The sequence below is a fragment of the Enterococcus durans genome, assembly GCF_002277935.1.
Taxonomy (GTDB): Bacteria; Bacillota; Bacilli; order Lactobacillales; family Enterococcaceae; genus Enterococcus_B; species Enterococcus_B durans.
Genome location: NZ_CP022930.1, coordinates 1925753 through 1983423 on the forward strand (window position 1 = coordinate 1925753; position 57671 = coordinate 1983423).

Below are 57671 nucleotides of genomic sequence, written 5' to 3' on the forward strand. Positions count from 1 at the left end.
ATAATTTGGACAGAACAGAAAGAAGAAACCCTCTTTCTGTTCTGTTTATTTGGTTAAAAATGTTTTGCCATGACGAATCATGATCCGTAGTTTGAAATTGTAAAAGTTGCGAAAGCCGTACGCATTGCGTTTTAATACTTTGATGTGGTTGTTTAAACATTCTAATGGTCCGTTTGAATAGCTGTAGTGAAGCGCATTTTGGATCTGTGGCAGAAAATTTTTAAACGTTCGTAAAGTGGTTGTATAGGTTTCAGGCAGACCGCTAATGTCTCTAGTTAAACAATCCTCAAATAGTGACTGATCTCTTTTCTTTACCGCATAAAGAATGTCTTGGTATAACTGATAGCCTTGGCGTAAGTTGGGACAAGCAGCTAACAGTCGATCGACAATCTCACTTTCAGTCAAATAATCTTTAAAACTGGCACGCCAAACCCGTTTTTCATAGTTTAACTTTGCTTCTTCTTTTTGTAGGAGTTTCCAATAACGTTTCATTTTTTTCCCTAGTCCTCGTTGAGACTGAGAAGATCCTTTAAGTCGTACAGTGGTTTCTTTCACTCGGTGATTCAAGAAAGTTCTGCCAATATGTTGGACGATGTGGAAACGGTCGATGATCAACTGAGCATTCGGGAAAAGCTTTTTCACCAACGAAACATAAGGCGCATACATATCAATAACAATCAATTGAACGGCTTCACGAGTCGCTAATGAAAACCGAGAAAAATAGCGTTCTAAATAAGGCAAGCGTCGATTTTCGACAATATCCAATAATGCATGGCTTTGTCCGTCCATCATGATAAAACTCATTGCACTGGCAACACTTCGAACCGATTTGAATTCATCAAAGCATAAGACCTTTGGCAAAGTCTGTTTGAAAGGATTCAATGGGCGGTAGAATCGCTTCATGACACGATAGACCGAAGAAGTGGAAATATTTTTCTGACGAGCGATTTCCGTCATGGAAGTATTCTCTTTTAAGCGAGCAATAACAGACCAACGAACTTTTTGAGTAATGAAACAGTGTTTTTCAGCAACAGAGGTATCCGCTACGAATGTTCTTTGGCAAGACTTACATTTAAATCGTTGTTTCTTCAACTCCAGATAAGTGCGATACTCAGACACATCATTCAGTAACAACCGAACGGTTGTCGTCCCCCAACGAATGATCCTAGAGGGGACGACACAAAGACAATGGGGACACTCTTCTGGCTTGTACAGAAGAGTTCCTTTGTAAATCAAGCAAATTTGCCCTTTATATTTTTCTTTAGTTAAACAATTTTCCTCGAAATAGATATTTAGGTCTAGAATATTTAGGGTATCTTTGATAAGCTGAGTATGAGACATCTTGAATCCTCCTATGAATTGGTAGCCAAATTAATTCTAAAGGATTTCAGGGTGTCTTTTCTATATTTTTTTATACAAAAAAGATGTTGGCGAAGTTCACCAACATCAAAAAGTATAGAGCCCTTTTTTAGTAAATACTATCAAAGATGTAGTATTTTCAATCTTCTCTTTTCGTTATATCAGCCATTTGCTAAGTGGTTGGTCCCTTCCAATAGATCATAGATTTGATTCCTTAGATCATTCGCTGACAGTTTGATCTTTTTATCTGCTTGAACGTTGCTTTCCATGACGACAGTATCTGTTAGATTTCTTTTGATGGCCACGACTGAATGGTACCGATTGATATTTCCTTGGGCTAAGATATAATCATTTCCACAGTATACGCCACCGCTGTATGGATGCCCCTTCGCATTTTCACGCCATAATGAGAAGAGTACGTCTTTGGAAACTAGTTTTCCAGATAAAACTTGTGTAAACAACGTATTTAAATCATAGACGGACATACTGATATTCCCAGTCCCTAATTCGTTATGGATCTCTGTTTCAGATTCTGTCAATGGTTTAAAGTAATCGTCCTCTTTAGACATTTGATAGGATAGTGCATGATTGGATGAATTTTTGACTTGGTCATAAAACTTCGTATGCTGTAATCCCAAAGGTTCTATGATATCATCAGTCACTAATTTTTCATACGGTTGATTCGTTAATTTGATTAAAATTCCAGTCAATATGGTAAAGTTCAATGGTTCGTAATGGTAGGTCTGGTAATCTGTAAATTTTAAGTGCTGAAGCGCAAATTGGACGATTTCTTCATCAGTCATTGGTATGGTCGGAGAAGCAGTTCGGTGCAAGCCCGAGCGCATATACAGCAAGTCACGGATAGTAATTCTCTGACTACCAGCGATTTGTGGATAGAATTGAGCCAACTTAGTGTCTAAAGAAAGGTGTCCACGTTCGACTTGTTTTAAAATCAAAAGAGTAGTCAATGCTTTTTGAATCGAACCAATCTGATAATAAAGTGAAGGGTCATTTGGTTGTTGCGTGAGCTTATTCGCATAGCCGTAACCTTTTTCCATGATGATACGATTATTTTTCTTTACGAGAATGGAACCAATATAATCATTTTTTCGTAATAGTTGATCGATTTTTTCAACGAGCTGCTGTTCATCGGTTGTTAGTATCAATTTTTTTTGAGAGGATTGAGCATGTGCGATTGTCTGAGAGTGTTCATTATTGTATAAGTGCCATCCAAGAATAGTTCCTGTAGAAAATGAGCTAAGACTGAACAACAAGACGATGATTGTTAAAAATGAATGCTTTCTTTTTTTAGCATGTTTTCCTTTTTTCATAATAGTTTTGGACTTTCCTTTCTTTTTATAGAAAGAATAAAGCTAAAATAGCTTGTATCTTGACAACATTTATTTTAATCTGATAATAATATATTTACTACTTACAATTTTGATAGATTATTTAAATAAAATCATTCACGACAATTCAAATATCATGTATAATAAATAGAGTTACGAACTTGATAGTAAGGAGGAGTTGTTTTGTCAGAAAACAAACAACGTCCAGTGGAGAAAAAAAAGAATGTTTCTTCTGATACCACCGAAGTGATCACTCAGAGGAAGAATTTACGTAAAAAAGAAGATAAAATCGTAAGTAGGATCATTATGGTGATTGTTCTTACATTATTGATTGTTGGCGGCGTCCTTGGCTTTACAGTATACCGTTATGTCGACAGTGGATTAAAGCCACTGGATACATCAAATGACCAATTAGTGCAAGTAGAGATCCCAAGTGGCTCTTCAAATAAGCAGATCGGTGAAATCTTAGAGAAGGATAATGTCATTAAGAGTGGAATCGTATTTAACTATTATACGAAATTCAAAAATATGACTGGATTTAAAGCAGGATATTACCAAATGGCACCTAATATGACTTTAGATGAAATTGGTAAAGAATTACAAGAAGGTGGTACTTCTGAACCGACAGAAGTAGCAGATGGCAAGGTGGTCGTTCCAGAAGGATATGACATCAATCAAATTGCTTCACGAGTGGCTAAAGTGACTGGGAAAAATGAACAAGAATTTTTGGATTTGATGAAAGATGAAACATTCTTCAAAGAGTTACAGCAAAAATTCCCTGATCTATTGGCAAGCGCCAGCACGGCTGAAAATGTCAAATACCGGTTAGAAGGCTATTTGTTCCCAGCTACCTATGACTATTATAAAAAGATGTCGCTTAAAGACCTAGTGATTCAAATGGTCAATAAGACAAATACAGTGTTGCAACCTTATTTTTCAACAATCAAACAACAAAATCATACGGTACAAGAAGTATTGACTTTGGCATCGTTAGTTGAAAAAGAAGGGGTTAAAGAAAATGACCGTAAAAATATTGCCCAAGTATTTTATAATCGGATTGCTGCGAATATGCCGTTACAGTCTGATATATCTGTGTTATATGCATTAGGAGAGCACAAAGAATTAGTGACCTATGAGGATACTGCGGTGGACTCTCCTTATAATTTATATACAAATACGGGATATGGACCTGGGCCGTTCGATAACCCTAGTGAAGCTTCGATTAAAGCTGTTTTAGAACCTACTAAAAATGATTACTATTACTTTGTAGCGGATATCAAAACAGGTGATGTCTACTTTGCAAAAACTTATGAAGAACATTTAGAATTAGTTGATAAATATGTCAATAATTCGTAAAATAGGTTATGTCACTAGTGATTTATTTTAATAAAAAAACATTTACAATTTAGGAAAAGCATGGTAATCTTTTTTGGATTATATCCTCAAAAGATTACCTTTTGCGGTATTCCAAAAGATAAGAAGGAGACGTTATACATGGTTGAGAAAGTTTACCCTATGACTCTAGAAGGTAAAGCTAAACTAGAAGAAGAATTAGAAGAATTAAAAACAGTTAAACGCGGGGAAATTATTGAACGTATCAAAATTGCCCGTAGCTTTGGTGATCTATCTGAAAACTCAGAATATGAATCTGCGAAAGATGAACAAGCATTTGTCGAAGGACGAATCACAACGATCGAAACAATGATCCGTTTCGCACAAATCATTGATAACGATGGTGTAGATGCGGACGAAGTATCGATTGGTAAAACAGTTACTTTTATTGAATTGCCTGATGGTGATGAAGAAGAGTATACGATTGTAGGGAGCGCAGAAGCAGATCCATTTTCTGGAAAGATTTCTAATGATTCTCCAATTGCTCAAGCATTGATCGGTAAGTTGGTTAATGACGAAGTGACTATCGCAACTCCTGGTGGCGATATGTTAGTTAAAATCACTAAAGTGGAACAAGCGTAAATCAACTGTATGTTTAAGTAGAAAAGAGGCAAAAAAGGTGTTTCAAGAAATAAAAGAAAATCTACAAAAATAACTTGTTTTAATTTTTGAGAATTTCGATTTATTTTTCGAAGCAGTTGCTTTCATTTTCGCTGTTTATTCGGATCGATAGGGGAAGATAAAAGTGATTTTACTTTTGTCTTCTCCTTTTTTGGTTGTAGCAATGATTTACATCTTAAGCCCTATGGCATCTTTGAGAAAAACTAGGTATGATGAAATGAGAATGACTATGAAAGGGGAAAAAGAGATGAATAGTTCTTGGCGTTTTTTTATCATTGTTGAAACGCTGCTATTGCTTTTTGCTATTTGGCAAATCGTTAATAATGTCGCCTTACTTCTTTTGGTACTTTTTGGCATCTTAAATATATATTTAGCTTTAAAAAAACATCCACGATCAGGATTTCAAAATTTTCAATTGGTTATGGGAGGACTGATCATCTTCTTTAGCTTAGTGAATAGTCCTGCATTATGGATGATGGCTGTGTTTGCTGTTTTGTTCATCGGTCTAAAAGGTGTAGAGATATCAGGAATCGATTTTACAAAAAATGCATTCTGGCGTAAAAAACAAATGATCATGGTCCAAACAGATCAATTAAAATCTCATAACAATGAACGAAAAACGCAACAATTGTTTGGTAATCAAAGGATCGGAAACGATGTATATGAATGGGATGATATCAATATTTCATTGATATCTGGTGATACAATCATTGATTTAGGAAATACTTTGTTACCTAAAGATGACAATATTGTGATCATCCGAAAGGGGATCGGCAGAACACGCATTTTAGTTCCCGTAGGTATTGCAATGAGTTTAGAACACGCTACTTTGGCTGGGAATGTTTTATTTGAAGAAGAACAATTTTCATTGAAGAACGAATCCATCAAAATCTATAGTAACGATTATGATGAAAATCCGCGACGTTTAAAGATCATCACGAATTCACTTTTGGGAGATGTTGAGGTGATACGAGTATGATCAGCAAATTGTCGAAACGAATGTTTGCTGTTTACTCAGCAATTGTTTCTTTCTTGATCATCTTATTCTCTTTATTTACTTATTTTTATGCGAGTAATCAAACTGATTGGTGGCGAGAGTTATTAAGTGCTAGACTTTTGTATATTCCCTTGATTTTTCATTTATTTGCCATTGCTTTAGGCGTAGGACTTCTCATTTTTTTGATTGTTTCAGTTATTCAAAAAGCAAGATATGGGAAAATCGAAGAGAAACTACGGACTCTATCGGCGGGTAATTATGAATCACCTATTTTGAATCAACCAATACCAAGACCAGTCGATGATATCTACTTACATGATATCGATCTGGAAATTACCAAAATCAAAGAGAAAATGATTGAAGTATCAAGTGAACTCCAAATTATGACAAGTAGACCGCAGTATGTGGATGGACAAACAAGAGAAGAAATCTTAGAATTAGAGAGACATCGGTTAGCTCGAGAATTGCATGATTCTGTTTCTCAACAACTTTTTGCAGCAATGATGATGATGTCTGCATTAACGGAACAAGCGGAAAAAACAGATACATCTGAAATATTTCGTAAACAACTGCAAATGGTAGCGGATATCATCAATGCTTCACAATCAGAAATGCGTGCATTGTTGCTTCATCTTCGTCCCGTAAACCTTGAAGAGAAGAGTTTGAAGCAAGGGATTGAGCAGCTATTGAAAGAATTGCAAAATAAAATTCAAATTTCTCTGAAATGGGACATTGAGGACGTAAAATTGACAAGTTCTATTGAGGATCATCTGTTTCGTGTCGTACAAGAACTATTGTCTAACACGCTGCGACATGCGAAGGCGAATGAATTGGAAGTTTATTTGCATAAGATCAATAATAATCTGTTATTACGGGTGATTGATGATGGAGCTGGATTCAATATGAATGAATCTAAAACTGGTAGCTATGGATTAAATAATATTAGAGAACGGGTTGCGGGTATCGGTGGAACAGTGAAAATCATTAGTTTCAAAGGACAAGGTACCAGTATTGAAATCAAAGTTCCTTTAATGAAGGAGGGGTAAGTAAAGATGATCAAAGTTTTACTTGTAGATGATCACGAAATGGTTCGTTTAGGCGTTTCTTCTTATTTATCGATCCAGGATGATATCGAAGTGATTGGCGAAGCAGAAAACGGGCGAGAAGGTTACGAAAAAGCAATGGAATTACGACCTGATGTGATCTTAATGGATCTTGTCATGGAAGAAATGGACGGTATCGAATCAACAAAAGCTATCTTAAAGGATTGGCCGCAAGCAAAAATCATTATCGTAACTAGTTTCATTGATGATGAAAAAGTTTATCCCGCAATTGAAGCAGGTGCGGCAGGATACTTATTAAAGACATCGACTGCTCATGAAATAGCAGATGCGATTCGAGCAACGCAGCGTGGAGAACGTGTGTTAGAACCTGAAGTAACAAATAAAATGATGGAGAAAATGAGTAGACGAAATGAACCAGTCCTTCATGAAGAATTAACGAATCGGGAAAACGAAATCTTGATGTTGATCTCTGAAGGAAAAAGCAACCAGGAAATTGCCGATGAATTGTTTATCACGCTTAAAACTGTTAAAACTCATGTGTCTAATATCTTAGCAAAATTAGAAGTTGAAGACCGAACGCAAGCTGCAATCTATGCGTTCAAACATGGATTAGTCAAGTAACATAAATTATACTCCTTTTAATGGGACCTTCAAAGAGGAACAATTTTTTGTATGAAGTGTTGCAAAACTAATACGGTGAACCAAGAAGAAAAAATCTCGAAATAAATTTAATATTTTGAGTTTTTTTCTTTTTATTTTTTCTGTAAGAAATTAATTTTTGAAAGGTGAGAATATCTTGATCACTTGCTTTCGTTTTTAGAAAGCCTTTGCTATACTTAGGTAAAAAGATAAGGGAGGAAACAAGTGAAACAAAACTTTGCAATTGTAGGTCTTGGCCGTTTTGGTGGAAGTATCTGTCGGACGTTAGTCGAAGCGGGTCAAGAAGTATTAGCCATTGATAGCAGTGAAGACCGAGTCAATGAATATATGAATATTGCTACACATGCTGTAGTAGCAAATGCCCAAGATGAAATGACGTTACGTTCTTTAGGAATCAGAAACTTTGACCATGTGATCATAGCGATCGGGGAAGATATCCAAGCAAGTATTTTGGTCACGTTGATGGTGAAAGAAATGGGTGTCCCTAATATTTTGGCAAAAGCACAAAATGAGTATCATGCTCGTGTGTTGGAAAAAATAGGTGCTGACCGTGTTGTCCATCCTGAACGTGATATGGGGGTTCGAATTGCCCATAACTTGGTATCAAAGAATATCCTTGATTATTTAGAATTATCTGATCAGTTTTCGCTTGCGGAAATTCGGGTATCTAATCCTAAATTTTTTAATAAAACGTTAGCAGAATTAAATTTTAGACAGCGTTATGACTTAACTGTAGTTGCAATCCGTCGTTCGGATCGAACGGTCGTAGTCTCACCTTCCGCTGCGGAATATGTGCGGGAAAATGATAATTTGTTAGTGATCGGTGAGACAGAAGATGTAGATATTTTAGATGACAAGATGAATCAATAAGGGGATGCTTGAATGGAATTGACAGTGACAGAAAATGCACGTAAGTGGTTTGAATCAGAAGTAGCGCTACCTAAAGGTTATGGTATCCGTTTCTTTGGGAAGGTTTATGGGAAAACAGAAGTGCATGAAGGCTTTTCCATTGGTATGTCTGTAGAGCTTCCAGAACATCCTATAAAAAAAGAAGTGATCGATGGTATCTTATTTTTCATTGACGAGGCCGATGAATGGTTTTTTAAAGGATATGATCTAGAAGTAGATTATGATGAAACTTTAGATGAACCGATTTATCATTTCAAAGAACAGTGAAGAAAAAGGAGTATTTTCGGCAAGAAATCAGCCGGAAGACTCCTTTTCTTTAGTTCTGAAGAAAACAGATTGTTTCATACTTTGTTATACTTAGGCTAAACTAAAGAGAAGAAGGGTGGTTAACTACATGGGAGAAAAAATTATTTACTTAGATCGAGATTTTAGAGAAGAATTTATGGATAAAATCAAATCAATTGCTCCAAACTATACGATCAAAACTGATTTGATAGAAGAAGAGCTTCCCGACGTGGAAATCAGTCTAGGATGGAATCGAAACTATCAAGAGGGCTTGCTTTACTCTGGTCATTTAAAATGGGTTCAATCGATTTCTGCTGGTGTGGATACCTTACCATTAGAGAAATTTGCGGAGAAAGGGATATTGGTATCTAATGGTAGTGGTATCCATAGTGAATCGATTGCAGAGCATATCATGGGAATCATTCTTGGCTATTCAAGAGGGCTATTTCAGGCTCAGCGAGCACAAGTCGCAAAAAAATGGTTAGGATCGAATGTACATTATCAGCCTTTAGAAAATCAAAAAGTACTGATCATTGGTACGGGGAAAATCGGTAAAATGGTTGCAAAAAAGGCATCTGGATTTGATATGGAATGTTATGGAATCAATACATCTGGCCATCCTGTAGATGGGTTCAAACAAACCTACCCACTTGAAGACTTATCAGAAGTAGTGCCTGAAATGACTATCGTTGTAAATATTCTACCTTTGACGGAACAGACAAAAGGACTGTTCAATGGTAAGTTATTTAAAAAGTTCAATCGTCAGGCAGTATTGATCAATGTAGGACGAGGAGCATCCTTAAAAACAGATGAATTGGTGATTGCACTAAATGAAGGAAGATTAGCTTTTGCTTCTCTGGATGTCTTTGAGGAAGAACCATTGCCTTACGATAGTCCGCTGTGGGAAATGGACAATGTCTTACTTACTTCACATATTGCAGGACTAACACCTGATTTCCAAAATAAATTAATGAAGATCTTTTTAGCTAACCTACAAAGCTATATGGCAAATCGCAAATTGCAGGTCAATCAGGTTGAATTGAACAAAGGATATTGATAAAAATCTGAGTGTAGAAAAAAACTGTTCCAAATTAGTATAGATCACTAATTGGAACAGTTTTTTTTACATCATTTGAATCTTGGGCCAGCCTTTGACTGCTTGGGAAAAAATGAATAATCCGGCAATCGCGATAAATGCACTTGTATCAAATGTCGGCAAGAAGATCATTAGAATCGTCGCCAACAAGGTAGGAAGTGAAATCGCATAGATCATTGTTTTCAAACAATCAAGAAACGTTGCTCTTGTTAAACGAAGTCGTGCATAGATGTATGCAGCGAAATTAGCAAAAAATAATGTGATGATCAGGTTCAAGAAGCTCGGATAGATTGAAATCAAGAAAGTCACGGCTTTTATCCAAAATGGAATCGATGCTTCACTTAAGGTATCGCGTAATTGTTTCCCTGTTAGATTTTTTATAGCATCATTCGTGTACTCAAGCTCAAATTGATTACTACTTAATAAAGCAGTTGTTGTTCCCGTATTTGGAAAAGCGACCACAAGCTCATTTTCAAGCATCCCCACACTTAAAAAGTTGCCCATCAAGTCAGAAGTGACATCTTTTTCTGAACGTCTGCCTTCTGGATCGAATGTAAATATAATCGAATTGGTTTGGTAAATGAATCCCTCATTATCTTTTGTATCGATTTTGCCATCTTTGATCGTAAAATCTGGTATTCTAGTTGCGATTTTCTGTCCATCCGCTTTGATATTATTCAAGACTTGAAAAATTTGAAAGGAGATAGGCAACGCCATAATGATACTGAGCACCAATAAATAGAGGATCGATTTACCGAATGGTGTATTTCTGGCATTTTTAAGCTCTTTGAATTGTGTGAAAGAGCTAATGATTAATTGTTTAGTTGTCATAACTACTCCTTTAATAATAGTGTCGTCATTAGCAATTCTAGCGAAGTCAGAAAGGAAATACAAGGGGCATATAGGAAAACACAAAATTGATGGGTCATTTTAGCAAACATGTTATGCTGATAGAGTAAAGGTTGATGTAGGAAAAGATGAAAGACCACCAGCAATCAACTAAAATCTTGTGGGTTGTTTTTCAAATGGTGTGATTACTTTAGTAGAATTTATTGGTGTGGTTTTTCAGGTAGATTATCATTGAATTCTGATGCTTTCCATGATTTTTGAGATACATCAGCAAGTATGCTATCTTACTGTAACTCAAAAAATAGCTTCAAAACAAAGAAATCCTAAAAAATATCTGGCTATCCAAGATCCAAAATAAAAAATGCATATAACGATTCAAGCGGAAACAAATGCAAAGGATAAGGAACGATTGATTTTAAGAATTGAAGATGAAATATTTTCCTAAATAAGGTATGATGAAGCAGAAATGAATAGTAAGGTAGGTTGACCAATGAATCTTTATCATCAAGCAAAACATTTTTTAGAACGAAAAGGGTATTGGGAGATTTTTATTTACCTCTTTTTTGGTGGTTTGGCAACAGTTGTTAACTTTGTCAGTTTCTATATTGCACTACAACTGTTTGAGTTAAGTATGCCTGTTTCTAATACGATCTCTTGGATTTGTTCCGTTTTATTTGCATTTGTCACAAATAAAATCTGGGTGTTCCATTCAAAATCTCCAAGCTTTCTTCATTTAATCATCGAATTTGGAAAATTTATTTTTTATCGAGTAGTATCGTATGGAATGGATATGGGTGCCATGCTACTCATGATCCAAGTGATGCATGTCAATGATTATGTGGCAAAAATCATTACACAGGTCATCGTAGTATTAGCAAATTATATTTTCAGTAAATTATTTATCTTTAAAGAAACAGAAATTATTGAAGAAGAACTTCCTGAAAATCAGAACAAGAAATAGCTATAAGCATAATTTTTGTAGAAATCCCTTCTCTTTGTTACTCTTTGTAGTGTAAAGACTATGAACAAACACATTGAGGAGGAATTTTTTTATGACTTACACATTACCAGATCTACCTTATGCATTTGATGCACTGGAACCATATATCGATGAAGAAACGATGCACTTGCATCATGACAAACACCATAATACTTATGTTACAAACTTAAACGCAGCTATTGAAAAGTATCCAGAATTAGGCGAAAAATCAGTGGAAGAATTGATTTCTGATATGGACGCGATTCCTACTGATATTAAGACAGCGGTACAAAACAATGGTGGTGGACATGCAAACCATTCATTTTTCTGGAAAATCATGGCACCTAATGCGGGTGGCGAACCAACAGGCGAAATCAAAGAAGCGATTGATGAAGCTTTTGGTGATTTCGCAACATTTAAAGAAGAGTTCAAGAAAGCGGCTGCCGGACGCTTTGGATCAGGTTGGGCATGGTTAGTGTTGGAAGATGGTAAATTGGCAATCACTTCTACAGCAAACCAGGATTCTCCATTGATGACAGGCCAAACACCTATCTTAGGATTAGATGTGTGGGAACATGCATATTACTTGAAATATAAAAATGTACGCCCTGACTATATTGCTGCTTTTTGGAATGTTGTCAACTGGGACGAAGTAAACAAACAATTTGCAGCCGCAAAATAAATGATAGCTGTTTTGCATACTCCAAAATCGAATTGAAAAATAAATTTAGCAAAGCTTGCGAGCGTTTTCTAAATTGGGTATAATAGGCTTGCAAGGTATCTTGCAAGAACTTTTTTGGAGGCTATACATTTATGGAACATGGAACAGTAAAATGGTTCAACAATGAAAAAGGATTTGGGTTTATTACAGTAGATGGCGGAGACGATGTATTTGTACATTTTTCAGCAATCCAAGGTGACGGCTTCAAGAGCTTAGAAGAAGGTCAAGAAGTTGAATTTACGATTGTTGAAGGCGCTCGTGGTCCACAAGCTGCTGAAGTGACTAAATTATAATAATTTGTTGAAGAAAAGCCCGCGGTTGCGGACTGATCAAAGCAATAAAAAGAAGATGGTTGATCCATCTTCTTTTTTGATTTTTTAAAGGAAAAAATCATTGATTCTGTGAGTGCTTCTATGGCAATAATGACTTGTTTTTTACAAAATTTGAAAAAATAGTTTCCCCTGTACTTTAGTGGAAGAATCAACGATTTACTATTTTTTGGATCTTTTGACTTAGTAGATAGATCTGCTCGCTAGACATTTCAGTAGAAATCGTCAAAGTGGGGATAGACTCTTCGTAAGTCACTGTTTTTAACGGAATGTCTGTTGTGCGGATGATCAAGTCGGGCTTGTATAAGAAATCATTTGTAAAGAGAACATTTAAATAGATGCGTAATTGTTCTTGCAGCATTTCCATATAAGTCAATTCAATACTTAATGGAAAATCACTTTCAAATTTGATTTTTATTTCTTTATCAAAATAAGTAGGAGAAGCTACAATCATAAATGCTTCTGCTAGATTCCATGGATGAACCCATGCCAATGTCTGACTTTGATTTTTAAAGTGTTGTGAGAGACGATTGATTTCACGATTGAATGTGGGATAATTTTTTTCAATAAAGGTTGAGATATCATGCTTGATAATCGAAAACTCGGGAAATAGATAACCAGTCATTCCATTGGCAAATAAGGTGCTGTTTAGTAACCTTTTTTTGCTATTGATCTGTGAAGATTTAAATCCTATGGAATAAAGATAACGATAAAAATTATTTTGAAATTGTTTGATAGGTGTGTCTTCTTTTAAATGGATTTTTGTTGCTTTGTCTAAAAAATGATCATTCAAATAAAAAGAGGTACGTGTTTGTAACCAGAGAAATAAAAATTCAATCTCGGAAGTGGTTAGAGATAGTCTATTAAATCCAATACTCAATTCAGAGGCTATTTCTTCGAATGCCAACCATAATTGGTCAGTGAAGGAAGGTAATCTCTCTTTTTGTATTCGATTTTCTTGATCAGCTCTTAATTTAGTGATTGCCACGATAAAACACCATTCCATCATTTTTATTTTATTCGGTCTTTGATTGATCAATTGAAAGGATTTTTCGATGACCAAAAAAACTTGATGAAAATCGACTCCCTTAAAGGGCCATTCTACTCCACGATAGGATTGCCATAAGATTAAATAAATGAGGTAACGAATCTGTGTTTCTTCTCCTCTAATAAAAATGTGACCTTTTGCGGTTTTTATTTGAATACGATATTTTTCCAATAGCTGATTGATACGAGTGAGATGTCTTCTTAAAAAAGACTCACTAATATTCCTCGATTTTGAAAATTCTGTAAGATCAACTTGAGATTGAAGACAAAGTGTATGTACTAATTGAAAAACAGAAGAATGGTCTAAAATAGCTAAGATCAATTTTTGGTAGTCGATACTGGTTCCAGAATAACTATAATTTCTGGTCTCTTTATTAAAGTGCCCCTTCGACAGTTCTTGGATATGTTCACAATGATTCAATATGGAACGCTTATCGGAGTTAGTCAACGCAGAGAGTTCCTCCAAATTCCAGCTTTTTTTTGATATATATATATTTTCTAAAATCGTTAATTGTGTCTGGGTATTTTTCTCTAAAAATGAAATAAAATCCATTTCTTATCCTCCTTTTAATGTAAATATTGATAATTCATTCTCAATATTTGTATTTTTTTTTACAAATATTGAGAAATAATCTTTTTTTACCAGCGTTTGTACCTAAAAACTGTTTTATTTATATTTGTTTAATAGTTATTTTATATTCTTTCACAGAAATGACAGCCCTTTCATAAAAGAACGAGTTGCTTTATGAGTTTTTGCTAATTTAATTATAATGTATTTAATAAAAAAAGCGAAATGTTTTGAAAATATAACGTACATATAAAAACACATTGAAACTGCAGATTTAGATAAATGAGTTATTTAAATCGGAGTTAAAACTTAATAATAGATTTCTAATTTATCAGTTGTTAAACTCCGAGTAACTTAAGTTAACGAATCATTTTCTTTCAAAAAGATATCTTTTTGGGTCAAAAAAATCTATTGAGGAGTGTTGCACAGAGGGGAATCGTAGCTTCAATTATTGGCTTAGTGGGGGATGAAATAGATAAAAGAGGGCTAAGCACCCAAGGGGGTTACAAAATGAAAAAAGATTATAAGAAGAGTATGGATCAAAAAGAACGGGCGAAGCGTCGCTCAAAAAAATACTTACTAGTAGGAACATCTATTGCTGCGGGAATCATGTTGGGTGCAGCACCGATCACGATTGCGACACCATTATTTACGATAGGTTCGCAACAGGTATACGCTGATTTGGTTAGCGGACAGCTATTTAATAATCTGAATACGACGAATACAAGCGGAACGAGTACTGGGGCACCTTACGTGGCAGATGGCTCAATCAGAAATGTTGATTTTGTGATTTCGGCTAATAATGGATTAGACGTGAGTTTGCTTACTGGAACAAGACGAGCTGTTTTAGCTATTCCTGAAGAGATGCAAGGTCTAGTTGATGTAAATGGTAGCGGTACCTTCAGGACAGATATCTTGTTGCCAGGAGATGAATTAGCTCCATTACTAACAGTTGTGAATGGAGCGGTTTCAGCATTGGTAGGTTCTGTAGAAAATATCGTCAATCTCAATCCATTAGCTTCAGTGAATTTGAGTGAAGTGTATGAACAATTAGCATTATTAGAAAATTTGAGTACGCTGAGTTCGGCAGAAATTGCTCTTGCTTTACAACAAACAGAAAATGGCGATTATATTTACGGGGAACTAGATGGCGCACTAGAAACAGTTATTCGAGAAGGACTTAGTGATATTTTGACAGGAATTAACAATGCTGTCCAAGCGCTTGAGGCAACCCCAAATTCACCAATCACGGGGGGATTAGCAGCTGCGGCAATCAATGGAGTACTAAGTTCAACGATCAAGCCCGCCTTTAATTTGGCTTTTGCAGGGGCCCTAGGTTTGGTTAATGTGGGTTCTTCTTTAATTGGTACTTTGGCTGATGTGAGTGTTTTAGGGGAGACGACAGTAACGATACCAACGACCATTACAGATCCTAACGCGACTGGTTTGACTGCTGCCGGCGTTGATTTGTCTGTACCTTATGAAGCTGGGTTTGTTGGGAATATTGTGAAATCCGATGTGCTAGCCATTGATATTGCGTCGAATTATGATGGTTACACACCTGTTTTTTATGCAGTAAGGGCAGTAACAGCACCTTATAATATTACAGTAACAGGTAATTCAACTGAGGGGTATGAGGTCACTGGGATGGCAGATCCAAACGCAATCGTCCGAATCTATGATGATACTGGAAATTTGATTGCAGAAGGTCGAGCAGACGGAACTGGTAGTTTCACGATTCCAGTTTCTCAAGAGGATGTTGCGCCATTAGATGAGATTCAATTGATTGCATATGATGATAATGATAATCCAAGTCTACCAACAGTTGCCGTAATTCCAGATGATGAAGAAGCAGATGCGGATGCGGATGCCGACGCCGATGCTGACGCTGATGCGGATGCGGATGCGGATGCCGACGCCGACGCCGATGCCGATGCGGACGCTGATGCCGACGCAGATGCCGATGCCGATGCGGATGCTGATGCGGATGCCGATGCCGATGCGGACGCCGATGCCGACGCTGATGCAGATGCTGACGCCGATGCCGACGCTGATGCCGACGCTGATGCTGACGCTGATGCGGATGCTGATGCCGATGCGGACGCCGATGCAGATTCTGACGCCGATTCTGATGCTGATGCCGACGCTGATGATAATCAAGATACGACCATCATTACCGTGGTAACAAATAATTTTGGTGGGTCAGGACCAACAGCAACACCAAAACTACCAGTACAATATAGTAGTTCAGGGGTTTCTAAACCTTCATCTATGACTAGCGGAAGTAGTACACCAAAAATGTATCCTAAGACATCAGATACGATTGGTTCATCTGCTTCTTGGTTAGGCGGACTAGTATCGCTGATTTCAGGTTTAGGGATTTGGAAAATGAAAAAAAGTAAGAAAAAACAATAACTAAAAAAGGCTATGGCTATAGATGAGACTATTTCCTATAGTGATTCGATGCCATAGCCTTTTTATTATTAATAGAGGTGGGAATATGCTTGTTCAGACGAATACACATACGAATCTATCAATGATCAAAAAGATACTTGAAACGGTAGATAAAACTATTCCAACAAAATTACTGATTGTTTCTGTCGGAGACTTTAAAGAGCGAGGACAAATCTACGAATTTTATGGGAATAATCTAAAAGTAATCTGGAATAATTTATTGACAGCTTATAGAATCAATCAATTTGAAAAGGCACCGTATTTAAGATTGGACATAGTTACAAACGAAGAGTCAGCAGATTATCACCAAGTAAATGAACGATTGAAAAAAATCAAACGAAATAATTATGTCGATTTCAACTTGCGGATCGACGGTCTAAGAAAGAGAAGTTTCCTCAAAGAAGAATTAGTGGCAAATGCCATTATTAAACCTAGTAAAACACATAAAGTTGGTAAAAATCTTCCTGACTTGCATATCGACCCGCAAAATTATCGAGGATATATTAAACGTAAATACGGTCGAGAAGAGACGGATCTCAGTTATTTGGAACGTTCGAAGTTCTACTTTTTTGAAACGGCATCTTTCTACTTAGAGCAAGGAAATATTTATCCGCTGAAAAACTATGGGAATGGGAATCGGGTCCGAGAGGTAACTTATGACAATCTTGAAGAAACAACGAGATTGGTAATTGAACAAGGAAGTATGTATCTAAAAAAACAATTAACAAAATCTGGACAATTCATTTACGGATACTATCCTTGCTACAATCAACTGCTGAAAGGATACAATTCTGTCCGTCATTTTTCTTCTCTATATGCTTTAGCAGAAGCAGCAGAATATTCATATGATCCAAACATGCTTCAAAACATCAAAAATGGCTTGCTCTGGGGTATCGATAATCTAACCTCTGAAGTTGACGGTTACTTGCTAATCAAAGATTATTTGAATAAAGAAATCGAATATAAATTAGGCGCACAAGCAACGGCTATCTTAGCAATTGCTAAATATATCGAAGTGACAGGCGACCAGCAATTCTATAAATATTTAAGTCGATTGATCGAAACAGTATCAAAAAAATTTATTACTTCAAATAGTAAGACCATTCATGTACTTGATGCCGATTTGAATGTAAAAGAACAGTTTCGGATCATCTATTATGATGGTGAAATCTTATTTTCTTTACTTCGAGCTTATGGGATTTCTCATGATTTCGCGATTTTTGAAATTTGTGAAGGGCTGATGGAACGTTTTGTCACAGATGGTTATCAAAAATACCATGACCATTGGCTGAGCTATGCAACAAATGAAATGATAAACTATCAAGAAAAAGACACATATTATGAATTTGGTATCAAAAATGCGATGGTAAATATCGATTTTATTGATAAGCGGGACACTGCGTATCCAACGATGCTTGAATTACTAGTGGCAGCTTCCAAAATGATGAAAAAATTGGAAACAAGTGAATCAAGAGAAAGACTGTTTAAAACAGAAGAGGAGTTTATAGCTATACAAGACCGAATCAACACAGTCATGGAGAAACGTGTATTGCATGAAATCACAACAGGAGTGATGTTTCCTGAGTTTGCCCAGTTTTTCAAAAAACCAGAAGTGATCAACTATGGCTTTTTTGCCCGTCATGATCGCTTTCGGATGAGAATTGACGATGCAGAACATTTTTTATCTGGTTTGATCAATTATTTGATTCATTATAAATAGAAGGAGTGAATAAAAATGGTTGGGTATATTCGTTTTGCAGCATTAGCGTTGATAGGTTTTTCATATGTGGGATTCCGATTAAAAAAGAAAAAAGATCATCAGAAGAATCAGATGGAGACTGATTTAAGTCAATATGAAAAAAATGAAGAGGGACTCTACCCTTGGGAAGTTGATCAGGATAACTCTCCAGAAAGAATTGAAAAAACAGCAACAAGATATGTCAATCAAGCAAGACCTCGACGTGGCAGATGGTAAAGGTGGGATGAGGACATGTGGACAATTCAGAATATTTTAAATGGAATAGATGGAAATTTTTTTAAGATATATGATCATTTAGATCAACCAATCACAGATTTTGAATATTTTTCAGGACATTTAAAACGAAATCAAGATTATTCAACAACCGCGTTTGTTTCTATTTCGTCAGAAAGAAGAAATCATGTCAATCGTAAAAGTATAGCCTGGAGAGATGGAAATGAACAAATCAAAGGGCGGGAGAATGAGTTTGCTTTACTCATAACAGAAACACCGATTGATGATCCTTCGGTTAAGACACCACAATTTATTGTAGAAGACAGCTGGAAATTCTTGTTAGAAATATCGTCGAAGTTGCGAAAAGCGTACCATAATCCTGTCATAGCAATCACTGGTTCAGCAGGAAAAACATCGACCAGAATAATGATTTCCCACTTGTTACAAAAGGAAAAAGTACTTGCAAATCGAGGAAATCATAATGTTCGTTTTGCGATTCCCCTCTATCTGAGCAAGCTGGTAGGACAACCAGATATAGTGAACTTAGAAGTGTCAGTCAATGCGTTGAACTCTTACGACACAGGATCAATGTCAAACCTTATTCAACCAGATATTGCGATTGTGACCTCAATTGGAGAGGCACATCTTAGCTCATTGAAAGACACGATTGGCGTGGCACGTCATAAAGCAAAAATATTCGAGGGATTGAAGGAAAATGGGACAGCTATCATCAATGCCGATATTGGAACGGAAGAGTTGGCTATTTTGACAGCTGCTGCACGTAAGCATACAAGTGAAATCTTTACCTACTCGATAACGGACCCCACTAGAGATGTTTTTGTAATCAGTACTACGCAAAAAAGAGACTATTGCAATGTAAATATCTCATTTTTCGGCAAAAAAATTTCTTTAAATCTATCGGTTGCTTCATTAGGAATGGTCTCGAATACATTAGCCACCTTGTTGACTGTTTGGAAAATCAAAGGAGATATCCATCCTTACCTCGCGGCTTTTGAAACATTTAAACCGCTGACGAAAATATTAGAGAAAACCTGTTATAGATCTGATAGTGGTCCCAATTTTACATTTATTGATGATACACATAATGCATCTTTACCGGCAATGAAAAATGTAATTGCTTATTTCAATGAAATCAGCCCTTTTTACCAAGGAACGAAATTATTGATCCTTGGTCAAATTGCAGATTTAGGGGAGGCGTCTAAAGAAGTCCATGAATCCTTAAAAGGACAGATGGAACAATCTACAGCAGATTATATTTTTGGCTATGGTGAACAGTTCAAGGAAATTTTCAGTGCAGAGCATCAACAATACGAAAATTTTCAATGGTTTGCTAGTTTATCTAAGATGAGTCAGCGAATTGAAACATTACTAAATGAAGATAGTTTACTCTTTGCAAAAGGATCTGTTACTGGAAGTGATTTTCAACAAATCGATAAATATATCCGGAAGATCGCAAATAAACGGAATTTGAAGAGTGAAGTCAGTGTTTAATAGGTTAAAAAAGAAGAGACAATGTCCAGGTTAAAGACAACGTTTCTTTTTTTTGACTGAAAAAAAGTATAAATATAATCTATCTATTTTAACCGAAATATGTAAAAGCGCTTTGAAAGACTAGAATTGCTACTTTTCTCTAAACAAATGCTATGGTATGATAGTTTAAGAATTTTGAAAAAATACATATAAATCAGTTATCCTTGTAATTATTATTTAAAGTTTTATTATGATTAACTAAGTGAATTGCTGAATTATTAGTTATGTGAGAAAATATTTTAACGAAAATGTGAGACAGAGGTGTATTATGAAGCGGTGGCAAAAAGTTATTTTAGCTTTTTTAGGCGTTCTTGTTATTCTGATTGGCGGGATCTCAGCTTATGGAATCAAGTTCATGGGAGAAGCAAGTAAAACAGTAGATCAAATATCTAAAAAATCAAGTCGAGTATCAACTAAGCGTGATAATAAAGTCAATATCGATGATAAGGAACCTTTTTCTGTGCTACTTTTAGGGCTAGATACGGGTGGACTTGGTCGGACAGAACAAGGTCGTTCGGATACGATGATGGTGGTTACCGTCAACCCACAACAAAAAAAATCAACGATCATCAGTTTAGATCGCGATATTTATACGAATATCGTTGGTTACGGCACCGTGGATAAGTTAAATCATGCCTATGCGTTTGGTGGCGTTGATATGGCAATGAATTCAATCGAGCAATTATTAGATATTCCCATCGATCATTACGTAACGATCAATCTAGATGGTATGGAAGATTTGATCAATGCGGTTGGGGGAATTGAAGTAAACAACAAAATCGACTTCACTCTAGATGGGATACATGTACCGGTTGGTAAGCAAACATTAGATGGAGAAAAAGGATTAGCGTATTCTCGGATGCGTCATGAAGATCCTAAAGGGGATGTTGGCCGACAAGCACGACAACGTGAAGTAGTTACCAAGATCGTGAACAAAGTGCTAAGTTTAGACGGCGTAAGCAATTATCGTAAAATATTAAAAGCTGTTGAAAAAAATGTCACTACCGATTTAGACTGGGATGACATGTTGGATGTAGCTACAAATTACACCTCTGCTTTTGAAACGATCAAACAAGATCAATTGCAAGGAAAAGATGCAATGATCGATAATATTTATTATCAGATACTAGGTCAAAATGATCTGTTAGCTATCCAAAATGAATTGAAAAAACAATTAGAGATCAAGACAAGTGATACATTGCCAAACTTAAAGAATGATAACGCGTCTTACATGTTCTATGACGACTCAGATGGTTCGGATGGAGAAAACACGGATGCTGGAACTACTAACAGCAGTTCAAGCTACTATTCTCAAGACACGAGTCAGTATAACAATCAATACAATAATGATACGACCCAAAATGGGTACCAAGATAATGGTCAGAATTACGATCAAAACTATGATCAGAACTACGATCAAAATTACGACCAAAATGGCTATTAAAAAAAGAAGCACTCGCGTTTGTTCAACTCCCGCGAGTGTTTCTTTTTATGCAAAAAATGAAGGCTATCAATTCAAAAAGTAGATAGAATAATTCAACAAGGTAGCAAATAGCACCCATAAATAGTACGGAACAAGTAACCACATCACCAAACGAAAATGTAGCCATAAATGATAGAGTAAGATCGTTAAGACAATGACTAGGATAGTAATATCGACAGCGGCAATAAAATTACTTTGCAAATTAAAGAATAAAGCAGACCAAAGAAAGTTACAGATAAATTGGATAACGAATAGTGTAAGAAGCTTACGCTTTAATTTTCTCTCATCCATTTGTGTTAAAAAATATAGTGCCATACCCGTTAAGATATAGAGTACTGTCCACATCGGCCCGAAGATCCAACTTGGTGGCGCGAACGGAGGCAAGTCTAATGAATAATAGTAACTTCCAGGATTGCCACTAAGTAGCCCTGATATAAATCCTAGGATAACGATTCCCACTGTACATAACCAAAAACGAAAATCTTTTAATATAACCATTTTATTATCTCCCTTCTATGATTTAAGTTTACCATGAACATTTCAGACATACTCAAATTTACTCTGAGGATCCAAAAGGTAAAAGTAATCATTCGGTTAGCTATTATTTTAGTTGATGGCTAGACAGAAGTATTTGACGTTTTGAAAATCAGCCATTTAGTCCTATTTAGAATGAGTGTAGGACAAAAGTAAGAAACACTTTTGTCTCATTCTTTAAAAACGAATAAACGGCGGGAGCAGAAGCAACGCCTTCGGAAATAAGCCGAAATTCACAAAAATTTGAAAAGCAATTTCCGTTAATTTCTTCTTATTTCTCGGAGTTAAACACTTCTGTCCCAGCCTCATTTGTACTACTCTTTCTTAGTTTTAAACTGATTTTTAGCAACAAACATGTTAAATTTAGAATTTGACTTTAATAAATTAAATAACGTTAATATTGTTTTGTTTGTTATTTTCTAAATGTTATAATTTATATGTAATCGGTTACATAAATGTTTTTAATAACAAAAATATGATAGGGGTGGGGAAATGGAGAAAAAGTTTAAAAGATTATTTGTAGGAGCGGCGCTTTGTAGTTTGCTGATTGCACCGTTATTGTTAGATGCAGAGGAAACATTGGCAACAGAACAAAGTAGTAAACAACAAGCAGATTTTGGGGTTGGTCAAGGTATTCAGTGGGGAGATCAAGTGGTCGCTCCTTTTGTGGACATGACTGCCTATAGCTCAAAAGAAGATCTTTCAAGCAACGGTGCGTTAGATCTTGCAGCAGTTGCAAAGAAGACTGAGCAAAAATTTTTTAATTTAGGATTCATGCAAGCAAAAGGAGTTAAAAATGACAGAATTGACTGGGCTTGGGGTGGCTTTAGTGGACTAAGCGAGAGTGACAATGATCAATGGCAATATGAAGGAATCAAAAAATCAATTCGTGAATTGAGAGGAATCGGTGGTGATGTGGCGATTTCTTTTGGTGGATTGAATTCTGGTGCTTTTTGGGAAACGACACAAGATATTTCTATTTTAGCTAATTCATACACCGAAATCATCCAAGGCTATGGCCTTACTCGAGTCGATTTCGATGTGGAAGCGGCAGCAATGGGCTATCAAGAAAATTTAGCAAATGCAAAAGCGATCAGGCAAGTCCAAGAAAAAACGGGTGTAGAAGTGACATTGACTTTACCAGTTATGGATACTGGGCTGATTTCGACAGGATTGTCTGTACTACAAGCCTATTTAGAGGCAGGAGTAGAGCTAACTACAGTTAATTTGATGACGATGTGTTATGGCAGTGTCGTTCCTGACTACGCACAAGGTTCTTTAGATGCAGTAGACAATACGATGGTTCAATTGAAGGATTATTACAAGCGTTTCACCAACACGACGTTAACAGATGAACAAGCATATGCAAGACTAGGCACAACGCCTTCGATTGGATTTGAAAGTGAAGCACATCCGTATTTTACAACAGCAATGCTCAATAAGGTTATCCAACATGCAAAAGAAAAGAAAATCGGTATGGTTTCTTACTGGTCAATGAACCGAGATGCAATGGTGGATGGTGGGCAAGGTAAAGTCAAAAATCAATATGAATTTTTAACGGTCGCTCAACAATTTGGCAAAGATACTCCATCACCAGAAGATTTTGAAAAACCATCTACACCAACTGATTTACATGGAGTGGCTTCCTCTGATTCGATCTCATTGTCATGGACTGCATCCACAGACAATGTTCAAGTATCTCATTATAATATTTACGAAGAAAATCGTTTGGTGGGAACAAGTAAGGTACCGAATTTCCTTCATAAGGGATTAAAACCAGCTACGACGTATTCTTATACGGTAGAAGCAGTAGACACAGCGGGTAATAAGTCAGAACGTTCTGCTATTTTGTCGCTTAAAACTAATGATGAAACGGAAGGCCAGCTACCAGTACCTTCTGTGCCACTTCAATTGACAGCTAAAAATATTTTACAGAATAAATTAACGTTAACATGGGTGAAAAATACACCGAATGAACAAGTGATGCACTATGCTATTTATCGTGACGGCATTCGTATAGGTGTCAGTGAAACGAATGAATTTGAAGATACTAATTTAGATGCTGGTACAACTTACACTTATCAAGTCAAAGCAATCAACCAATCTGGATCATCTGATTTCAGTCAAGCAATCACTGTTAAAACATTGGATGAAGATAGCCAAGGAAATACTTGGACAACTAATCAAGCCTACAGTATTGGAAGTATCGTAACTTATGGTGGATCTAGTTATCGCTGCTTACAAGCACATACATCAATTGCTGGCTGGACACCAGATATCGTACCAGCTTTATGGGAAAAAATCAGTTAAAAATCATAAAAGCATAATGTTTGTCATTGATAAAGAAAGCGATTACAATGAACCTATCAACTAATAGGAGGTTCATTCATGAAGAAGCTTAATGTCTTATTGTTTGTCGGTGTAGTCATGTTAGGGTTGTTTGGATTCGGTACTTCTGGATTTGCACATGGATATGTCACTTCCCCTGGAAGCCGTGCTTATTTTGGTACGGCAGCAGCGGGTAATTTGAATCAAAATGTTGGACGCGCACAGTGGGAGCCACAAAGTATCGAAGCACCTAAGAATACATTTATTGATGGAAAATTAGCAAGTGCTGGAGTCACTGGGTTTGAACCATTGGATGAGCAAACGGCAACAAGATGGCATAAAAGTGTGATCAATCCTGGTAATTTGACTATTTCATGGAACCTAACTGCGCAACATCGAACAAGCACATGGGATTACTATATGACAAAAACAGGTTGGAATCCTAATGCACCATTGAAAATCAGTGATTTTGAATTGATTGCGCAAATTGATGATAAAGCAACTGTACCACCTAAAATCGTCAATCAAACAATCACTGTTCCGCAAGATCGCAAAGGCTACCATGTGATTTTAGCTGTGTGGAACATCAGTGATACCACCAATGCTTTTTATCAAGCAATTGATGTAAATATCCAATAATAAGTAAATATCAATTAGGTTGGATAGAAGTGCTACTCCTAAATGAATAGGTCAGAATGCACGCAACTTCAAATTTTTGCGAGTCTTCATTTATTTTTCAAGGAGTTTCTACTGTTCTAATAGTTTATTCAATCCTATAGAGTGAGGGAAAAGTGAGTGTACTTTTCTCTCGCTTTTTTTGTGAGTCAATGATTTTGGTTCAGTAACAGGTTATTGTATCATGGAACTACACGGACATCAGGAAAATGTCTCGCTTAAAGCAACAAATAGGAAATCACTATGTGTGTATGTTGAAGCTTTGGATGTATCAAAATAGCTAATTGGCCTTTTTGTTTTGGTCGTCTTTGGCATATACAGAGAATGAGTGTTCTTCTCTTCAATCCATAAAGAAGAATGTTTTCAGTAATAAGGAGGAATCGATCGATGAGATTGTTAAAGAAAAAAGCAACAGTTAGTAAAGAAAAGAGTAAAGAACAGGAAGTTGATCCATTACTTTCAGAGGAATTAGACCAAGAAGAATTTGACTCTTTTTTCTCTGAAGTACTTAAAAAAATCCCACAAAAGACATCAAAGGTTATTTTGAATACGTACGAAAAATCAAAAAAAGTGGCCGAAACGATTCTGGAGAAAAATCAAGTGAAATTTGACCATGTGTTCGAAGATTTTTTAAAAGGGGTAGATCCAATCACTCGAAAAAAAAGCCATCGTATCATTCATGCTGCTTCATTGACAGCAGCGATCATTGGATGTTCTCCTATCCCATTTTCAGATGCTTTTTTATTGGTTCCGGTTCAGTTGACAATGATGGCTCGTTTGCATAAGCTATTCGGCCAGCCATGGTCTGAAAGTCTTGGAAAAAGTTTGTCAAAAGAATTAGTGGTGGTTAGCCTAGGCAGAAGTGCGGTGGGAAATCTCGTGAAATTTGTGCCAGCTGTTGGAACAGTTACAGGAGCTGCTATCAATGCGACTGTTGCTAGTGCAATTACAGAATCATTAGGTTGGGTCACTGTGAAAATGTTGAATGATGGAGAGGATATCTTTGAACAAGTCATGTCATTCAAAGGACAGTTCCAAACCTTATTTCGTGCATTGAAGACTGTCAGCAAAAAATAAACGAACGTGGTACAAATCTAAAAATCAGTTTTGTTACAGACTCTTGAATAAACGGCGGGAGCAGAAGCAACTCCTTCGAAAATAAGCCGAAATTCACAAAAATTTGAAAAACAATTTTCGTTAATTTCTTCTTATTTCTCGGAGTTAAACACTTCTATCTCGATCTTTTTCGATTAAGTCTATTTTTTTGTTAGCTTTACAACAACTTCACAACGGGCAGTTTGAGGGAACATATCAACAGATTGTAGATACTCGACCTGAAATTTTTTGCTTAATTCAACAAGGTCACGTGCCAGTGTTGAGACGTTGCAGGAAATATAGACAAGTTTAGTTGGCGGATAGGCTAAGATTGCTTGGATCAATTGAGGATCAAGTCCAGTTCTTGGCGGATCAACGATGATTCCATCTGGCTTAAATCCTTCTTTTAGCCATTTTGGTAATAATTCTTCGGCTGTTCCTACTTCATAGCGTGTATTCTGATAGCCCAAACGTTCCGCGTTTTTTCTGGCATCAGCGATAGCTTGAGGAACTGTATCCATTCCACGGATCTCTTTCGCCTGTTTTGCTACACTTAACCCGATCGTTCCTACTCCACAATAGGCATCAACGATCGTTTCGTTTGGTTGGATAGCTAATGCTTTGATTCCTTCGCCATAGAGAATTTCTGTTTGCTGTGGGTTCAATTGAAAGAAAGCACGAGGAGAAAGATCGAATGTCACTTCGTTGATATGCTCTTCAATTGCCTCTTTCCCCCATAAATGAAGGGTTTCATCACCCATCACTAGGGAAGTTTTATTTGGTTGTACATTTTGCATGATCGAAACAACTTCTGGTAATCTTTGATTGATCTCACGAATGAGTGCATTTTTTTGAGGGAATTTCCGACTTCGAGTAATAAAGACCACTTGTAACTCGCCTGTTTTGATTCCGACTCGGACCATGATCGTTCGGAAGATGCCGCTATTGCTTCTTTCATCATAAATAGGAAGATCATATTTATTCAAAAGGGTCACTACCGTATTCATTACCTTTTGTGTTCTTGGTTCTTGGACTAAGCAATCAGTCAATGGCACAAGTTCGTGCGAATTTGCTTGGTACAGTCCTGCTTCTATTTTTTGTGTTTTTTTATTTTTTCTTAGCTGAAATTGGGCCTTGTTACGATAGTGCCAAGGATCAGACATTCCGATCGTAGGGCGCAGTTGATAGGAACGGTATCCTTCTGGTTTAAATTTTTCAAGAGATTGCAAAAGTAAGTCTTTTTTGAAGTCGAGTTGCGCATGGTACGCTAAATGCTGTAACTGACAGCCACCGCATTCATAATAGACTGGACATGGAGCAACTACCCGATCCTTACTTTCTTTTTTGATTTTAACAAGCTGTCCTTCTGCATAACGAGGTGTAGCCTTTGTGATTTTCACAAGTACTTCTTCTTTGGGAAGGGCGTAAGGAACAAAGATGATCAATCGTTTAAAGTAACCGATACCTTCACCGTTGATGCCTAAACGCTTGATTTTCAAAGGGATGGTCTGGCCATTTTTGACAATAGTTTCTGTCATAAGTATCTTCCTTTTTTCTAATAGTGTGGCTTTATTCTAACATATAAAAAGAAAAGATGGGGATTTTCTATGGTATCATAGGAATATATGTTCGAAGGGAGAGAGTCGATGATAACTGTTACTAGAATCAGCAAGGGCAAGGGTCCTTTTTATCAAGTTGATTTATCTGAAGGAGATGCGTTGCGAGTATCGGAAGATATTTTAGTTCGCTATCGCTTATTGAAGGGCCAAGAGTTGACTGACGAAACGCTACAAGAGATAAGAAAGAGTAGCGGCTTTGATTTTGGCTTTCAGCAAGCCCTCAATTATTTGAGTTATCAACTGCGTTCTGAAAAAGAAATCAGAACGTATTTAAAAGACAAAGAAATCAATCTTGAAGACCGCAATAAAATCGTTGAACGGTTAAAAGAATTGGATTTGATCAATGACTTGGTTTATGGAGAAAGTTTTGTACGAACCAATGTCAGGTTAAGTGATAAAGGGCCCAAGAAATTAGCACAACAATTACAACAAAAGGGTTTGAAGCCAGAGATAATCGAACAGGCGTTGTTTCAATATCCTGATACAGATCAACAAACGATTGCTATGCAAGTAGCGGAAAAACTGTATCATAAAAATCACGGGAAAAGCCACAAGGAACTTATAAGAAAGATCCAACAAAATCTTTTAACAAAGGGATTTACACAAGAAGCCATCCAACAAGCAATAGCAAATCTGCCGCAAGAAGTAGATCAGGAGCAAGAATATGACCTTTTAGTAACACAGGGAGAAAAATTGTGGCGTAAAAATTTACGATTTGAATCGAAAAAAAGAAAAATGAAAATCAAACAAAGTTTATATCAAAAAGGATTTGATCTAGAGATGATCCAACGTTTTATTACGGAAAAGGAAGAAGAATGTGAATAAAGAATGGGAAAAATGGACAAGTGAGCAGAAAAAAGAATTCCAAAGGATTTTTATCGAATGGTACGAAAAAGAAAAGCGTAACCTTCCTTGGCGTTACAACCAAGACCCTTACCGAATTTGGATTTCTGAAATCATGCTTCAACAAACGCGTGTCGATACAGTGATTGATTATTTCTATCGTTTCATGGAGTGGTTTCCCACAATCGAATCGCTAGCAAATGCTCCAGAAGAAAAACTGCTTAAAGCTTGGGAAGGACTTGGCTACTATTCGAGAGTCCGAAACATCCAAACTGCGGCAAAACAAATCATGGCTGAATATGGCGGGGAAATGCCTCGCACGCCAGAAGAAATAAGTAAATTGAAGGGGATCGGTCCATACACGACTGGTGCAATTTCGAGTATAGCTTTTGGTTTGCCTGAGCCAGCAATCGATGGAAATGTCATGAGGGTAGTCAGTCGGCTATTTTGTATTGAAGAAGATATTGCAAAAGCATCGAGTAGAAAAACCTTTGATGAAGCGATGCGAAGTATTATTGATGAGAATCATCCAGGTGAGTTCAATCAAGCATTGATGGATCTAGGATCAGCTATTTGTACACCCACCTCACCACTTTGTGAGGAATGTCCTATCCAGGCTTTTTGTCTGGCAGAACAGGAAGGAAAGCAACAGCAGTATCCAGTAAAAACAAAAAAGGAAAAACCAAAAGACATTTATTATATTTGTGCAGCTATCCAGAATGAAGCGGGTGCCTATTATTTTGAAGAAAGGCATACACAAAAATTACTAGCAAAAATGTGGACATTTCCGATGCTGGAAGTGACAAAAGAAACATACCATCTTTTAAAAGAAGAGTGGGCGCAATCATATGAGCCTGACTTATTTGCGGAGTCGCTGGTGGCGGAAGAAGAAGGGCATATACTACCCTTTGCTTTTTCTGATGAGCTGATTTGGCAAAAGCGTCATTTGGGAGAAGTAACCCATCTTTTCAGCCATTTGAAATGGCATGTGCTTCTTTTCTATGGTCGTATACCCGCACAATCAGAAAATGTACTAAGTGAAACGAAAAACGCACGCTGGTTAAATCCCAATAGCTTTAATGACGTTGCTTTTCCGAAAGTTCAAGTCAAATTGCTGGAACAACTTGAGAAAAATCGAAACAATAGTAATCCTTTCTAGGCAAAGCACTTTTTTATTGATATAATAATTACGATGTCGGTGTAATGAACACCCAAACACAAAGCATGAGATGCTGCGTAAGGAAGGGTTGCTATGGGAGTCCCAAAAGAAGGCGAGTTTGTAACGATCCAAAGTTATAAACATGACGGCAAATTGCATCGAACGTGGCGTGATACCATGGTATTAAAAACAAGTGAGCATTCAATGATCGGTGTTAATGATCATACTCTTGTAACAGAGTCTGATGGCCGGCGTTGGGTAACTCGAGAACCAGCAATTGTTTATTTTCACAAAAAATACTGGTTCAATGTAATAGCAATGATTCGAGAAAAGGGGGTTTCCTATTATTGTAATCTAGCTTCACCTTTTTTGCTGGACGATGAGGCACTAAAGTATATTGATTATGATTTAGATATCAAAGTTTTTCCTGATGGTGAAAAACGATTACTAGATGTCGATGAATATGAGATGCATAGCCAAATGATGAATTATCCAAATGATATCGACTTTATCCTAAAAGAAAATGTGAAGATCTTGGTTGACTGGATCAATAATGGTGATGGCCCTTTCTCCGAAGGCTATATTGATATTTGGTATAACCGTTACAAGCAATTGTCGCGCAAGTAGAAAGAAAAACAGTAAGACAAAGATCATGTCTTTGTGCTTACTGTTTTTTTTGTGATTTTTATACTTGGTTGGTCAAAATTCTTTTTTCATATGGACATGCGGCATGCCAGCATCTTCAAAAGGTTCACCATATGCTTGAAAGCCTAATTTTTCATAAAAGGCTTCCGCTGTTGCTTGAGCGCCAAGTAAGATCGTGTTGTAGCCTTGCTTTTTTGAAAATGCTTCGGCTTCCTCGACTAAAATCTTGCCTAGTCCTTGGTGACGATACTCTGCTAAGATCGCCATGCGTTGTAACTTCATTTTCCCATTCTCCAATGGAAGCAGTCGGACCGTGCCACAAGGTTTTTTTTCATCTGAATAAAGAACGAAATGGACACAATGGGCCTCATCTTTGTCTATTTCTCTTGTTAGAGGGACACCTTGCTCGACGACGAACACTTGATTTCTGATGCGAACCGCATCGAGATAGATAGTACTCAAGGTATCTTTTGTTTGCACTACTTTCATCTTGTAGCCACCTTTCATTTTTTCTAGTATACTTTAAAGAAAAATAATTGAAAAGTAGATAAAAAAATCAAATTTTAGTAAGAATAAAAGAAATTTTTACCAATATGCTATATACTGGTAAAAAAGACGAAAGGGGAAAAACATTGTTTGAAAAATTAAAACAATCAAAACTAATGTTTTGGTCTTGTGAACTACTCATATTAGCTACATTGATTTTCGTTTCTTCAAAAATCAATTTTATTTTTCAACCGATTGGGACATTCTTTTCAACGCTATTCGCACCAGTTTTGACTGCTGGATTTTTGTATTATCTACTGAATCCGATTGTAAAACTGTTGATGAAAGCAAAAATCAAACGTGTCTGGGCAGTGGCGATCGTGTTACTTTTATTAGTAGCAGCAATCATCTGGATTTTGCTGAGTGTCATCCCAAGTTTGATCCAGCAAATTTCTTCATTAGCTTCTAACATACCTGATTTTCTCAAACAGGTTGAAAGTTGGTTGATCCAAGTATCTGATTTACCGATCTTCAAGGAAGTAAATATCAATAAATATTTTGAACAACTAGATATTTCCTATGGAACGATCATCCAACAATTTTTAAGCGGAGTATCGACTAGCCTTGGTTCGATCGTGGGAACAATTGCTTCTGCTACGATCGTGATCATTACAGTCCCGTTTGTTTTGTTCTATATGCTGAAGGATAGTGAAAAATTAGTACCAAATATCCAACAGTTTTTTCCAGAAAAAAGAAGAGATCAAATCATGGAATTGCTTGGGCAATTAAATAAAACATTAGCGAACTATATCAGTGGACAGGCAATTGAGTGTTTGTTCGTTGGGACATTTACGTTTTTAGGGTACATGATTCTTGGTGTAGATTATGCGTTTCTTTTCGGAGTGATTGCAGGGCTAACGAATTTGATTCCATATTTGGGGCCTTATCTAGGATTAGCTCCTGCATTTCTAGTTACAGTCTTCAACGAGCCAGTTAAAGCATTGCTTTGTTGTGTCGTGGTATTGATCGTGCAGCAATTAGACGGAAATATCATCTATCCAAATGTGATTGGTAAATCATTGAATATCCATCCATTAACGATCATCATTGTTCTACTGGTTGCAGGGAATATTGCTGGCTTAATGGGTATCTTCTTAGGTGTACCGTTTTATGCAATCTGCAAGACGATCATTTCTTATGTTATCAAGATCGTCAAAGAAGATAAACAAAACGAAAACAAGAAAAAAATCGCAACAACTTTGTGACGTAAATTCTGAATGAAGAATGAAAGTAACGGATATAAACATTTGTTTTTATTGCAAAGGAAATGCCTTTGTGATAACATTTTAGCGTGGCTATCTTTTTAGTCACGCTTTTTTTCTATCGTAAACTAAAAATTTTAAATTATAAGGAGAGAATGCGATTATGAATGCTGACCCTGAGAGTCAGTCGCTGTTAGCGCAAATTTTATTACTGATCATTTTGACTTTGATCAATGCTTTTTTAGCTGCTTCCGAGATTGCAGTGGTTTCGATCAATAAAAATCGAATCGAGCAAAAGGCGGAAGAAGGAGATACCAAATCTCAAAAGCTTTTAAAAATATTGCAGAACCCAAATAACTTCCTGTCAACGATCCAAGTAGGGATTACATTAGTCAATATCCTATCTGGTGCATCATTAGCCAATACACTGTCAGAACGATTAGCCCCTGTCTTAGGTGGTGGAGTGGCAGCTAAAAACATTGCCAACATCATTGTATTAGCTATTTTGACCTATGTATCCATTGTATTTGGAGAATTGTATCCAAAACGTATCGCGTTGAACAAGTCAGAGGAGGTAGCGAATTTTACTTCTGGAATGATTCGTACGATCGGTATAGTCGCTAAACCATTCGTTTGGCTTTTATCTGCTTCAACTAGTTTGTTAGCAAGGATCACACCGATGACTTTTGACGACGAAGATTCGAAAATGACCAGAGATGAAATGCGGTATATGCTGGAGACTGAAGGCGTACTGAACAATGAAGAATTAGAAATGTTACAGGGCGTTTTTTCTTTAGATACCAAAGTTGCACGCGAAGTGATGGTTCCTCGAACAGATGCTTTTATGATCGATATCAATGACTCCGTTGAAGATAATGTCAATGAAGTTTTATCAGAAAATTATTCAAGGATTCCTGTATATAATGAAGATAAAGATAAAGTAGTCGGAATCTTGCACACGAAGAATTTATTGAAAGCCGCACATAAATTTGGCTTTGATCATTTAGATCTACAAAAGATCATGCAAGAACCATTGTTTGTACCAGAAACAATATTTATTGATGATCTTTTATATGAAATGAAGAAAACACAAAATCAAATGGCGATCTTGCTTGACGAATACGGTGGCGTAGTAGGTTTAGCAACATTAGAAGACTTGTTAGAAGAAATCGTTGGGGAAATCGATGATGAATCAGATGAAGTCGAAAACCTTTATGAAAAAGTAGATGAACATGAATACCTTATCCAAGGCCGCATGTTGATCGATGAATTCAACGAAGCCTTTGATAGTGATCTGCACATGAGCGATGTTGATACTATGGCTGGATACTTGATCACAGCCTTAGGAATGATTCCTGATGAAGGTGAGAAACTGTCCTTTGATGTTGACAACATCACGTTGATTTCTGAAGAAATGGAAGGTTCTAGAATATTGAAGATTCGAGTGCTATTCCATGATCCTGAAGAAATGGAAGCAGAACCTGATGAGGAACGTCGCTATTTCAGAAAAGAATTTGAAGATGACGAACCAAGAAGATAAACAAGTTATTGTTTGAAGAGTAATATGACTTGTAAGAATAGATGTGTTGCGTAAGAGCAGCATGTCTATTCTTTTTTGAACGTATAAATCAATTTCGCAAGAAATCTTGATGTCATGGCTTTTTCAATCACTTAATCCATGCTATACTGATTTAGTTGTGAAAAGAAGAGGCTGAGACAGAAGTGTTTAACTCCGAGAAATAAGAAGGAGTTGTTTCTGATCCCACCGTTTATTCGTTTTTAAAGAATGAGACAAAAGTGTTTCTTACTTTTGTCCCATGCTCTAGAGGATCTAGAGGAACATTAAATAAAAGATGAAAGAATGGAGTTAAACTATGAACAATCCAGAGTTAAAACAACAAGTGGACAATCGGCGTACTTTTGCCATTATTTCCCATCCGGATGCAGGGAAAACAACGATTACTGAACAATTATTATTATTCGGTGGCGCGATTCGCCAAGCAGGAACAGTCAAAGGAAAAAAGACTGGTAATTTTGCTAAATCTGACTGGATGGAGATCGAGAAGCAACGCGGTATCTCTGTTACGAGTTCAGTGATGCAATTTGATTATCATGGAAAAAGAGTCAACATCCTGGATACACCAGGACATGAGGATTTTTCAGAAGATACGTATCGTACATTGATGGCAGTGGATAGCGCAGTCATGGTCATCGATAGTGCAAAAGGGATCGAAGCCCAGACAAAAAAACTATTCAAAGTTGTTAAAAAACGGGGAATTCCGATTTTTACATTTATCAATAAACTTGATCGTGATGGTCGCGAGCCTTTGGAACTTTTAGAAGAATTAGAAGAGTTGTTAGATATCGAATCTTATCCAATGAATTGGCCAATCGGCATGGGGAAAGGCCTAGAAGGATTATACGATATCCATCACAACCGTATCGAATTTTATCGTCCGGAAAACTATAACGATGAACGGTTGATCGAATTAGATGAAGATGGCTTACTACCAGATGGACATCTGCTAACAGAAAATTCATTGTATGAACAAGTACTTGAAGAAGTTGAATTGCTCAAAGAAGCAGGGGACTCATTCAATGAGGAGAAAATTGCTCGCGGGGATCAAACGCCAGTATTCTTTGGCTCAGCGTTAACGAATTTTGGTGTACAGACTTTTCTAGAAACATTCGTGGAATTAGCTCCATCTCCTTATAGTCACAAGACACAAGACGAACAAACTGTTAGCCCCTACGAAGAAGAATTTTCAGGCTTCGTGTTTAAAATCCAAGCAAACATGAATCCAGCACATCGGGACCGCATCGCATTTGTTCGCGTTTGTTCTGGTACATTTGAACGTGGAATGGATGTGTCATTGGAGCGTACAGGTAAAAAATTAAAATTGAGCAACGTGACGCAATTTATGGCTGATTCACGTGAAAATGTCGAAAAAGCTGTAGCAGGTGACATCATCGGAGTTTACGATACAGGGAATTACCAAATAGGGGATACTTTATATGAAGGAAAATTAAAAGTTGCATATGAAGAATTACCGTCCTTTACACCAGAACTTTTCATGAAAGTTACTGCCAAAAATGTGATGAAACAAAAATCTTTCCATAAAGGAATCTATCAATTGGTCCAAGAAGGAGCAATCCAATTATACAAAACGTATTTGACTGAAGAATATATCATTGGTGCAGTGGGACAACTACAATTTGAAGTATTTCAGTACCGAATGTTGAATGAGTACAATGCGGAAGTCATCATGTCACCGATGGGGCATAAAATTGCTCGATGGATCGATCCTGAAGATTTAGATGAACGAATGAGCTCAAGTCGTAATATCTTAGCGCGTGACCGTTTTGATCAACCACTGTTCTTATTTGAGAATCAGTTTGCGGAGCGTTGGTTCGCAGATAAATACCCAGATGTAAAATTGAAAAGCTTATTATAAAATAAAAAACTCTTTTCCGATAAATCGGAAAGGAGTTTTTTCTTAATTTGAGAAAAATAAATAAATCTTTATTCTTTAGGTGAATTACAATTGATTTGCGTACCTATAGAAGAGATGAGGTGAAAGATTATGGAGACAGAGGAACAACGTAAAGACAGGATTGCAAAAAAGAAATTAGAAATGCAACGTCTTTGCCGAATGTTGGATATAGAAGACTGGGATCAAAATGAATGGCTTCTCAGAGAAGTACGCTCAATTGTCCAAAAAGAAAAGAAAGCGAAAAAAGAGACGGAAAAATCAACAGGGAACAAAGTAAGAAGTGTGGCAACTTCGAAAAGCATAATGAAGAAACATCTACATACAAAAACTCCTTGAAAGTCAATCTGACTTTCAAGGAGTTGCTCTATTTAATAGCCTTTACATTGCAAACTCGGTATCCAAGTGATGTTTAGGGATAGAAATCTCCACTAACCCAGCTAATTCGATGACTTTGATTTCTTCTTCATGATACACAGCGTCATGGATTTTTTTCAAGAAATATTTTTTTACTTCTTCAATTTCTTTTGGCTGTACTTTTCGATTTTCATTGATCAGCAAGATTTCATTATGTTCAGGGGCTTCAGTATAGACAATTGTCGTATTTCCTGCAGTATACACTTTTACCATATGAGCATCGGTATTCTCTAATTGATTTAATACTAAACGTGAATGGCTATTCGTTACATTAACAAATTTCATGGCGCTCACCTCATTTATGTAGTTTTTTAGATACAACCTTAGTTAATTATAATTTTTTTTTAATCAAATGAACAGTATTTTGATTTCTATAGAAAAAACAAACGCCTATTCTGTCCCATGATGGGGTAGAATAGGCGTTCTGCTTTGATAAAATCCACCAGAATTATTCTGCTTCAGTTTCTTCTTTGACCAAACGTTCTGGTTTTGATGTGATAACGATTTTACCATCTTTATCTAATTTTGCTTTTAGATCGTGGATAGCTGGATGATCTAAGTAGAATTCGGCAATACCATCTTCAATCTGTTCTTGGATCGTTCGACGAAGAGGGCGAGCACCCATTGAAGGATCATATCCTAAATCGACTAATTTTTCTTTAACATTTGTTGGTACTTCAATGTGTAGTTGTTGGGCTGCCAACATATTGTTTACATCATCTAGCATTAGAGTGACGATTGTCATCAAGTTTTCTTTCGATAATGCATTGAATTCAATGATGCCATCAAAACGGTTCAAGAATTCAGGAGTAAAGTAGTTGTTCAATTGATTCAAGACAGAGCGAGTGACACCTTCTCTTGCTGCACCAAAACCAACATTTGCTTCTACTTTTCCAGTACCAGCATTACTTGTCATGATGATGATCGTGTCTTTGAAGCTGACTGTTCGCCCTTGTGCATCCGTTAGTCGGCCATCATCTAGGATCTGTAAGAACATGTGCAATACATCAGGATGTGCTTTTTCCACTTCGTCTAAGAGAATCAAGCTGTAAGGATTACGACGAACTTTTTCAGTCAATTGGCCTGCTTCTTCGTATCCAACGTAACCTGGAGGAGAACCGATCAATTTAGACACACTGTGTTTTTCCATGTACTCAGACATATCGAAACGAATCATTGAATCTTCAGAACCGAATAGTTCAAAGGCTAATTGTTTCGCTAACTCAGTTTTACCTACACCAGTTGGCCCTACAAATAGGAACGAACCGATTGGACGATTTTTCTTGTTTAGACCAACACGATTGCGGCGGATGGCTTTTGCTACTCGATCCACTGCATTATCTTGCCCAATGACATGTGCTTTTAAATCACTTGCAAGATTTTTCAATTGTGTTTGTTCTTTTTCTTTTAATTCGCCGACAGGAATACCTGTACGTTGTTCGACGATTTTTTCCATATCTTTTTCAGTAATGACAGGTGTTTCTTCATCTGTCAATTGGCGTTCTTTCATTTTTTGCAATTTGTTGATTTGGTCACGATAATAAGCTGCTTTTTCGAAATCTTCTTCTTTTGAAGCTTGAGTCTTTTGTTCTTCTGCTTCTTGAAGCTTCTTATCGATCGTTTTAGGATCAACGATTTGGATCGTTAAGTTTTTCTTTGAACCAGTTTCGTCTAATAAGTCAATGGCCTTATCTGGTAAGAATCGGTCTTGGACATAACGATTCGATAAAATAGCAGCGGCTTCGATTGCTTCATCTGTATATTTGACATGATGATAATCTTCGTAACGTTTTTGCAATCCTTTTAGGATACTGATTGTTTCCTTCACTGTAGGTTCGTCTACTCGGACTGGTTGCATGCGTCGTTCTAATGCTGCATCTTTTTCAATGATCCGGTACTCATTCAAAGTTGTAGCACCGACCATTTGGAGTTCACCACGGGCAAGAGCAGGTTTCAAAATGTTTCCAGCATCCATATTTCCATCTCCGGCAGAACCTGCACCAACGATTTCATGGACTTCATCAATAAACAAGATCACATTTTCTGCTTGCTTGATTTCTTCAATCAATTTTTGCATGCGTTCTTCAAATTGACCACGGATACCAGTACCTTGAACTAAGGAAACGACATCTAACCGAATGACTTCTTTATCCATCAATTTTTGTGGAACATCACCGTCGACGATTTTTTGTGCAAGGCCTTCGACTACTGCTGTTTTACCAACACCTGGTTCACCAATCAATACAGGATTGTTTTTGGTCCGACGATTTAGGATCTCAATGACTCGTTTGATCTCATCATCTCTGCCGATCACTGGATCGATGTCTCCTTGACGTGCTTGTTCTGTGATGTTGATACCATATTCACCGAGTAAGCCATCTGTATTTCCTTGAGGTGGTTGCCCGCCATTGAAATTGTTGTTTCCACCAAATTGAGTTGGTGGTGTTTGTTCCATGTTTCCTTGTTGTTGCATTTGGCGTGACATTGATCGAAATAGATCGTCTAAACTGCCAAAACCAAAAGGATCATTTTGGGCCATACTTGTCAGACCTCCATTTTGCTGATTTTTGATTTTTTGATAACAACTTTGACAATAGTCCAGCTGTGTTCGCTGACCGTTTACTGTTGCATATAAGTGGATCGTTGCTTCATTTTTACCACAATTTTGACAAAGCATAAATGATTCACGTCCTTTCAGTTAATTACATTTCTATTTTACAACCTGTTTTTATTAAGGTAAAAGAATAACCCTCATCATTATAGGTAGTTAAGAAAGGTGGAAAATGTAGTTGACCATTCCTGACCTTTGAGTTCTATTATACTAAATTTATTAACCGACGCAAGTATTTAGTTTGATTTGAGAAGGAAAGTGAATAGTAGTGGAGCGATGCTGATAGAATAAGGAATAGAACATCATTCAACGATGATTTAAAATTCGTTCTGAAAATAACTTTCATGGTCAGAGTGAACGCATAGCCCTTATTGATGTTATGATATCCGCTGTCATTTTTAAAAACCATATGAAATATTTTTATACACTTTTGAGTGAATTTAAATGAAAACTGTTGTATCTGTCGGCAAAAAATGGTAATCTTTACAGATGAAAGGGTACTACTTCTTAGCGTTCCTAATGAATGCTAAAAAAGAAAACCCTCACATAAAAACAACACTCACTTAAAGGAGACCGATTAATATGGAAAAGAAAGAATTTCACGTAGTAGCAGAAACTGGGATCCACGCACGTCCAGCTACATTATTAGTACAAACAGCAAGCAAATTTAACTCTGATGTAAACTTAGAGTATAAAGGTAAATCAGTAAACTTGAAATCTATCATGGGCGTTATGTCTTTAGGTGTAGGCCAAGGTTCTGACGTTACTATCACAGCTGAAGGTGCTGACGAAGCGGATGCAATGGCAGCTATCGTTGAAACAATGAAGAAAGAAGGCTTATCTGAATAATGGTTGAAATGCTAAAAGGGATTGCCGCTAGTGACGGAGTTGCCGTTGCAAAAGCTTACCTGCTAGTTCAACCGGATTTAACATTCAGTAAGACAACAGTAGAAGATACTTCTGCCGAAGAATCTCGTTTAGATGATGCTTTAGCTAAATCTACTGAAGAATTGCAGCAAATTCGTGAAAAAGCAGCGCAAAGCTTAGGTGAAGCAGAAGCGCAAGTATTTGACGCTCATTTGATGGTTCTTTCAGATCCAGAAATGGTTGGCCAAATCAAACAAAATATCAAAGATAACAGTGTAAACGCTGAATCAGCGCTAAAAGAAGTTACTGATATGTATATCGGTATGTTCGAAGCGATGGAAGACAACGCATATATGAAAGAACGTGCGGCAGACATCCGTGATGTTGCAAAACGTATTTTAGCACATCTATTAGGAGTGACATTACCAAATCCATCAATGATCAACGAAGAAGTGATCGTTGTTGCACATGATTTGACTCCTAGTGATACAGCGCAATTAGACCGCAAATATGTTAAAGCGTTTGTAACTGATATCGGCGGACGTACTTCACATTCTGCCATCATGGCTCGTTCTTTAGAAATTCCAGCAATCGTTGGAACAAAAGAGATCACTGCTAAAGTCAAAGAAGGCGACATTTTGGCTGTCAATGGGATCGAAGGCGATGTAATCGTTCACCCAACTGACGAACAAAAAGCTGAATTTGAAAAAATCGGTGCTGATTACGCTGCTCAAAAAGCAGAATGGGACAAACTAAAAAATGCTGAAACAGTTACAGCTGATGGCAAGCATTTTGAGTTAGCCGCAAACATTGGTACACCAAAAGATCTAGTTGGTGTTCACAACAATGGTGGTGAAGCAGTAGGACTTTACCGTACTGAATTCTTGTACATGGATTCTCCTGACTTCCCTACTGAAGATGATCAATATGAAGCGTATAAAGCGGTTCTTGAAGGAATGGATGGTAAACCAGTCGTTGTTCGTACAATGGATATTGGTGGCGATAAAGAATTACCTTATCTGCAATTACCTCATGAAATGAATCCGTTCTTAGGCTATCGTGCACTACGTATCAGCTTGTCTGAATTAGGTGACGAAATGTTCCGTACACAAATGCGCGCATTGTTACGTGCATCTGTTCATGGAAACTTACGCATCATGTTCCCAATGGTAGCGACTCTTAAAGAATTCCGTGCAGCGAAAGCAATCTTTGAAGAAGAAAAACAAAAATTAGTGAGCGAAGGCGTGGAAGTATCTGATACGATCCAAGTCGGCATCATGATTGAAATCCCTGCAGCAGCTGTCTTAGCAGATAAGTTTGCGAAGGAAGTTGACTTCTTCTCAGTAGGTACGAATGACTTGATTCAATACACAATGGCAGCTGACCGTATGAACGAACGTGTATCTTACTTGTATCAACCTTATAACCCTTCAATTTTACGTTTGATCAAAAACGTGATTGATGCAGCACATGCTGAAGGTAAATGGGCTGGTATGTGTGGAGAAATGGCTGGAGATCAAACCGCTGTTCCTTTACTTGTAGGTATGGGATTAGATGAGTTCTCAATGAGTGCGACATCTATCTTAAAAACACGTAGTTTAATGAAACGTTTAGACACAACGAAGATGGCGGAACTTGCTGATCGTGCTTTGAAAGAGTGCGACACAATGGAAGAAGTCGTTGAACTTGTTAACGAATACGTAAAATAAACAAGCTAGCAAAAAGAGGCCGGAACAGAAGTATTCAACTCCGAGAAATAAGAAGCGATTCACGGAAATTGCTTTTCAAATTTTTGTGAATTTCGGCTTATTTTCCCGAAGGAGTTGCTTCTGCTCCCGCCGATTATTCATTTTTTAGAGCGTGAGGCAAAAGTAAGAAATACTTTTGCCTCACGTTCTTTTTTTATGACTTTAGAAAATCCAGTGATTATTACAGATAGGCATCAACAAGTCATCTAGATTTTTTGAATAATAATCAATAGATGATTAAAATAAGCAAAAAACGCATTATTTGCTGAACCTTTTAAAAATAGGGCTTAAGTTTGAGTGACAGTTTCCGTGCTATGTTATACTATATAAGTGAAGGAGGACGTAAATTGAAGGTATTATTATATTTTGAAAGTGAAAAAATGCTGGCAAAATCTGGTATCGGACGTGCACTTGACCATCAAAAACGTGCTCTAAAAGATGTAGGAGTTTCGTATACATTAGATAATAAGGAAGACTATGATATTTTGCACATCAATACATATGGTATCAATAGTCATAACATGGTTAATCAGGCGAGAAGAGATGGGAAAAAAATCGTTTATCATGCACACTCGACGGAAGAAGATTTCCGTAACTCGTTTATTGGCTCAAATCAATTGTCGCCCCTAGTCAAAAAATACTTAGTGGGACTATACAGTAAAGCGGATTACTTGGTTACGCCCACTCCTTATTCAAAACAATTATTGGAAGGCTATGGACTTACTGTACCGATTCAAGCAATTTCAAATGGAATCGATTTAGAAAAATATCGTCCTGATCCAATCAAGGAATTAAAATTCCGTGAACATTTTCAGCTTTCTGAAGATCAAAAAGTGATCATTTGTGTCGGGCTTTTCTTTGCCCGTAAAGGCATCATTGATTTTGTCGATATTGCTAAAAAAATGCCAGAATATACATTCATCTGGTTTGGACATGTGCCCATGTATTCGATCCCTAAAAATATTCGAAAAATTGTCAAAGAGGATCATCCTGACAATGTGATTTTTCCCGGATACATCAGTGGGGAGATTATTGAAGGGGCTTATTCTGGTGCAGATTTATTTTTCTTTCCTTCTTATGAAGAAACTGAAGGAATCGTCGTTTTAGAAGCACTAGCAAGCAAACAAAATGTTCTCGTACGAGACATTCCGGTGTATAATGGTTGGTTAGAAGACAAAAAAAATTGTTATATGGGAAATACGAATGATGAATTTTGCGAGATGATCAAAAGTATCATGGAAGAAGAAGTTCCTAGTTTGGTAGAAGCCGGGTATCAGACAGCCCAAGAGCGCAGTATTGAAAAAATTGGTGAGCAACTTCGAAATGTTTATCTGCAAGTACTTGATGAATAACATTATTCTAAAATAAAAACAGGGTAGTTTGGAGGCGAAAAAACATGAAAATTGGCTTTTTTACCGATACCTATTTTCCGCAGGTAAGCGGAGTTGCGACCTCAATAAAAACCTTAAAAGAAGAGCTAGAAAAAAATGGACATGAGGTATATATTTTTACAACGACTGATCCCAATGCTGATAAATTAGAAAAAGATGTGATCAGGATGCCAAGCGTGCCATTTGTTTCATTTAAGGATCGTCGTGTAGTAGTGAGAGGAATGTGGTATGCCTATTTGGTAGCTAAAGAATTAGAATTGGAACTGATCCATACACATACAGAGTTTGGTGCTGGAATACTTGGGAAAATGGTCGCCAAGAAATTAAAAATTCCTTTGATCCATACGTACCACACGATGTATGAGGACTACTTGCACTATATCGCAAAAGGTAAAGTGCTTCGCCAGTCCCATGTGAAGTATCTTTCACGGTTGTTCGCCAATCACACAACAGGCGTTGTTTGTCCAAGTGAGCGGGTAATCGACACGTTAAGAGGCTATGGTGTCGTGACACCATTACGTGTGATTCCAACGGGGATCGATATTGAAAAATTTAAGCGTGCCGATATCACGAATAAAGACATCGAAAAATTAAGACAATCCTTGCACATCGAAAAGGATCAACTAATGATCCTCTCGTTGAGTCGGATTTCCTATGAAAAAAACATTCAAGCGCTAGTTTATGGCTTGCCGCAAATAATCAAAGCATATCCTAATGCACGCATGGTGATCGTCGGTAAAGGACCTTATCTGGAAGAGCTACAGGAATTGATTACTACGCTTGATTTGAGTGAATATGTCCAATTTACTGGAGAAGTGGCAAATGATGATGTTGCATTATACTATAAAGCAGCGGATTTCTTTGTGAGTGCATCAACGTCAGAAACACAAGGACTAACGTATACAGAAGCTATGGCTGCTGGAACGCCTTGCGTTGTGGAAGGAAATGCCTACTTAAATCGCTTGTTTGACCATCCTTCTTTGGGCAGAACCTTTGAAACAGATCAGGATTTCGCACCAGCACTTATTGATTATATTAAAAGCGAAGTACCCCATGATCCACAAGTATTGGAATCGAAATTATATGAGATTTCTTCTACGCATTTTGGTGAAGCGATGATTGAATTTTATGAAGATATGATCGTTTATCATGCAAATGAATTACAAAGAAAAGAAGAAGAAGCATCAATCGAAAGAATAAAAATAAAATTAAATTCGTTTAAACGATAAAAATCAGGCGTTTACTCTAAAAAAATCCTTGTTTCTGGCGTATACTAGCATAGAGACAAGGATTTTTGATTTTTAGGAGGTAAAGAGATGAAAATTGGATTTATTGGTACCGGAGTAATGGGGAGTGCGATCGTGCGTCATCTGCTAGAAGCTGGGCATGAGTTGACTGTCTATAATCGAACAAAAGCAAAAACGGATCAGCTTGTAAAAGAGGGAGCCGTTTGGGCAGACACGCCAAGAGAGGTAGCTGCTACTAGTGAAGTCATCTTTTCGATGGTAGGCTATCCACAAGATGTAGAAGAAATCTATTATGGGGATACTGGCATTTTTGCCACTGATGTGACGAATCGTGTCTTAGTCGATTTGACAACAAGTACACCGACTTTAGCAGAAAAAATTGCAAAAACTGCCAAAGAAAAAGGAGCAGTAGCGCTAGATGCCCCAGTATCTGGTGGAGATCTGGGCGCTAAAAATGCGACATTAACGATCATGGTCGGTGGAGAAAAAGAAGTATATGATAAAATTTTGCCACTATTCCAAGTCTTTGGAACGACCTTCACGCTTCATGGATCAGCAGGTAAAGGGCAGCATACTAAAATGGCAAATCAGATCATGATCGCAGGCACAATGACAGGTATGACGGAAATGTTGGTTTATGCGGAAAAAGCCGGTCTTGATCTAGAAAAAGTCATTGAAACACTTGGCGGGGGCAGCGCAGCCAATTGGTCATTAAGTAACTATTCTCCTCGCATCCTGAAAAACGATTATACACCTGGTTTCTTTGTCAAACATTTTATCAAAGATTTAAAAATTGCTTTGGATGAAGCAGAGAAGCTTTCTTTAACGTTGCCAGCGACGGACCAAGCGCTGAAATTATACGAACAGTTAGCTGATCAAGGTTTTGAAAATGATGGGACGCAGGCTTTGATTAAACTTTGGTGGCCTGATGGAGAGATACCAGAAAAAAAATCTTAAAAAACTCGATTTTTTAGAGAAAATCAATGCAAGTCGGCCATGCTTTTGATACAATATAACAGAAATAAGAAAAGGAGGACCTCCGATGGCACATTCACAATTGGTTGCAATCATTAAACGACTGGAGGCTATGGTCGAATCAGCAGATAATGAACTGCAAGTCCGTCGTTTTGAAAAAGAGGGCGCTGAAAAATGTACAGTAACTTATGATAAAGCGACTGAAACATTTGAATTAACTGAAACAGATTCACATCAACAATATGAATTTGACAATATCGATATCGTAGCAATGGAGATTTATGACTTGATTCAATAAGAGTTTGCTTGAGGACAAGGAGTTGGCCTCTGTTTAACTTTTAGAAGAATCAATACAAAGTACTTCTCTTCAAGCACTGATCTGTGTTTTGTTTGCTAGATTTCGATCAGAATAGTAAGAGATAAAAAATAGAGAAGGTTCCTAACCATTCATTTTAGGAATTCTTCTCTATTTTTTTGACTCTAGACTCGTTTCTCTCTGAATTCTTCTATAGTAACTCATCAAGATAAGCACAGGGTCGATTTCGTCTTTTGATAATTGACGCTTTAATGCTAGTGTCTTTTCGCCTTTTTCATAATAAAAGTGAGGCGTCTCATCTGCTTTGGTAATCACTGTATCTGCAAGCTGTCCGTAACAGATCAAGTAGTGTTTTCGCCTAGTATCATCTATTGCTAGAGGTAAGCTGAAAGATATTTCAGGCATCCGCAAAAATTTTTTCTGCTCTTTTATCTTTTGGATAAAAGAAGAGGTCAATTCGATCTCGCGTTGGAGCACTGCCGCTTTTTCAAAATTCAACTGTTGGATAAAGTGATCTTGTCTAAGTTTTTGGTAAGTCAATAGTTTTTTATTTCTTCCTTGAAGCAGTCCTTGGATCTCTTTTTTCTTTTGCAGATAAGAGAGCTGTGCAACCTCTGGAAGTTGGGTCTGCAAAGCTAAACGACTGATTTCGGAAAGCCATGGCATTTGATAGGTTTCTTCGATGATCCTTAAAATGATCGGCATTTTCTTATATAATCGAAAAGGCCCATAAGTGTGAGCAAGTGGCACATCCGAAAGACTGAAGCCCTCGTCCGAAATATGTAAATAATTATAATTACTGAAATAATTCATTTGTCGGTTGTAAAAGGGACGGTAATACTGAATCAATTGGCACTCTAATAATAGAGCATCTAATTCTGTGTCTACCACGACAAAATCAAAATCATCGATATGATGGATCAGACGACGGATTTTTTTTGAATGTTGCTGGTTTTTGTGAAAGTACGTACTTACGCGATTTTTTAATTTTTTTGCTTTTCCAACATAGATAACGGAACCTTCTTTATTTTTCATTAAATAAACACCAGGTAATAGCGGCAGTTGTTTTACTTTTTCTTTCAAGGGCGTATCTCCTTTTTTTCCAAAGCTACTATAGCAAATTTCAGGTATAGCGACAACTTTTAAGTTTAAATATAAAGAAATCTATAAAAAATACTTTGATAATCAAATCAATTTTATTTTATACATATTTAATAATATCAATCTTAAATGCTGTTTTATCAGCTTTTATAAATTAGCACCAGATTAAAAAAATATCATAAAAGAAAAAAAGTGGTTTTTAAGGTTGCATTTTGAAAAAAGTTAAGATATAGTTTGAACATCAAATGATTTGATAATCAAACTAATTAGTGGATGGTGGAACATGGAACCAGATTTAAAAACAGTGAATGATTATCTCGTTAGTGTGTTCAATGACATCTTGACAATCGAAGAATCTGAGCTGAAAAAATCTCAATTCAAAGACTTGTCGATCACAGAAATGCATACGATCGAGGCAATCGGGATGTATAAGAAAAAAACGACTTCAGAAGTAGCCAAAGAACTGTCGATTACTGTTGGGACCTTGACCACTGCTATCAATAAGTTAGTAAAAAAAGGCTATGTTGAACGCATCCGAAGTGAAGATGACCGCCGCGTTGTAAAACTTGGGTTGACGAAAAAAGGGAAACTTTTGTATCGTGTCCACCAACATTTTCATCGAGAAATGGTCAAGAATATTTTGGATAGTATGGCTACGGAAGAACAACATGCTTTACTGGCTGCGTTGAAAAACTTGCATGATTTTTTGCGAGATTACAAGTGAGGATTTTTAATGGAACAATTTGGAACGATCACAGCAACCGCTAGTGTCCTTCCCGAAAAAATCATTACCAATGAGGATCTTTCTAAAATGATGGATACATCAGATGAATGGATCGCATCTCGAACGGGTATTAGACAAAGACGTTGTGTCACAGATCAAGAAACTTCTGATCTATGCTATTTGGTAGCAGAAAAATTATTGAAAAAAAGAAATATCGCTGCGAGCGAACTTGACTTTATTATTGTTGCAACGATGTCGCCCGATTATGCGACACCTTCTGTAGCTGTTCAGGTACAGGGGAAGATCGGTGCGATGAGAGCTATCGCATTTGATATCAGTGCAGCTTGCTCTGGGTTTGTTTACGCATTGAGTCTAGCGGAAAAGCTGATTCGCTGTGGCTCCAAAAAAGGCCTAGTTATCGGTGGTGAGACATTATCAAAATTGATTGATTGGTCTGACCGTACAACAGCTGTTTTGTTTGGAGATGGTGCAGGTGGTGTGTTGCTTGAAGCTGGAAACGAACAAAAATTATTGGCTGAACATTTGGCCGCTGATGGTACGCGGGGAACTTCACTTACTGCAGGCTATCATCACAATGCTTCGCCGATTTATACAGAAGATTCAGAAGGTTCTTTCTATTTAAAGATGGTGGGAAGAGATATCTTTGATTTTGCTGTCAGAGACGTTGCGAAAAACATTAAAGAAATCATCAATGATGAGCCAATTGATTATCTGCTTTTGCATCAAGCAAATCTTAGGATCATTGAAAAGATTGCACGAAAAGTAAAAGTACCACAAGAAAAATTTCTGACAAATATGGATAAATATGGCAATACCTCTGCTGCAAGTATTCCGATCCTATTAGATGAAGCGGTAACTAGTGGAAGAATCACTTTAGGAAAAAAACAAAAGGTAGTATTTACAGGTTACGGTGGAGGTTTAACTTGGGGAAGCATCCTCATGGAGCTGTAAACTGATAAAACATAAAAAAATTGTAAACAATATCGGAGGAATATAGATTATGGTATTCGAAAAAATTCAAGAAATTATTGCTGAAGAATTAGGAAAAGAAACTGAAGAAATCAAATTAACAACAAATATCCAAGAAGACTTAGAAGCAGATAGCTTGGATTTATTCCAAATCATTAACGAAATCGAAGATGAATTTGATGTGAAGATCGAAACAGAAGACGGCATCAAAACAGTTCAAGATTTAGTAACTTATGTTGAAAAACAAACTGCATAATCATTGAGATTAGGTTGGGGGCTGGGACATTTCCTTTTATGGGGATGTCTTGGTCTTTTTTACTAAATAGTTGCATCACTAATCCTAAAACTATTGGAGAAAATAAATGAAAACAGCATTTTTATTTAGCGGACAAGGCGCTCAATATCAAGGGATGGGTCAAGACCTCTACCATGAGCCAATCGTAAAAAAAACATTTGATGAAGCAAGTGACATTTTAAGCTATGACATGGCGGAATTATGCTTTTCAGAAAATGAAAAATTGAATCAAACGATGTACACACAACCGGCAATTCTAACTGTTAGTATCGCTTATCAGCGCTTATTGCAGGAACATGGGATTTTTCCGCAAGCTGCTTTAGGGCTTAGTCTAGGAGAATATTCTGCATTAGTTGCAAGTGAGGCATTGCCATTTGCTGAAGCAGTTGCACTGGTAGCCAAAAGAGGTGCTTATATGACAGAAGCAGCACCTGCTGGTAGTGGAAAGATGGTTGCTGTGATGAATGCACCTATCGAAGTCATTGAAGAATGCTGTGTAAAAGCACAAGAACTAGGTATCGTCTCACCAGCAAATTACAATACGCCACAACAAATCGTGATCGGTGGAGAAGAACAGGCGGTGGATCAAGCAGTTGCTTTACTGCAAGAACAAGGAATCAAACGAATGATCCCTTTGAATGTCAGCGGACCTTTCCATACGGCAATTTTAGCACCTGCATCAGAGAAATTAGCAGCAGAGTTAAAGAATGTTGCATTCAATGAACCGAAAATCCCAGTCATCAGTAATACAACAACCGAAGTGATGACAAAGGAACGCATACCGATTTTACTTGAGCAGCAAGTGATGAAGCCGGTTCGTTTCTATGAAAGCATCCATCGTTTGAAAGAGCAGGGAATCGAACAAGTCATTGAAGTTGGACCTGGAAAAGTTCTCAGTGGATTTATGAAAAAAATCGATAAATCGATCCCTGTTCTGCGGGTAGAGAATCAAGCAACATTTGAGGAAACAATGACAAGTATCGGAGGTATGTCATGGAGCTAACAGGAAAAAATGTGTTTATCACAGGTAGTACTAGAGGAATCGGCGCAGCAGTAGCTATCGCTTTTGCAAAAAAAGGGGCAAACATCATCCTTAATGGACGAGGAGAGATCCCAGAAGAGAAAATCTCAGAGATCAAAGCGTTAGGAGTAGAGTGTATTGGTGTTTCTGGAGACATCTCAGATTATGAAAAAGCTGGAATGATGATCAACGAAGCAGAGGCTCGATTAGGTTCTGTTGACATATTGATCAATAATGCCGGGATCACGAATGACAAATTAGTGATGCGCATGTCGGCAGAAGATTTCAAAAAATGTTTAGATATTAATTTGACAGGAACGTTCAATATGACCCAACACGTTTTAAAGAAAATGATGAAAAAACGCGTTGGTGCGATCATCAACTTATCAAGTGTTTCAGGATTGATCGGCAATGTCGGTCAAGCAAATTATGCAGCAAGCAAAGCTGGCGTTGTTGGTTTCACAAAGTCGGTTGCTCGAGAAGCAGCGACTAGAGGTATTACTTGTAACGCAATTGCTCCTGGATTTATTGCTACAGATATGACAGAAGTATTATCAGAAAAAGTCAAAGAACAAGTGGAAAAACAAATTCCAATGCAACGTTTTGGACAGGTGGAAGATGTCGCGAATACAGCAATATTCTTGGCACAGAGTCCATACATTACTGGACAAGTCATCAATGTCGATGGCGGATTGGTCATGCACGGATAAACAAGGAGGAAATAAATCAATGAATCGAGTAGTAATCACTGGTTATGGTGTCACTTCACCAATTGGTAATGATGCTGAGAGCTTTTTAGAAAGTTTGCAAAAAGGAACAAACGGGATTGCACCCATTACAAAATTTGACGCCACAGAAACAGGCATCACTTTAGCAGGAGAGGTAAAAGATTTTCCTTATGATAAATATTTTGTAAAAAAAGATAGCAAACGTATGGATATGTTCTCGATTTATGGTATCTATGCAGCCCTAGAAGCGATGGGGATGAGTGGATTAAATAAAGATGAAATCGATCAGGATCGTTTCGGGGTCATTGTTGGATCAGGGATCGGTGGCTTACCAACGATCGAAAACCAAGTTATCCGAATGCACGATAAGGGACCTCAACGAGTATCACCAATGTTTGTGCCGATGTCTATTGCCAACATGGCAGCCGGTAATATTGCTTTGCGTGTAGGTGCAAAAGGTATCTGTACAGCCATCGTAACAGCATGCGCAAGTGGAACCAATGCGATTGGAGAAGCTTTCCGCAACATCAAACATGGATATTCTGATGTCATCTTAGCAGGTGGAACGGAAGCAACGATTTGTGAAATGGGGATTGCTGGATTCGCAGCATTGACTGCTTTGTCTCGTTCGACAGATCCAAATCGTGGTTCTATTCCATTCGATGAAGAGCGAAATGGCTTTGTCATGGGTGAAGGTGCCGGCGTATTAGTTATCGAATCTTTGGAACATGCACAAGCACGTGGGGCTAAGATCTATGGGGAAATCGTAGGTTATGGTTCAAATTGTGATGCATACCATATGACTGCTCCAACACCTGACGGCTCTGGTGCTTCAAAAGCGATGAAATTAGCAATGGCAGAAGCAGGCATCACACCAGAAGAAGTGGGATATATCAATGCTCACGGTACAAGTACGCCTGCAAATGATCAAGCAGAAGCAAAAGCGATTCAAATTGCTTTGGGTGATAGTTTTAAAGAAACATATGTCAGCAGTACAAAATCAATGACAGGACATCTATTAGGTGCTGCTGGCGGAATTGAAGCGTTAGCAACCTTGATGGCCCTTGAACACCAATTTATTCCACCAAATATCAATGTTCAAAAACAAGATCCAGAAATCGACTTGAATGTTGTGATCAACGAAAGCAAACCTGCAGAACTGACTTATGCGATGAGCAATTCTTTAGGCTTTGGTGGGCATAACGCAGTCTTGTGTATGAAACGTTGGGAGGAATAATGTTGAATATCAATGAAATCAAAGAATTAGTCAGCCAATTTGACGGATCTTCTCTTACAGAATTTGATCTTCGAGAAGGACAATTCGAATTATACATGAATAAAAATGAATCAAGTCGTGGAGTGTCATCTCCTACGTCAACAGTGGAAGTTCCCAACGTTGTGATGGCTGAACCGGTTGTTCCATCTTCAACTAGACCTAAAGTTTCTAAAGAAACTACGCAAACAGCGACTGAATCATTTGATGGTATTGAAGTAAACTCTCCAATCGTTGGGATCGTTTATCTACAACCTGCACCAGATAAACCACAATTCAAATCAGTGGGCGATAAAGTAACAAAAGGTGAAGTGATTTGTATCATTGAAGCGATGAAACTGATGAATGAGATCACTAGTGAAGTGGATGGTCAGATCGTTGAGATCCTTGTAGAGAATGAAGCAATCGTAGAATATGGGCAACCACTCTTCAGAATCCAACCAAACTAAGTAAATCAGGAAAGAGGGACAACATGAACATTCAAGAAATCAAAGAAATTATTCCGCATCGTTATCCGATGTTACTGATTGATCGAGTAGAGGAAATGATTGAAGGAGAGCGGATCGTTGCCAAAAAAAATGTGACGATCAACGAACCATTTTTTCAAGGACATTTTCCGGAAGAACCTGTTATGCCAGGGGTTTTGATCGTAGAAGCGATGGCACAAGCTGGAGCAGTTGCTCTATTGTCTTTAGAACAGTTTAAAGGAAAAACGGCTTACTTTGGCGGCTTAGATAAAGCAAAATTTCGCCGTAAAGTAACACCAGGAGATACATTATACCTTGAAGTTGAAATCACTAAAATCAAATCTTCTGCAGGTATCGGAAAAGGAATCGCAAAAGTGGATGGCAAAAAAGTTGCTGAAGCTGAATTAACCTTTATGATTGGATAGGTGAGTTATGTTTTCAAGAGTTTTGATAGCGAATCGTGGCGAAATTGCCGTACGAATTATCCGTGCTTGTCGTGAGCTTGGGATTCAAACTGTTGCTGTGTACTCACAGGCAGATGCTGATGCGCTTCATACGCAACTTGCAGATGAGGCCATCTGCATAGGACCAGCTAAAGCGACTGATTCATATTTGAATGTGCAAGAAGTCTTAAGTGCTGCCATCGTGACAAAAGCAGAAGCAATCCATCCTGGGTTCGGGTTTTTGTCAGAAAATAGTCGGTTTGCTTCGATGTGTGAGGAATGCAATATTGCGTTTATAGGACCTAAAAGTGCCACGATCGATGCAATGGGAAATAAAATCAATGCGCGCCGTTTAATGCAAGAAGCAAATGTTCCGGTTATTCCCGGTAGTGATGGCGTATTATCAACGGTGGAAGAAGCATTAGAGATTGCAGATAAGATTGGATATCCTGTCATGCTAAAAGCAGCAGCTGGTGGTGGCGGAAAAGGGATCCGAAAAGTTTTATCTAAAGAAGAATTGCCACAGCATTTTTCTTCGGCCCAACAAGAAGCGGCAGCGGCTTTTGGAAATGATGAGATGTATCTAGAAAAAATCATTTATCCGGCAAGACATATCGAAGTACAAATATTAGGGGATCATTATGGGAATGTCCTCCATTTAGGTGAAAGAGATTGTTCTTTGCAACGAAACAATCAAAAAGTGTTAGAAGAGTCTCCATCCGTCGTTATTTCTCAAAGTAAGAGAGACAGTTTAGGAGCAGCTGCAGTACGTGCAGCTAAAGCGGTGAACTACGAAAATGCAGGAACGATTGAATTCTTGATGGATGAATCTGGAGAATTTTATTTCATGGAAATGAATACAAGGATCCAAGTTGAACATCCTGTGACAGAAATGGTCACTAATATTGATCTAGTAAAAAAACAGATCGAGATTGCTTCTGGGTTGCCATTAGAAATCACGCAAGATGAGGTGGTTTTCTCTGGTCATGCGATTGAATGTCGAATCAATGCTGAAAATCCCGCATTTCATTTTGCGCCTTCTCCTGGTACGATCCACAATCTGTTATTACCAGCAGGAGGAATGGGGCTTCGTGTCGATAGCGCCGTATATTCCGGTTATACGATCCCACCTTATTATGATTCAATGATCGCAAAAGTGATCGTTCATGGCGATACACGCTTTGAAGCACTGATGAAGATGCAACGTGCGCTTAGTGAAATCGTAACAGATGGCGTCATTACAAATGCCGAATTTCAGATGGATCTGATCAGTCATCCAGCGGTCATCGCCGGTGACTACAGCACTGCCTTTTTACAAGAAGAATTTTTACCGAATTGGTCACCCGAAACGGAGATAGGAGACGAGTAGATGGCTTTATTCAAGAAGAAAAAATACATTCGAATCAATCCCAATAGAGAAGAAAAGCCAACGAATGCGCCGTCTATTCCAGACAATATGTGGGCGAAATGTCCAAATTGCAAGCATATCATCTATACAAAAGATATAGGTGAGGAAAAAATCTGTCCTCATTGCGACTATAATTTTCGCATCAGTGCATGGCAAAGACTCGCATTGATCATTGATGAGAAAAGCTTAGAGGAATGGGATACGGAACTGGTTACGAAAGATCCATTAGATTTTCCAGGATATCAAGAAAAAATCCAGAAAATGCAAGAAAAGACTGGTCTACATGAGGCGGTACTTACAGGTAAGGCAACGATCAACGGGCTAAGTTTTGCTGTCGGTGTCATGGACTCCAATTTCATCATGGGAAGTATGGGCACAGTGGTCGGTGAAAAAATCACACGGCTATTTGAACGAGCAGAAAAAGAACAGTTACCAGTTGTTTTATTTACAGCTTCAGGGGGAGCCAGAATGCAGGAAGGTATTTTTTCTTTGATGCAGATGGCAAAAATATCTGCAGCAGTGAAACGCCACAGTAACGCTGGCTTGTTTTATTTGACTGTGCTGACTGATCCAACTACTGGTGGTGTAACAGCCAGTTTTGCGATGGAAGGTGACGTCATCATAGCGGAACCACAAAGTCTGATTGGTTTTGCGGGAAGACGTGTGATCGAGCAGACGATCAAACAAGAACTTCCGGATGATTTTCAAAAAGCTGAATTTTTACTGGCACACGGCTTCGTGGATGAAATCGTTCCGAGAAAAGAACTGAAGAAAACGATATATGGGTTGCTTGAATTGCATACGCAGAAAGGTTGGATAAATCATGGATAGAACAGCACATGAAATTGTTCAACTGGCACGCGAAAAGGATCGTTGGACAAGTCTGGATTTTTTTGAAAATATTTTTGAAGGGTTTCGCGAATTTCACGGCGATCGCTTATTTGGGGATGATGAAGCGGTTGTCGGAGGTGTGGCTAAATTAGATGGAAAACCTGTGACAGTGATCGGCATCCAAAAAGGACGAGATCTACAAGAAAACATCCGCAGGAATTTCGGCTCTCCTCATCCTGAAGGGTATCGCAAAGCTTTACGTTTGATGAAACAGGCAGAAAAATTCAAACGACCAGTGATCACATTGATCAATACAGCCGGGGCTTATTGTGGGATCGGTGCGGAAGAACGTGGTGAAGGTGAAGCAATTGCACGGAATTTACTAGAGATGTCGGATCTAAAAGTACCGATCATTGCTATCATCATTGGTGAAGGAGGTAGCGGCGGTGCGTTAGCGCTTGGACTAGCAGATGAAGTCTGGATGTTGGAACAAACGATCTATGCTGTTTTATCTCCTGAAGGATTTGCTTCTATTCTGTGGAAAGATGGGAGTCGGGCAGCTGAAGCAGCTGAGTTGATGAAAGTCGCTGCTACCGAACTGTTTGATCTAGAGGTGATTGATCGTGTGATTCCTGAAACCTTCAATGGTGAACCATTAAGCAAAGAAAAAGTTAGCCGAATGATGCAAAAAGCATTGATTGAAAAACTAACTGAACTATGCCAAACTTCCGTAGAAGAATTGGTGGAAAGACGTTACCAACGTTTCCGAAAATTTTAATGGATAAATCAATAAGAGTATGTACGTTGCCTTTGGAAAAAAGGCGATGCACATACTTTTTTGTTTCTGGTATTTTGCTAATGGATCAATGCCAAATATTTTTTGATTTAATTACTTGATCTAAAGATGTTTTCTCAACAGAAGAGAGGTAGGCTTCTTCGTAAATAAGTATACTATACTTTTTTTCATTTACATTCCTTTAATTATACTTAAATAAGTGTATATATTCATATTAAAAACCGTAGTCTGCATTTTTATTTAATAAATATACAAAAAATGCTTTTTTTTGAAATTTTCATGCTATAATAACTTCACTGAATAGAAAGTTTCGTATTAGGAGGAAATAAAATGAAAAAAATCACAGGTATCATTGTTACAGCTTTAGCTTTATTTGCTTTAGGAGCATGTGGAAGTAGCGGGGGTTCTTCTTCTAGCTCTTCAGATAAATCAGACAATCAATTAGCAGCGATCAAAAAAAGCGGTGTCTTGAAAGTTGCGACATCTGCGGATTACGCACCATTTGAATTCCATACAATGGTGGATGGAAAAGATAAAATCGTTGGTTCTGATATCGATCTAGTCAATGAGATTGCTAAGGAATTAGGGGTCAAAGCTGAAGTTTCTGATATGAGTTTTAATACTGTACTTGCTTCATTGAAAGAAGGTAAATCGGATATTGCGATTTCTGCCATCTCTGCTACTGATGAAAGAAAAGAACAGTTTGACTTTACGGATAATTACTACAATCCACCACAAGTTGTTGTCATCAACAAAAAGAATAAAGATGCTTACACAAGTACTGATGCATTGAAAGACAAAAATGTGGGTGCCCAAAAAGGTTCTATCCAAGAAGATGTTGTAAAAACACAGATTGAGGGTTCTAAACTAGTAACGATCGATAAAGTGCCAAATATGGTAGTGGAAGTGAATCAAGGATCATTAGATGCGATGGTTGTAGAAAAAACGATTGCGGAATCATATATCGCTCAAAATCCTGATTTGACAATTGCTGATATTACGCTTAAACCATCTGCTGATGAAGCATTCGCGATTGCATTACCAAAAGGTAGCAGTGACTTGCAAAAAGAATTGAATACCATCATCAAAAAGTTGAACGATGAAGGAAAAGTCGATGAATTTATTAAAAAGAACAATGAACTAGCTGAAAAAACAGCTACAGAATAGAGGGTATAAAGCGTGAACTTTTCATTTTTAGATAAATATCTCCCGTACTTTGTTTCTGGTACGGGAATCACGATCATTATTTCGATTGTCACAGTTGTCTTAGGAACACTGATTGGTTTAGTCATGGCTTTGATGAAATTATCAAAAAACAAACCATTGAATTGGATAGCTAATATTTACATTGAAGTATTACGGGGCACACCGATGCTTTTACAAATCATGATCGGTTTTCTGTTACTACAAGGTTTCTTTCCTTCAAAAAGTGTAGAACTAGGCGTGTTGACTGTAGATCTAGGAAGATTGCTTCCGGGGATGATCGTATTGTCTTTGAACTCTGGAGCATATGTTGCTGAAATCATTCGTGGAGGCATCATGGCTATCAATTACGGACAGACAGAAGCATCTTATTCTTTAGGGCTACGTCCAGCACAGACGATGCGTTATGTGATTCTTCCACAGGCATTGAGGAACATCTTACCGCCATTAGGGAATGAATTTATTACATTGATCAAGGATTCCTCGTTGCTAACTGCGATTGGGATCAATGAATTGATGGGCGCAGCACAGATCGTCATTTCAAACTCATATATCCCTTTAGAGCCTTATTTCGTAGCAGCGGGCGTTTACTTCGTCATGACGTTCGTTACTTCTCGTTTATTGAATTTATGGGAGAAAAAACTTGGTAAAGGCTACCAGAGATAGGAGTAAAGCACGATGAGTGAAGCATTGATAAAAATCAGTCATTTAAATAAAAAATTTGGGGATAATGAGGTATTGAAGGACATATCTGCCGAAATCGTCCCAGGTGAAGTTGTCGTGATCTTAGGACCGTCTGGCTCAGGGAAAAGCACATTGCTAAGATGTGTCAATCTATTAGAAGTACCAACTACAGGCAAGATCGAATTTGAAGGAGCAGACATCACCGATAAGAAAAATGATATTTTTAAGACTAGAGAAAAAATGGGCATGGTTTTTCAACAATTCAATCTTTTCCCTAATATGACAGTCTTGCAGAATATTACATTATCTCCAA

56 protein-coding genes (1 of these 56 cut by a window edge) are annotated in these 57671 nt (G+C 37.5%); 46 read left to right on the plus strand and 10 right to left on the minus strand.

Translation table 11 applies throughout. The features are described 5' to 3' along the window. Positions 1-45 precede the first annotated feature (45 nt). Both CJZ72_RS09160 and CJZ72_RS09165 read right to left on the minus strand, forming a co-directional pair. Positions 46-1341 (minus strand): ISL3 family transposase, encoded by a 1296-nt coding sequence (locus CJZ72_RS09160; RefSeq protein WP_095443582.1) that lies wholly within the window; start codon positions 1339-1341, stop codon positions 46-48. Between the two features lie 179 nt (positions 1342-1520). Continuing rightward, entirely contained in the window at positions 1521-2690 is a 1170-nt protein-coding gene (locus CJZ72_RS09165; protein ID WP_081135848.1) for a serine hydrolase domain-containing protein, read from the minus strand. Positions 2691-2891: 201 nt separating this feature from the next. Between CJZ72_RS09165 and mltG the strand changes: the two genes are divergently transcribed. The 8 genes from mltG (at position 2892) to CJZ72_RS09205 (ending at position 9693) form a co-directional block, all read left to right on the plus strand. Beyond that, positions 2892-4064, plus strand: a complete 1173-nt coding sequence (gene mltG / locus CJZ72_RS09170; protein ID WP_081135851.1) for an endolytic transglycosylase MltG — start codon at positions 2892-2894, stop codon at positions 4062-4064. A 138-nt stretch (positions 4065-4202) separates the two neighbouring features. Continuing rightward, on the plus strand, positions 4203-4682 hold the full coding sequence (gene greA, locus CJZ72_RS09175) for a transcription elongation factor GreA (protein ID WP_005876368.1): 480 nt from the start codon (positions 4203-4205) through the stop codon (positions 4680-4682). Between the two features lie 286 nt (positions 4683-4968). After that, the gene (gene liaF, locus CJZ72_RS09180) at positions 4969-5700 is read left to right on the plus strand and encodes a cell wall-active antibiotics response protein LiaF (RefSeq protein WP_081135821.1); all 732 of its coding nucleotides are present in this window, start codon (positions 4969-4971) and stop codon (positions 5698-5700) included. Continuing rightward, positions 5697-6764, plus strand: coding sequence for a two-component system sensor histidine kinase LiaS (gene liaS / locus CJZ72_RS09185; RefSeq protein ID WP_081135799.1), 1068 nt, complete (start codon positions 5697-5699; stop codon positions 6762-6764). Before liaF ends, liaS begins: the two co-directional genes overlap by 4 nt. Positions 6765-6770: 6 nt before the next feature. Then, positions 6771-7403: a response regulator transcription factor gene (locus CJZ72_RS09190; protein WP_081135801.1), complete on the plus strand. Its 633-nt coding sequence runs from the start codon at positions 6771-6773 to the stop codon at positions 7401-7403. A 243-nt stretch (positions 7404-7646) separates the two neighbouring features. Continuing rightward, entirely contained in the window at positions 7647-8312 is a 666-nt protein-coding gene (locus CJZ72_RS09195) for a potassium channel family protein (protein ID WP_081135804.1), read from the plus strand. Positions 8313-8324: 12 nt separating this feature from the next. Then, complete coding sequence (locus CJZ72_RS09200) at positions 8325-8618, plus strand: HesB/YadR/YfhF family protein (protein ID WP_081135806.1); 294 nt, start codon at positions 8325-8327, stop codon at positions 8616-8618. Positions 8619-8745: 127 nt separating this feature from the next. After that, positions 8746-9693 (plus strand): phosphoglycerate dehydrogenase, encoded by a 948-nt coding sequence (locus CJZ72_RS09205; protein WP_081135809.1) that lies wholly within the window; start codon positions 8746-8748, stop codon positions 9691-9693. Between the two features lie 66 nt (positions 9694-9759). Here CJZ72_RS09205 and CJZ72_RS09210 read toward each other — a convergent pair whose 3' ends face one another. Next, entirely contained in the window at positions 9760-10563 is an 804-nt protein-coding gene (locus tag CJZ72_RS09210) for a DUF1189 domain-containing protein (RefSeq protein ID WP_081135812.1), read from the minus strand. Positions 10564-11071: 508 nt separating this feature from the next. On the opposite strand from CJZ72_RS09210, the gene CJZ72_RS09215 reads away from it, so the two are divergent. The 3 genes from CJZ72_RS09215 (at position 11072) to CJZ72_RS09225 (ending at position 12574) form a co-directional block, all read left to right on the plus strand. Then, positions 11072-11542: a GtrA family protein gene (locus CJZ72_RS09215; protein WP_081135816.1), complete on the plus strand. Its 471-nt coding sequence runs from the start codon at positions 11072-11074 to the stop codon at positions 11540-11542. A 91-nt stretch (positions 11543-11633) separates the two neighbouring features. Further along, positions 11634-12242, plus strand: a complete 609-nt coding sequence (locus CJZ72_RS09220; protein ID WP_081135818.1) for a superoxide dismutase — start codon at positions 11634-11636, stop codon at positions 12240-12242. Positions 12243-12373: 131 nt separating this feature from the next. Continuing rightward, positions 12374-12574, plus strand: coding sequence for a cold-shock protein (locus tag CJZ72_RS09225; protein WP_002292860.1), 201 nt, complete (start codon positions 12374-12376; stop codon positions 12572-12574). Positions 12575-12761: 187 nt separating this feature from the next. Here CJZ72_RS09225 and CJZ72_RS09230 read toward each other — a convergent pair whose 3' ends face one another. Beyond that, positions 12762-14210 (minus strand): helix-turn-helix domain-containing protein, encoded by a 1449-nt coding sequence (locus CJZ72_RS09230; protein ID WP_227326385.1) that lies wholly within the window; start codon positions 14208-14210, stop codon positions 12762-12764. A gap of 525 nt (positions 14211-14735) precedes the next feature. Here CJZ72_RS09230 and CJZ72_RS09235 point away from each other — a divergent pair. The 5 genes from CJZ72_RS09235 (at position 14736) to CJZ72_RS09255 (ending at position 21646) form a co-directional block, all read left to right on the plus strand. Beyond that, entirely contained in the window at positions 14736-16640 is a 1905-nt protein-coding gene (locus CJZ72_RS09235) for an adhesive domain-containing protein (protein ID WP_095443785.1), read from the plus strand. An 85-nt stretch (positions 16641-16725) separates the two neighbouring features. Next, entirely contained in the window at positions 16726-18399 is a 1674-nt protein-coding gene (locus tag CJZ72_RS09240; protein ID WP_081134781.1) for a hypothetical protein, read from the plus strand. A gap of 15 nt (positions 18400-18414) precedes the next feature. Then, positions 18415-18654: a hypothetical protein gene (locus CJZ72_RS09245; protein WP_095443786.1), complete on the plus strand. Its 240-nt coding sequence runs from the start codon at positions 18415-18417 to the stop codon at positions 18652-18654. 15 nt (positions 18655-18669) lie between these two features. Further along, complete coding sequence (locus CJZ72_RS09250) at positions 18670-20163, plus strand: Mur ligase family protein (RefSeq protein ID WP_095443787.1); 1494 nt, start codon at positions 18670-18672, stop codon at positions 20161-20163. Positions 20164-20470: 307 nt separating this feature from the next. Beyond that, complete coding sequence (locus CJZ72_RS09255; RefSeq protein ID WP_081134777.1) at positions 20471-21646, plus strand: LCP family glycopolymer transferase; 1176 nt, start codon at positions 20471-20473, stop codon at positions 21644-21646. Between the two features lie 66 nt (positions 21647-21712). On the opposite strand, the gene CJZ72_RS09260 is transcribed toward CJZ72_RS09255, so the two are convergent. Further along, positions 21713-22183 (minus strand): TspO/MBR family protein, encoded by a 471-nt coding sequence (locus CJZ72_RS09260; RefSeq protein WP_081134775.1) that lies wholly within the window; start codon positions 22181-22183, stop codon positions 21713-21715. A 528-nt stretch (positions 22184-22711) separates the two neighbouring features. On the opposite strand from CJZ72_RS09260, the gene CJZ72_RS09265 reads away from it, so the two are divergent. The 3 genes from CJZ72_RS09265 to CJZ72_RS09275 all read left to right on the plus strand — a co-directional run bounded on the left by CJZ72_RS09265 (position 22712) and on the right by CJZ72_RS09275 (position 26299). Then, positions 22712-24529: a fibronectin type III domain-containing protein gene (locus CJZ72_RS09265; protein ID WP_081134773.1), complete on the plus strand. Its 1818-nt coding sequence runs from the start codon at positions 22712-22714 to the stop codon at positions 24527-24529. Between the two features lie 78 nt (positions 24530-24607). Continuing rightward, a complete protein-coding gene (locus CJZ72_RS09270; RefSeq protein ID WP_081134772.1) occupies positions 24608-25186 on the plus strand; it encodes a lytic polysaccharide monooxygenase in 579 nt (192 codons plus the stop codon). A gap of 423 nt (positions 25187-25609) precedes the next feature. After that, the gene (locus CJZ72_RS09275; RefSeq protein ID WP_081134770.1) at positions 25610-26299 is read left to right on the plus strand and encodes a YcjF family protein; all 690 of its coding nucleotides are present in this window, start codon (positions 25610-25612) and stop codon (positions 26297-26299) included. 179 nt (positions 26300-26478) lie between these two features. On the opposite strand, the gene rlmD is transcribed toward CJZ72_RS09275, so the two are convergent. Then, positions 26479-27855: a 23S rRNA (uracil(1939)-C(5))-methyltransferase RlmD gene (rlmD, locus tag CJZ72_RS09280; RefSeq protein ID WP_081134768.1), complete on the minus strand. Its 1377-nt coding sequence runs from the start codon at positions 27853-27855 to the stop codon at positions 26479-26481. Positions 27856-27963: 108 nt separating this feature from the next. Here rlmD and recX point away from each other — a divergent pair, with 108 nt between their 5' ends. From recX to ntdP, 3 genes are all read left to right on the plus strand, one after another. Continuing rightward, positions 27964-28761 carry a recombination regulator RecX gene (recX, locus tag CJZ72_RS09285; protein WP_081134767.1) on the plus strand — a complete coding sequence of 266 codons (798 nt, stop codon included), beginning with the start codon at positions 27964-27966 and terminating at the stop codon, positions 28759-28761. Then, the gene (gene mutY, locus CJZ72_RS09290; RefSeq protein WP_095443788.1) at positions 28754-29938 is read left to right on the plus strand and encodes an A/G-specific adenine glycosylase; all 1185 of its coding nucleotides are present in this window, start codon (positions 28754-28756) and stop codon (positions 29936-29938) included. The genes recX and mutY overlap by 8 nt, the downstream gene beginning before the upstream one ends. Positions 29939-30031: 93 nt before the next feature. Then, complete coding sequence (gene ntdP, locus CJZ72_RS09295) at positions 30032-30565, plus strand: nucleoside tri-diphosphate phosphatase (RefSeq protein WP_005876322.1); 534 nt, start codon at positions 30032-30034, stop codon at positions 30563-30565. Positions 30566-30637: 72 nt separating this feature from the next. Here the strand turns inward: ntdP and CJZ72_RS09300 are convergent, their stop codons facing one another. Continuing rightward, positions 30638-31072 carry a GNAT family N-acetyltransferase gene (locus CJZ72_RS09300; RefSeq protein WP_081134763.1) on the minus strand — a complete coding sequence of 145 codons (435 nt, stop codon included), beginning with the start codon at positions 31070-31072 and terminating at the stop codon, positions 30638-30640. Between the two features lie 143 nt (positions 31073-31215). On the opposite strand from CJZ72_RS09300, the gene CJZ72_RS09305 reads away from it, so the two are divergent. The 4 genes from CJZ72_RS09305 (at position 31216) to CJZ72_RS09320 (ending at position 36161) form a co-directional block, all read left to right on the plus strand. Continuing rightward, positions 31216-32334, plus strand: coding sequence for an AI-2E family transporter (locus tag CJZ72_RS09305; RefSeq protein ID WP_095443789.1), 1119 nt, complete (start codon positions 31216-31218; stop codon positions 32332-32334). Positions 32335-32494: 160 nt separating this feature from the next. Further along, positions 32495-33871 carry a hemolysin family protein gene (locus CJZ72_RS09310; protein WP_005876315.1) on the plus strand — a complete coding sequence of 459 codons (1377 nt, stop codon included), beginning with the start codon at positions 32495-32497 and terminating at the stop codon, positions 33869-33871. Positions 33872-34205: 334 nt separating this feature from the next. After that, complete coding sequence (locus CJZ72_RS09315) at positions 34206-35786, plus strand: peptide chain release factor 3 (protein ID WP_095443790.1); 1581 nt, start codon at positions 34206-34208, stop codon at positions 35784-35786. Between the two features lie 129 nt (positions 35787-35915). Beyond that, a complete protein-coding gene (locus CJZ72_RS09320) occupies positions 35916-36161 on the plus strand; it encodes a hypothetical protein (RefSeq protein WP_081134758.1) in 246 nt (81 codons plus the stop codon). 42 nt (positions 36162-36203) lie between these two features. Here the strand turns inward: CJZ72_RS09320 and CJZ72_RS09325 are convergent, their stop codons facing one another. Together CJZ72_RS09325 and CJZ72_RS09330 are read right to left on the minus strand one after the other, a co-directional pair. After that, on the minus strand, positions 36204-36524 hold the full coding sequence (locus CJZ72_RS09325) for a DUF1827 family protein (protein ID WP_005876308.1): 321 nt from the start codon (positions 36522-36524) through the stop codon (positions 36204-36206). 163 nt (positions 36525-36687) lie between these two features. Then, entirely contained in the window at positions 36688-38916 is a 2229-nt protein-coding gene (locus tag CJZ72_RS09330; protein ID WP_081134757.1) for an ATP-dependent Clp protease ATP-binding subunit, read from the minus strand. A 516-nt stretch (positions 38917-39432) separates the two neighbouring features. Between CJZ72_RS09330 and CJZ72_RS09335 the strand changes: the two genes are divergently transcribed. The 6 genes from CJZ72_RS09335 to CJZ72_RS09365 all read left to right on the plus strand — a co-directional run bounded on the left by CJZ72_RS09335 (position 39433) and on the right by CJZ72_RS09365 (position 45376). Then, complete coding sequence (locus CJZ72_RS09335) at positions 39433-39699, plus strand: phosphocarrier protein HPr (protein ID WP_002287602.1); 267 nt, start codon at positions 39433-39435, stop codon at positions 39697-39699. Beyond that, the gene (ptsP, locus tag CJZ72_RS09340) at positions 39699-41426 is read left to right on the plus strand and encodes a phosphoenolpyruvate--protein phosphotransferase (RefSeq protein ID WP_005876303.1); all 1728 of its coding nucleotides are present in this window, start codon (positions 39699-39701) and stop codon (positions 41424-41426) included. Before CJZ72_RS09335 ends, ptsP begins: the two co-directional genes overlap by 1 nt. A 386-nt stretch (positions 41427-41812) precedes the next feature. Beyond that, a complete protein-coding gene (locus tag CJZ72_RS09350) occupies positions 41813-42817 on the plus strand; it encodes a glycosyltransferase family 4 protein (protein ID WP_081134755.1) in 1005 nt (334 codons plus the stop codon). A 44-nt stretch (positions 42818-42861) separates the two neighbouring features. Beyond that, positions 42862-44085 carry a glycosyltransferase family 4 protein gene (locus tag CJZ72_RS09355; RefSeq protein WP_081134753.1) on the plus strand — a complete coding sequence of 408 codons (1224 nt, stop codon included), beginning with the start codon at positions 42862-42864 and terminating at the stop codon, positions 44083-44085. 87 nt (positions 44086-44172) lie between these two features. After that, positions 44173-45060 carry an NAD(P)-dependent oxidoreductase gene (locus tag CJZ72_RS09360; protein WP_081134752.1) on the plus strand — a complete coding sequence of 296 codons (888 nt, stop codon included), beginning with the start codon at positions 44173-44175 and terminating at the stop codon, positions 45058-45060. An 85-nt stretch (positions 45061-45145) separates the two neighbouring features. Continuing rightward, complete coding sequence (locus CJZ72_RS09365) at positions 45146-45376, plus strand: YkuJ family protein (RefSeq protein WP_005876296.1); 231 nt, start codon at positions 45146-45148, stop codon at positions 45374-45376. A gap of 168 nt (positions 45377-45544) precedes the next feature. On the opposite strand, the gene CJZ72_RS09370 is transcribed toward CJZ72_RS09365, so the two are convergent. Next, the gene (locus CJZ72_RS09370) at positions 45545-46429 is read right to left on the minus strand and encodes a GIY-YIG nuclease family protein (protein ID WP_171024615.1); all 885 of its coding nucleotides are present in this window, start codon (positions 46427-46429) and stop codon (positions 45545-45547) included. A 349-nt stretch (positions 46430-46778) separates the two neighbouring features. On the opposite strand from CJZ72_RS09370, the gene fabT reads away from it, so the two are divergent. The 14 genes from fabT to CJZ72_RS09440 form a co-directional block, all read left to right on the plus strand. Beyond that, a complete protein-coding gene (fabT, locus tag CJZ72_RS09375; protein WP_005876292.1) occupies positions 46779-47219 on the plus strand; it encodes a fatty acid biosynthesis transcriptional regulator FabT in 441 nt (146 codons plus the stop codon). 9 nt (positions 47220-47228) lie between these two features. Continuing rightward, a complete protein-coding gene (locus tag CJZ72_RS09380; protein ID WP_081134749.1) occupies positions 47229-48191 on the plus strand; it encodes a beta-ketoacyl-ACP synthase III in 963 nt (320 codons plus the stop codon). A 49-nt stretch (positions 48192-48240) separates the two neighbouring features. After that, the gene (locus CJZ72_RS09385; RefSeq protein ID WP_005876288.1) at positions 48241-48465 is read left to right on the plus strand and encodes an acyl carrier protein; all 225 of its coding nucleotides are present in this window, start codon (positions 48241-48243) and stop codon (positions 48463-48465) included. Positions 48466-48571: 106 nt separating this feature from the next. After that, positions 48572-49507 carry an ACP S-malonyltransferase gene (gene fabD, locus CJZ72_RS09390; RefSeq protein WP_081134747.1) on the plus strand — a complete coding sequence of 312 codons (936 nt, stop codon included), beginning with the start codon at positions 48572-48574 and terminating at the stop codon, positions 49505-49507. Further along, positions 49498-50235, plus strand: a complete 738-nt coding sequence (gene fabG, locus CJZ72_RS09395; RefSeq protein ID WP_081134746.1) for a 3-oxoacyl-[acyl-carrier-protein] reductase — start codon at positions 49498-49500, stop codon at positions 50233-50235. Before fabD ends, fabG begins: the two co-directional genes overlap by 10 nt. Positions 50236-50254: 19 nt before the next feature. After that, positions 50255-51490, plus strand: coding sequence for a beta-ketoacyl-ACP synthase II (gene fabF, locus CJZ72_RS09400; RefSeq protein ID WP_081134744.1), 1236 nt, complete (start codon positions 50255-50257; stop codon positions 51488-51490). Positions 51491-51492: 2 nt separating this feature from the next. Next, positions 51493-51975, plus strand: coding sequence for an acetyl-CoA carboxylase biotin carboxyl carrier protein (accB, locus tag CJZ72_RS09405; RefSeq protein WP_171024614.1), 483 nt, complete (start codon positions 51493-51495; stop codon positions 51973-51975). Positions 51976-51998: 23 nt separating this feature from the next. Next, the gene (gene fabZ / locus CJZ72_RS09410; protein ID WP_005876277.1) at positions 51999-52418 is read left to right on the plus strand and encodes a 3-hydroxyacyl-ACP dehydratase FabZ; all 420 of its coding nucleotides are present in this window, start codon (positions 51999-52001) and stop codon (positions 52416-52418) included. Positions 52419-52425: 7 nt separating this feature from the next. Next, positions 52426-53805, plus strand: a complete 1380-nt coding sequence (locus CJZ72_RS09415; RefSeq protein ID WP_081134741.1) for an acetyl-CoA carboxylase biotin carboxylase subunit — start codon at positions 52426-52428, stop codon at positions 53803-53805. After that, complete coding sequence (gene accD, locus CJZ72_RS09420; RefSeq protein WP_081134739.1) at positions 53806-54675, plus strand: acetyl-CoA carboxylase, carboxyltransferase subunit beta; 870 nt, start codon at positions 53806-53808, stop codon at positions 54673-54675. Beyond that, on the plus strand, positions 54668-55453 hold the full coding sequence (locus tag CJZ72_RS09425) for an acetyl-CoA carboxylase carboxyl transferase subunit alpha (protein ID WP_081134738.1): 786 nt from the start codon (positions 54668-54670) through the stop codon (positions 55451-55453). The genes accD and CJZ72_RS09425 overlap by 8 nt, the downstream gene beginning before the upstream one ends. Positions 55454-55801: 348 nt before the next feature. Then, complete coding sequence (locus CJZ72_RS09430) at positions 55802-56638, plus strand: transporter substrate-binding domain-containing protein (RefSeq protein ID WP_005877801.1); 837 nt, start codon at positions 55802-55804, stop codon at positions 56636-56638. A 12-nt stretch (positions 56639-56650) separates the two neighbouring features. Next, entirely contained in the window at positions 56651-57340 is a 690-nt protein-coding gene (locus CJZ72_RS09435; protein WP_081134736.1) for an amino acid ABC transporter permease, read from the plus strand. A gap of 12 nt (positions 57341-57352) precedes the next feature. Continuing rightward, a protein-coding gene (locus tag CJZ72_RS09440) for an amino acid ABC transporter ATP-binding protein (RefSeq protein WP_081134734.1) crosses the window boundary here: on the plus strand, positions 57353-57671 show its 5' portion. The gene runs 416 nt beyond the window's last position; the window shows 319 of its 735 coding nt (coding positions 1-319); its start codon is at positions 57353-57355; the stop codon falls past the right edge of the window.

Bases quoted from the DNA above. Each gene is read 5' to 3' on its own strand.
- fabD (WP_081134747.1), top strand. From the start codon at position 48,572: ATGAAAACAGCATTTTTATTTAGCGGACAAGGCGCTCAATATCAAGGG.
- CJZ72_RS09200 (WP_081135806.1), top strand. From the start codon at position 8,325: ATGGAATTGACAGTGACAGAAAATGCACGTAAGTGGTTTGAATCAGAA.
- recX (WP_081134767.1), top strand. From the start codon at position 27,964: ATGATAACTGTTACTAGAATCAGCAAGGGCAAGGGTCCTTTTTATCAA.
- fabT (WP_005876292.1), top strand. From the start codon at position 46,779: ATGGAACCAGATTTAAAAACAGTGAATGATTATCTCGTTAGTGTGTTC.
- CJZ72_RS09300 (WP_081134763.1), bottom strand. From the start codon at position 31,072: ATGAAAGTAGTGCAAACAAAAGATACCTTGAGTACTATCTATCTCGAT.
- CJZ72_RS09335 (WP_002287602.1), top strand. From the start codon at position 39,433: ATGGAAAAGAAAGAATTTCACGTAGTAGCAGAAACTGGGATCCACGCA.
- fabF (WP_081134744.1), top strand. From the start codon at position 50,255: ATGAATCGAGTAGTAATCACTGGTTATGGTGTCACTTCACCAATTGGT.
- ptsP (WP_005876303.1), top strand. From the start codon at position 39,699: ATGGTTGAAATGCTAAAAGGGATTGCCGCTAGTGACGGAGTTGCCGTT.
- CJZ72_RS09275 (WP_081134770.1), top strand. From the start codon at position 25,610: ATGAGATTGTTAAAGAAAAAAGCAACAGTTAGTAAAGAAAAGAGTAAA.
- CJZ72_RS09215 (WP_081135816.1), top strand. From the start codon at position 11,072: ATGAATCTTTATCATCAAGCAAAACATTTTTTAGAACGAAAAGGGTAT.
- CJZ72_RS09230 (WP_227326385.1), bottom strand. From the start codon at position 14,210: ATGGATTTTATTTCATTTTTAGAGAAAAATACCCAGACACAATTAACG.
- accD (WP_081134739.1), top strand. From the start codon at position 53,806: ATGGCTTTATTCAAGAAGAAAAAATACATTCGAATCAATCCCAATAGA.
- CJZ72_RS09355 (WP_081134753.1), top strand. From the start codon at position 42,862: ATGAAAATTGGCTTTTTTACCGATACCTATTTTCCGCAGGTAAGCGGA.
- liaS (WP_081135799.1), top strand. From the start codon at position 5,697: ATGATCAGCAAATTGTCGAAACGAATGTTTGCTGTTTACTCAGCAATT.
- CJZ72_RS09245 (WP_095443786.1), top strand. From the start codon at position 18,415: ATGGTTGGGTATATTCGTTTTGCAGCATTAGCGTTGATAGGTTTTTCA.
- CJZ72_RS09415 (WP_081134741.1), top strand. From the start codon at position 52,426: ATGTTTTCAAGAGTTTTGATAGCGAATCGTGGCGAAATTGCCGTACGA.
- CJZ72_RS09160 (WP_095443582.1), bottom strand. From the start codon at position 1,341: ATGTCTCATACTCAGCTTATCAAAGATACCCTAAATATTCTAGACCTA.
- CJZ72_RS09310 (WP_005876315.1), top strand. From the start codon at position 32,495: ATGAATGCTGACCCTGAGAGTCAGTCGCTGTTAGCGCAAATTTTATTA.
- fabZ (WP_005876277.1), top strand. From the start codon at position 51,999: ATGAACATTCAAGAAATCAAAGAAATTATTCCGCATCGTTATCCGATG.
- rlmD (WP_081134768.1), bottom strand. From the start codon at position 27,855: ATGACAGAAACTATTGTCAAAAATGGCCAGACCATCCCTTTGAAAATC.
- CJZ72_RS09380 (WP_081134749.1), top strand. From the start codon at position 47,229: ATGGAACAATTTGGAACGATCACAGCAACCGCTAGTGTCCTTCCCGAA.
- CJZ72_RS09265 (WP_081134773.1), top strand. From the start codon at position 22,712: ATGGAGAAAAAGTTTAAAAGATTATTTGTAGGAGCGGCGCTTTGTAGT.
- CJZ72_RS09165 (WP_081135848.1), bottom strand. From the start codon at position 2,690: ATGAAAAAAGGAAAACATGCTAAAAAAAGAAAGCATTCATTTTTAACA.
- CJZ72_RS09210 (WP_081135812.1), bottom strand. From the start codon at position 10,563: ATGACAACTAAACAATTAATCATTAGCTCTTTCACACAATTCAAAGAG.
- CJZ72_RS09220 (WP_081135818.1), top strand. From the start codon at position 11,634: ATGACTTACACATTACCAGATCTACCTTATGCATTTGATGCACTGGAA.
- CJZ72_RS09365 (WP_005876296.1), top strand. From the start codon at position 45,146: ATGGCACATTCACAATTGGTTGCAATCATTAAACGACTGGAGGCTATG.
- CJZ72_RS09370 (WP_171024615.1), bottom strand. From the start codon at position 46,429: ATGAAAAATAAAGAAGGTTCCGTTATCTATGTTGGAAAAGCAAAAAAA.
- CJZ72_RS09205 (WP_081135809.1), top strand. From the start codon at position 8,746: ATGGGAGAAAAAATTATTTACTTAGATCGAGATTTTAGAGAAGAATTT.
- CJZ72_RS09320 (WP_081134758.1), top strand. From the start codon at position 35,916: ATGGAGACAGAGGAACAACGTAAAGACAGGATTGCAAAAAAGAAATTA.
- CJZ72_RS09330 (WP_081134757.1), bottom strand. From the start codon at position 38,916: ATGCTTTGTCAAAATTGTGGTAAAAATGAAGCAACGATCCACTTATAT.
- CJZ72_RS09260 (WP_081134775.1), bottom strand. From the start codon at position 22,183: ATGGTTATATTAAAAGATTTTCGTTTTTGGTTATGTACAGTGGGAATC.
- CJZ72_RS09385 (WP_005876288.1), top strand. From the start codon at position 48,241: ATGGTATTCGAAAAAATTCAAGAAATTATTGCTGAAGAATTAGGAAAA.
- fabG (WP_081134746.1), top strand. From the start codon at position 49,498: ATGGAGCTAACAGGAAAAAATGTGTTTATCACAGGTAGTACTAGAGGA.
- greA (WP_005876368.1), top strand. From the start codon at position 4,203: ATGGTTGAGAAAGTTTACCCTATGACTCTAGAAGGTAAAGCTAAACTA.
- CJZ72_RS09235 (WP_095443785.1), top strand. From the start codon at position 14,736: ATGAAAAAAGATTATAAGAAGAGTATGGATCAAAAAGAACGGGCGAAG.
- CJZ72_RS09430 (WP_005877801.1), top strand. From the start codon at position 55,802: ATGAAAAAAATCACAGGTATCATTGTTACAGCTTTAGCTTTATTTGCT.
- CJZ72_RS09225 (WP_002292860.1), top strand. From the start codon at position 12,374: ATGGAACATGGAACAGTAAAATGGTTCAACAATGAAAAAGGATTTGGG.
- CJZ72_RS09325 (WP_005876308.1), bottom strand. From the start codon at position 36,524: ATGAAATTTGTTAATGTAACGAATAGCCATTCACGTTTAGTATTAAAT.
- CJZ72_RS09315 (WP_095443790.1), top strand. From the start codon at position 34,206: ATGAACAATCCAGAGTTAAAACAACAAGTGGACAATCGGCGTACTTTT.
- ntdP (WP_005876322.1), top strand. From the start codon at position 30,032: ATGGGAGTCCCAAAAGAAGGCGAGTTTGTAACGATCCAAAGTTATAAA.
- CJZ72_RS09270 (WP_081134772.1), top strand. From the start codon at position 24,608: ATGAAGAAGCTTAATGTCTTATTGTTTGTCGGTGTAGTCATGTTAGGG.
- CJZ72_RS09425 (WP_081134738.1), top strand. From the start codon at position 54,668: ATGGATAGAACAGCACATGAAATTGTTCAACTGGCACGCGAAAAGGAT.
- CJZ72_RS09190 (WP_081135801.1), top strand. From the start codon at position 6,771: ATGATCAAAGTTTTACTTGTAGATGATCACGAAATGGTTCGTTTAGGC.
- CJZ72_RS09240 (WP_081134781.1), top strand. From the start codon at position 16,726: ATGCTTGTTCAGACGAATACACATACGAATCTATCAATGATCAAAAAG.
- liaF (WP_081135821.1), top strand. From the start codon at position 4,969: ATGAATAGTTCTTGGCGTTTTTTTATCATTGTTGAAACGCTGCTATTG.
- CJZ72_RS09250 (WP_095443787.1), top strand. From the start codon at position 18,670: ATGTGGACAATTCAGAATATTTTAAATGGAATAGATGGAAATTTTTTT.
- CJZ72_RS09360 (WP_081134752.1), top strand. From the start codon at position 44,173: ATGAAAATTGGATTTATTGGTACCGGAGTAATGGGGAGTGCGATCGTG.
- CJZ72_RS09255 (WP_081134777.1), top strand. From the start codon at position 20,471: ATGAAGCGGTGGCAAAAAGTTATTTTAGCTTTTTTAGGCGTTCTTGTT.